Here is a 55,704-nt window from a genome sequence, read left to right as displayed (position 1 = left end):
GTCTCGACGCTGGTGGAGCTGCACCTGCGCTTCCACGGGTACGGGGACGGGGAGTGGACCGACTCGGCGGTCCGCCGCTATGTGCGTGATGCGGGTCCTCAGCTGGAGCGGCTGCACAAGCTCACGCGCTCGGACTGCACCACGCGGAACAAGCGCAAGGCGGCCGCTCTCTCGCGGACCTACGACGCGCTGGAAGAACGCATCGCGCAGCTGCAGGACAAGGAAGAGCTCGATGCGATCCGGCCGGACCTGGACGGCAACGAGATCATGCAGATCCTGAGCGTCGGACCCGGACCGGTCATCGGCAAGGCGTATGCGTTCCTGCTGGAACTGCGCCTGGAGAACGGCCCCATGGAACATGGCGAGGCTGTCGCGGAGCTCAAGAAGTGGTGGGAATCGCAGAGCTGAGCCTCGCGAAGACGGTAGGGCTGTGATGGCTGCCGGTCATGTTTCACGTGAAACATGACCGGCGGTGCGTATGTCGAGGGGCGCTGTTTCACGTGAAACAGCGCCCCTCGATCCGTCTCGCTTGCCGATCCGGAGGATCAGCCTCCCGGCTTGATCGGCATGAGGCAGAGCACCACGCTGCTCCGGCTCTTCCGGCTGCCGGAGGTCTCGGTGTACGCGACGTACTTCTCCGCGTCGCAGAGATCGGTGTCGGAGGAGTCGTCGTGTACCGCGGCGACCCTGAACTCGGCGGCATTCGAATCGCAGTCAGCGGAGTTCATGTCCGGGCTGAGGTTGGTGCCCTTGTTCTCCAGACAATCGCCGACCGCTGCGGCCTTGGCGTCGGACTCGAATATCTTGTCCCAGCCGAACTTGAGCCCCGCCAGCGCGCCGAGAGCCACCACGATGATGATGATGTTGCGCGCCGCGAGGAAGGCCTTCTTGCCGCCGGACATGTTCCGCGGCGGGCCCTGCGGGGGCATCCCCTGGGGCGGCATGCCTTGTGGGGCCGGGCCGCCGGGCTGACCGCCCCAGGGCTGCTGCCCCTGATGCGGCGGGTAGGGCTGCTGAGGCGAGCCGTATCCCTGCTGCTGCGGCGAGCCGTACGCCGGCTGCTGCTGGGGGTAGCCGTATCCGGGCTGTTGCTGCTGGGGGTAAGGCTGTTGGGGAGGCTGCTGCCCGTATGGTCCAGGGCCCTGCTGAGGCGGATAGGTCATGCGCGTACCCCCGTGAATCATGCACAGTTTTCTTTTGACGCGCGCACGCTATATGACCTCACCGGCTCGGCTCCAGCGGAACAGGGTCATGGCCACCAGGGCGTAGAGCGCGGCCACTCCGGTCACGACTGCGGCCGACCTGCCGTCAGGAGGCAGCATGAGAGCGGCGGCACCGGCCGCGCCGACGAAGGCCACGTTGAACAGCACGTCGTAGAGCGAGAACACCCGGCCGCGGAAGGCGTCGTCCACCGAGGTCTGCACCACCGTGTCCGTCGCGATCTTCGCCCCCTGGGTGACGAGCCCGAGCACGAAGGCGGCGACGAGCATCGGCGTGGGGGTGAACCAGAGCCCCAGCGCCGGCACGAGGACGGCTGCGGCCGCCGTGCACACCGTCATCCAGCGGAAGCGGCCGAGCCGTGCCACGGCCCAGGGAGACAGCACCGCCGCGGCGAAGAACCCCGCACCCGACACCCCCACCGCCAGCCCGAGCAGTGCCAGTCCGTCCGACTCGGTGTCCGCCCAGGCGTACCGGCACAGCATCAGGACCGTCACCGTCAGCGCCCCGTAGCAGAAGCGGATCACCGTTATGGCGGCCAGCGCCCGCGCGGCGTGCTTGCGTTCCGCCAGATGGCGCAGCCCGGCGCCGAGTCCGTGGGCAGTCGTGGCCAGAGCCCTGCGCAGGGGGAGCGGGCTGCCGGCCCGCTCCGGTCCGAGGAGCCCGGCGGCAAGGGTCAGGGACGCCACCGCCGAGGCGAGGTAGAGGGCCGCGCCCAGCAGCACCACCGCCGCGTCGGAGTCCGCCAGCAGCAGCCGTACGACGAAGGCGAGGCCGCCGCCCGCCGTCGCGGCGAGGGTGCCCGCGGTCGGGGAGAGGGAGTTGGCAAGGACCAGCCGTTCCCGGTCGACGACGCGCGGCAGCGCGGCGGAGAGACCGGCCAGGACGAAGCGGTTGACGGCGGTGACGCACAGGGCCGAGGTGTAGAAGAGCCAGTCCGGTGCGGAGCCGAGGATCAGGAGCGCCGTGCAGCACGCGAGCCCGGCGCGCAGCAGATTGCCGTAGAGGAAGACCTGGCGGCGGGGCCAGCGGTCCAGGAGTACTCCGGCGAACGGCCCGATGAGCGAGTAGGGCAGCAGCAGCACGGCCATGGCGGAGGCGATGGCGCCCGCCGATGTCTGTTTCTCCGGGGAGAAGACCACGTGTGTCGCGAGCGCCACCTGGTAGACGCCGTCGGCCGACTGGGACAGCACCCGTACGGCCAGCAGGCGGCGGAAGTTCCGAAGGCGCAGGAGAACGCGCAGGTCGCGCACGACGGGCATGGGAGCAAGGGTCACACACGTTGAGGGTCCCCGGGCGGATTGCCCGGGGACCCTCAACGGTGCGGAGCCCGGGAGCGATACCGCTCCCTGCTGTGCCGCGCCGACGTACCTGGGGCCTCCTGGCCGGATTCGGCCTGCACCGGAGAGGAGACCCTGTTCAGGTGGCGTCAGTTGGAGACGTCGCCCCTGATGAACTTCTCGACGTTGTCGCGGGCCTCGTCGTCGAAGTACTGGACCGGCGGGGACTTCATGAAGTACGAGGACGCGGAGAGGATCGGGCCACCGATGCCGCGGTCCTTGGCGATCTTCGCAGCGCGGACGGCGTCGATGATGACACCGGCCGAGTTCGGGGAGTCCCAGACCTCGAGCTTGTACTCCAGGTTCAGCGGAACGTCACCGAAGGCGCGGCCCTCGAGGCGCACGTACGCCCACTTGCGGTCGTCCAGCCAGGCCACGTAGTCCGACGGACCGATGTGGACGTTGTCCGCACCGAGCTCGCGGTCACGGATCTGCGAGGTGACGGCCTGCGTCTTGGAGATCTTCTTGGACTCGAGGCGCTCACGCTCGAGCATGTTCTTGAAGTCCATGTTGCCGCCGACGTTCAGCTGCATGGTGCGGTCCAGGACAACGCCCCGGTCCTCGAACAGCTTCGCCATCACGCGGTGCGTGATGGTGGCGCCGACCTGCGACTTGATGTCGTCGCCGACGATCGGGACACCGGCCTCGGTGAACTTGTCCGCCCACTCCTTGGTGCCGGCGATGAAGACCGGGAGGGCGTTGACGAACGCGACCTTGGCGTCGATGGCGCACTGCGCGTAGAACTTCGCAGCGACCTCGGAGCCGACGGGCAGGTAGCAGACCAGGACGTCGACCTTGCGGTCCTTGAGGACCTGGACGATGTCGACCGGGGCCTCGGTCGACTCCTCGATGGTCTCGCGGTAGTACTTGCCGAGCCCGTCGTGGGTGTGGCCGCGCTGGACGGTCAGTCCGGCGTTCGGCACGTCGCAGAGCTTGATGGTGTTGTTCTCGCTGGCGCCGATGGCGTCCGAGAGGTCGAGGCCGACCTTCTTCGCGTCGACGTCGAAGGCGGCGACGAACTCGACGTCCCGCACGTGGTAATCGCCGAACTGGACGTGCATCAGGCCGGGCACCTTGCCGGCCGGATCGGCGTCCTTGTAGTACTCGACGCCCTGGACCAGCGAGGCGGCGCAGTTGCCCACGCCGACGATGGCTACGCGAACCGAACCCATTCCGGTTGCTCCCTGTGTGTAATGGATGTTCCTGATGAGCCCCCGCGGATCTGCGGGGATCTCACTTGGCGGTGTCGCCGGACGGATCCGGCGGGTTGTTACCCCGCCGGGGCAGGCCGTCCGGCTCTCCTGCGGTGTTCTGCTGAGCTGAGCCCTCGGGCGAGGACCGTCGCTGATCCCGTCCCGACCGCTCGCTCTCGATGAGCTCGTTCAGCCAGCGCACTTCGCGCTCCACGGACTCCATGCCGTGTCGCTGAAGCTCAAGTGTGTAGTCGTCGAGACGCTCACGGGTGCGGGCCAGAGAGGCGCTCATCTTCTCGAGACGCTCCTCCAGCCGGCTGCGACGGCCTTCCAGCACCCGCATCCGCACCTCGCGCTCCGTCTGACCGAAGAAGGCGAAACGAGCAGCGAAGTGCTCGTCCTCCCAGGAGTCGGGGCCGGTTTGCGAGAGCAGCTCCTCGAAGTGCTCCTTACCTTCCGCCGTCAATCGGTAGACGATCTTGGCGCGGCGTCCTGCCAGAGAAGAGGAAGGGGCCGCCGCCCGGCCGGAGCCGGTCGGAAGGTCCGGCGGAGCGTTTCCAGGCTCCTCGATCAACCAGCCGTTGGCGACCAGCGTCTTGAGGCAGGGATAGAGGGTCCCGTAGCTGAAAGCGCGGAAGATCCCCAGCGAGGTGTTGAGGCGTTTACGCAGCTCGTAGCCGTGCATCGGAGACTCGCGGAGGAGTCCGAGGACAGCGAACTCGAGGATGCCGGAGCGTCTGCTCAACCTCGCCTCCTCCTTCTCCGTGTGCCTTGTCCGTCCCTGCGCCGGGCTGGTATGCCGGGCCGATGTACCGAGCTGATGTATCGACTCGATACATCAGCACGATAGATCGGAGTCTCTGCTGGGGCAAGGGGGGCCTTAGTGAACGGCGTCACATCACTAATTCTTAGGAACCGACTTGCGTAATTTGAGGTGAAGTTCGGTCCAAGGAGGGTTTTGACCGTGCGTAGTCTGTCCGGCATGCAGACCACCGGGAACCGTGTGACGCCCGACCGCGTCAGTCTTCGCGGACTGACCGGACGCGCTGCGGACGTGCCCGTCGCAGGGCTGGTCCGTAATTCGGGGGGACCGGATCTCAACTGCCGCTTCCAGGCGTTCTCGCCTGCCCGAGGAGTAGTCGTTCGATGAGCGAGCACCGTCGCAAAACGCCGCAGCCGCAAGACGGCGGGCGCGCAGCGACCAGACGAGCCACCCAACAGTCCTCAGGACGCCGCGGGGCACCGTCACGCAGCGTCAGTGCTGAGTCACCTTCCGATGCGCACGACGGGGATACCCCGTACGGCGGACGTGCCGCCGCGAGACGGGCCGCCCAGCGCGGTTCCGGCGGCCGCGGTGGTTCCGACGGCGGAGGACGGCGCCGGGGTGGCGGTGACGACGGGGCCGAGGGCCCCGGCAGGGGCCGCGGGCGTGGGAATCAGCGCCCGGTCAAGAAGCGCTTCATCGACTACCCGCGCGCCGGTAAGCACGGCGTACGGCGCTGGGTACCGTCGTGGAGGCTGGTCTCCAGCCTGTGCATCGGCTTCCTCGGCCTTCTGATGGGCCTCGCCGGTCTCGCGTACGCGATGGTCGCCAAGCCTGAGGTGAACGACGCCGCGAAGGCGGAGAACAACGTCTACTACTGGTCCGACAACACGCAGATGGTCGCGACCGGTGGTGCGGCCAACCGCCAGGTCATCGCCTACGAGCAGATCCCCGAAGCGATGCGCAACGCGGTCATCTCGGCGGAGAACAAGTCCTTCGAGCACGACAAGGGCATCGACCCGATGGGTATCGGCCGAGCCGTGTGGAACATGGCCAAGGGCGGCCAGACGCAGGGTGGCTCCACCATCACCCAGCAGTACGTCAAGAACTCGCGGCTCTCCCAGGACCAGACCCTGAGCCGGAAGTTCGAGGAGCTCTTCATCACGCTGAAGGTCGGCAAGCAGGAGAGCAAGAAGGACGTCATGGCCGGGTACCTCAACGTCTCGTACTACGGACGGGGCGCTTCAGGCATTCAGGCGGCGGCCCGTACGTATTACGGCAAGGACGCCACGGACCTGGACCCGAGCGAGTGCGCCTTCCTCGCGACCCTGCTCAAGGGCGCCAGCTACTACGACCCGGCAGGTGCTCCGGACGTCGACCAGGAGCAGGCGACGGCCGCGAAGAACACGGACCGGGCGAAGAAGCGCTGGCGGTGGATCCTCGACGAGGAGTTCAAGGACGGCCGGCTGTCGAAGGCCGATCACGACAAGTACCAGAAGTTCCCGATGCCCAAGCCTCTGAAGAAGGACGCCCAGCTGGGCGGGCAGACCGGCTACCTGGTCGAGCTCGCCCGGAAGTACTTCCTGGCCAATAACGACCGCGGCGTCACCGCCGAAATGCTCAACCGGGGCGGGTATGAGATCCACACCACCTTCGACAAGAAGAAGGTCGGGCAGCTGAACAAGGCGGTCAAACGGGTCTACGACAAGAACATCGACCCCAAGAAGCGCCCGGACAAGGACACCCACGTCCAGTTCGGCGGCGGGTCCGTCGATCCGGAGACCGGCGCCATCAAGGCGATCTACGGCGGCAAGGACGCGACCCAGCACTACACCAACAACTCCGACGCGACCGGCGCCGCGGTGGGTTCGACCTTCAAGCCGTTCGTACTGGCGGCCGCGATGGAGTACGGCAAGCGGGACCCCGAGCTCGGTGCGGACCAGGACGACTCGGAGCGCGAGAAGGTCTCGCCGCTGAGCATCTACAACGGCGACAACAAGCTGAAGATCAAGAAGTACAACGGCGACATCTGGACCAACGAGAAGGGCGAGGAGTGGCTGCAGACCAACGACGGCAACCACTCCGAGGGCAACGTCACCCTTCGTAAGGCCATGCAGGTGTCCGCCAACTCCCCCTACGTCCAGCTGGGCATGGACGTGGGCACCGACAAGGTCAAGAAGGCGGCCATGGCGGCCGGTCTCAAGGACGACCGCCAAATGGCGAACTCGAACGTTCCGTCGTTCTCCATCGGTACGTCCTCGCCGAGCGTGATCCGGATGGCGGGCGCGTACGCCACGTTCGCGGCCAGCGGCCAGCAGCGCGAGCCGTTCTCGGTCACCCAGGTGAAGAAGCTCGGCAAGGTGATCTATCAGCACGAGACGGTCACCAAGCGCGCCTTCGACAACGTCGTCGCCGACAACGTGACCGACGTGCTCAAGAACGTCGTCGAGAAGGGTACGGGTACGCCTGCCAAGATCCCGGGCCGCGATGTGGCGGGCAAGACGGGTACGACGGACGACAACCTCTCCGCCTGGTTCGTCGGCTACACCCCGCAGCTCTCGACGGCGATCAGCATGTACCGGCTGGACGACAACGAGAAGCACAAGGGCCGCAAGTTCGAGAAGATGTACGGCACCGGCGGTGAGGAGAAGATCCACGGCGCCTCGTTCCCGGCCCAGATCTGGCACGACTACATGGCCGAGGCCATGAAGGGCCAGAAGGTCGTGGACTTCCCGAAGGCGGAGCCGATCGGCGAGAAGGTCTACGGAGGCGGCGCGAGCAGCCCCAAGCCGACGCCCAGCTACACACCGCCGCCGAGCCCGTCCACGACCCCGTCCGACACGCCCCCGCCCAGCCCTTCGTCCACGCCTTCGTCGACGCCCGACCCGACGGAGAGCTGCGGCACCTGGGACTGGGACTGCCAGAACGACAACGGCGGTACATCCGACGGCGGGGAGAACGGCGGCACCGATCCCACCACGACCGGCGGGGACAACGGCGGGGACGACGGCGGTACGACCGGCACCTCGGACGGGACGACGGCGGGCAACGGTGATCCCGGCGGCACCAGTCCGCCCCCCGACGGGGGCAACGGCGACATCTTCGGTGGCCCGCCCGGGTAGCGTCCGGCCGGCAGTGGCCTCCGCCCGGCCGGCAGGCCGGCGCGAGGCAGTCCGACAGCCATGACGAGGGCCGCCGCACCGCACGGTGCGGCGGCCCTCGTCGTTCGCACAGTCCGGTACGGCAGGATGTGCGGCATGCCAAGTGCAGAGGACACGAGCGTGCAGCAGGAACGGTCCGTCGTACGGCCCACGCGTGAGGACGAGATCGCCGCGGCCGGCAGCGAGCTGATCGGCGGGAGGTCGGGCCGCTGGTCGCGGCTCGGCACCACCGCACTCACCCCCGTTGGTGCGGTCGCGCTGGTCGCGCTGGGGATGTTCGCGCTCGGCATGGTGCAGAAGCTGCCCTGCTACAACTGGGCCTGGTTCCAGGGCGCGGGCTCCCAGTACACCCACGCCTGCTACTCCGATATTCCGCATCTCTACGCCGGGCGCGGGTTCTCCGACGGCCTGGTGCCCTACTTCGACCGGCTGCCCGGCGACATGCAGTATCTGGAGTACCCCGTGCTCACCGGGGTGTTCATGCAGATCGCGGCCTGGCTGACCCCGGGTGGTTCGATCCAGCACCAGGAGCAGGTGTACTGGCTGGTCAACGCGGGCATGCTGATGATCTGCACCGCGATCATCGCCGTCTGTGTCGCGCGCACGCACCGGTGCCGTCCCTGGGACGGCCTCCTGGTCGCCCTCGCACCCGCCTTCGCCCTCACCGCCACGATCAACTGGGACCTGCTGGCCGTCGCCCTCACGGCCGCGGCGATGCTCATGTGGTCCCGGAGCCGGCCGCTGGCGTTCGGCATCCTGATCGGGCTGGCAACGGCCGCCAAGCTCTACCCCGTGCTGCTGCTGGGACCCGCCTTCGTGCTGTGCTGGCGGGCCGGGAAGTGGCGGGCGTTCTGGGTGGCGACGCTCGGCGCCGCGGCCTCCTGGCTGGTCGTCAACCTGCCGGTGATGCTGTTCGCCCCCGACGGGTGGAAGAAGTTCTACACCTTCAGCGAGGAACGCTCGATCGACTTCGGCTCCTTCTGGCTGATCATCACACAGCGCACCGGTGAATCGATCGGCGTCAGCACGGTCAACACCGTCTCGACCCTGGCGACGGTCGCGCTGTGCGCCGCGATCGGCGCGCTGACGCTGACAGCGCCGCGCAGGCCGCGGTTCGCGCAACTCGCGTTCCTCGTCGTCGCGGTGTTCATCCTCGTCAACAAGGTCTACTCACCGCAGTACGTGCTCTGGCTGATCCCCCTCGCCGCGCTGGCCCGGCCGCGCTGGCGGGATTTCCTGATCTGGCAGGCGTGCGAGGTCATGTACTTTCTGGGGATCTGGATGTACCTCGCCTACACGACGAGCGGCGACAAGCACCAGGGCCTGCCGACGGAGGGCTACCAGCTCGCCATCGCCCTGCACCTGCTGGGCACGCTGTACCTCTGCGCGGTGGTCGTGCGGGACATCCTGATGCCGGAGCGGGACGGCGTACGGCACGACGGGTCCGACGATCCGTCCGGCGGGGTGCTCGACGGGGCGCCGGACGCCTTCGTGCTGGGCCGCGCGGCCGCGTATCCGCCGCGCCATGCCGCACTCACGGTCCAGGGGCCGCGCGTGGAGTGGGGCACCGGGGGCAGGGGCACGCCGGCCGCCGACTGAGCGAGGGGCTCGGGGCCGCGGCTGTCGCGGCGGCCCCGAGCGGCTCAGCGGTCGACGAGGCGGTCGAACTGCGTGGTGGTGTGGCGCAGGTGGGCCACCAGCTCGTCGCCGACCCTCGGCTCCTCGGCGTCCGAGGGCACGAACAGGATCGACACCTGCATGTGCGGCGGCTCCGCGAACCAGCGCTGCTTGCCGGCCCAGACGAACGGCGACAGGTTGCGGTTGACGGTGGCCAGGCCGGCGCGGGCGACGCCCTTGGCACGAGGCATCACGCCGTGCAGCGCCTTCGGGGCCTCCAGGCCCACCCCGTGCGACGTACCGCCCGCGACGACCACCAGCCAGCCGTCGGAGGCGGCCTTCTGCTGCCGGTAGCCGAACCGGTCGCCCTTGACGACGCGCGTGACGTCGAGCACCGCGCCCCGGTACTCCGTCGCCTCGTGGTCGCCGAGCCAGAGCCGGGTCCCGATGCGGGCGCGGAAGCGGGTCTGCGGGAACTGCTGCTGGAGCCGGCCCAGTTCCTCGGCGCGCAGGTGGCTGACGAACATCGTGTGCAGCGGCAGCCGGGCCGCCCGGAGGCGGTCCATCCAGGCGATGACCTCCTCGACGGCGTCCGAGCCGTCCGTGCGGTCCAGCGGCAGGTGCAGGGCGAAGCCTTCGAGCCGTACGTCCTCGATGGCGGCGTGCAGCTGCCCGAGCTCCTCCTCCTTGACACCGTGCCGCCGCATCGAGCTCATGCACTCGATGACGACCCGGGCGCCCACCAGGGCGTGCACCCCGTCCACGGACGAGACGGAACGGATGACCCGGTCGGGCAGCGGTACCGGCTCCTCACCCCGCCGGAACGGCGTGAGCACCAGCAGATCGCCGCTGAACCAGTCCTTGATCCGGGCCGCTTCGTAGGTGGTGCCGACCGCGAGTGTGTCGGAGCCGAAACGGATCGCCTCGTCGGCCAGCCGTTCGTGACCGAAGCCGTACCCGTTGCCCTTGCAGACCGGTACGAGACCGGGGAACTGATCGAGCACGGATTTCTGGTGCGCCCGCCAGCGCGCGGTGTCGACGTACAGGGAGAGCGCCATGGCCGGTCCGGAACCTTTCTGGTGGCTGCGGTGTATCAGAGGTGTGAAGAGCTACTTGAAGAGCCCATTGAAACGAATGAAGCCGGTTTCGTCAGCCTTGCGCCACAGATCAGCGGCGCGACATGTAGATGTCGAGGGCCTTGTGCAGCAGCTTGTTGAGCGGGAAGTCCCACTCGCCGAGGTACTCCGCCGCCTGACCGCCGGTGCCCACCTTGAACTGGATCAGTCCGAAGAGGTGGTCGGTCTCGTCCAGTGAATCGGAGATGCCGCGCAGGTCGTAGACGGTGGCGCCCATGGCGTACGAGTCGCGGAGCATCCGCCACTGCATCGCGTTCGAGGGCCTGACCTCGCGCTTGTGGTTGGCGGAGGCACCGTAGGAGTACCAGACGTGACCGCCGACGATCAGCATGGTCGCGGCCGCGACGTTCTCGCCCTCGTGACGGGCGAAGTACAGCCGCATCCGGTTGGGGTCCTCGTTGTTGAGGGCCGTCCACATGCGCTGGAAGTAGCCGAGCGGGCGCGGCCGGAAGTGGTCCCGTTCGGCCGTGATCTCGTACAGCCGCTGCCACTCGGCGAGTTCGGCGTAGCTGCCCTGGACGACCTCGACGCCGGCCTTCTCGGCCTTCTTGATGTTGCGCCGCCAGAGCTGGTTGAAGCCCTTGTGGACGTCTTCGAGCGAGCGGTTCTCCAGCGGCACCTGGAAGATGTAGCGGGGCTGTACGTCACCGAAGCCGGCGCCGCCGTCCTCGCCCTGCTGCCAGCCCATCTTCCGCAGCCGGTCCGCGACTTCGAAGGCGCGGGGCTCGATGTGGGTGGCCTCGACATCGCGCAGGCGCTTCACGTCGGGGTCCTGGATGCCGGCCTTGATCGCCTGTGCGTCCCAGCGGCGGATGACGACCGGCGGGCCCATCTTCACCGAGAAGGCGCCCTGCTGCTTGAGGTGCGTCAGCATCGGCTGCAGCCAGTCCGCCAGGTTCGGGGCGTACCAGTTGATGACCGGGCCCTCGGGCAGATAGGCGAGGTACCGCTTGATCTTGGGGAGCTGTCGGTAGAGCACCAGACCGGCGCCGACGAGCTCGCCGCCCTTGTCGAACCAGCCCAGGCTCTCCGAGCGCCACTCGGCCTTCACATCCGCCCATGCCGGGACCTGCATGTGACTCGCCGCGGGCAGACTCTGGATGTACGCCAGATGCTGCTCTCGGCTGATGGTCCTCAGGGTCAGGCTCATGCGGGGCGCTCCTCGGCAGGTGTGTCCCCATCGGTCAGGGGCTCCGGCTCTCGCGCCGAAGCCTACTGTGACCGGGAAGCGCGCGGTCTGGCCCTGTCGTACCGGGACGGTTCCGGCAGGCGGTGCGGGGGGCGGCGCCGGGCTGCGACGCCGCCCCGGGCCCGTGCCGGGACCGCCGGATACCGGCGGGCTCAGCCCACCACGCCGCCGAAGAGGCCGCCGTGGGCCATACCGAGGAAGAACCCGATGGCAGAGGCTCCGATACCGAGGATCAGCGGGAACCTCTCCCGCGTCGTCACGGAGATGTACTGCCCGTACGCGCCCACGAGAATTCCGACGAGCCCGGCCCACGAGCTGATCAGATGCAGGCCGTGGAACCACGCCGTGACGAACGCGAGGATGCCGAGGGCCAGCGTCACCGCCACCAGGGCGTCCTGGAGTGGATGAGCCTTTCCGTCCGTGGCGAAGAGGGAGACGGACGAGCGGGGTCGCACTGCGTGTGCCATGGAGTACCTCCTGGCCGAAAGGCGGCGCATCGTGGCGCCGCTCACACCCGATGTGTACAGATTGCGTCTCCTGACCACCGGATTTCAACCGGAAGCCTGTCTGCAGGTACTCTGGACGGTCTGCACCGGTGTCTGCCCAGGCCACCCCGCGTCAGCCCCTCCTCGAAGGAAGGCGTTGTCAGTGGTGGCTGATTTACTCGGAGACACTGTTGCTTACGCATCACGACCCTCCTGCCACGGAACGACCGTGGCCGCTGAGTCCAAAGGAGGTGGGTTCCACATGCGTCACTACGAGGTGATGGTCATCCTCGACCCCGATCTCGAGGAGCGAGCAGTCTCCCCGCTGATCGAGAACTTCCTCTCCGTCGTCCGTGAGGGCGAAGGAAAGGTTGAGAAGGTCGACACCTGGGGCCGTCGTCGGCTCGCTTACGAGATCAAGAAGAAGCCCGAGGGCATCTACTCGGTCATCGACCTGCAGGCCGAGCCTGCGGTCGTCAAGGAGCTCGACCGCCAGATGAACCTGAACGAGTCGGTCCTCCGGACCAAGGTCCTCCGTCCCGAGATCCACTGAGCTTCTAGCTCAGTGGTCATCGGGTTCGAGTAGCAGCAAGCAGCCAGAAGCAATCCCCGCCGAGAGGTTCACCCATGGCAGGCGAGACCGTCATCACGGTCGTCGGCAATCTCGTCGACGACCCCGAGCTGCGCTTCACCCCGTCCGGTGCGGCGGTCGCGAAGTTCCGCGTCGCGTCCACTCCCCGCATCTTCGACCGGCAGACCAATGAGTGGAAGGACGGCGAAGGCCTGTTCCTCACCTGCTCGGTCTGGCGGCAGGCGGCGGAGAACGTCGCCGAGTCGCTCACGCGAGGCATGCGCGTTGTCGTGCAGGGCCGGCTGAAGCAGCGGTCGTACGAAGACCGCGAGGGCGTCAAGCGCACGGTCTACGAGCTGGACGTCGAGGAAGTCGGCCCCAGTCTCAAGAGCGCCACCGCCAAGGTCACCAAGACCACCGGTCGCGGTGGCCAGGGCGGCCAGGGCCAGGGTGGATACGGCGGCGGTCAGCAGGGTGGCGGTAACTGGGGCGGCGGTCCCGGTGCTGGTGGCCAGCAGGGTGGTGGCGGTGCTCCCGCCGACGACCCGTGGGCCACGAGCGCGCCGGCCGGCGGCCAGCAGGGCGGGGGCCAGCAGGGCGGCGGAGGCGGCTGGGGCGGAAGTTCCGGCGGTTCCGGCGGTTCCGGTGGCTCTGGTGCCTCTGGCGGCGGCGGCTACTCGGACGAGCCGCCCTTCTAGGGCAGCTCGTACCCCCACTTCTTGATCACACAGGAGAAACACCATGGCGAAGCCGCCTGTGCGCAAGCCTAAGAAGAAGGTCTGCGCGTTCTGCAAGGACAAGACCCAGTACGTGGACTACAAGGACACGAACATGCTGCGGAAGTTCATTTCCGACCGTGGCAAGATCCGTGCCCGCCGCGTCACCGGCAACTGCACGCAGCATCAGCGTGACGTCGCCACGGCTGTCAAGAACAGCCGTGAGATGGCGCTGCTGCCCTACACGTCCACCGCGCGATAAGGGAAGGGTGACCGAATCATGAAGATCATCCTCACCCACGAGGTCTCCGGCCTCGGTGCTGCTGGCGACGTCGTTGACGTCAAGGACGGGTACGCCCGTAACTACCTGGTTCCGCGTGGCTTCGCCATTCGCTGGACCAAGGGTGGCGAGAAGGACGTGGCGCAGATCCGCCGCGCCCGCAAGATCCACGAGATCGCCACGATCGAGCAGGCCAACGAGATCAAGTCCAAGCTCGAGGCCGTGAAGGTCCGTCTGGCCGTTCGCTCCGGCGACGCCGGCCGTCTCTTCGGCTCCGTCACCCCGGCCGACATCGCCTCGGCGATCAAGGCCGCCGGTGGTCCGGACGTCGACAAGCGTCGCGTCGAGCTCGGCTCGCCGATCAAGACGCTCGGCGGACACCAGGTGTCCGTGCGTCTGCACCCCGAGGTCGCTGCGAAGCTCGGCGTCGAGGTCGTTGCTGCCTGATCAGGCCGCATCTCAGCAGAACAGTGAAGGGCCGCACCTCTTGAGGTGCGGCCCTTCGCCGTGTCTCGTGCCGGTGCCTGTTTCACGTGAAACAGGCACCGGACCAGGCTGCTCAGCGAGCGGCGCCGGTGACCAGCCACTTGCCCGAGCGGGTCCGTAGCCAGAGCGTCGCCATACGAACGACCATCATCAGGGTCATCGCACACCACACTGCGGTCAGCCCACCACCGAGGGTGGGAACCAGCAGGGCCACCGGGGCGAAGACCGCCAAGGTGACGATCATGGCCCAGGCCAGATACGGGCCGTCCCCGGCGCCCATCAGCACGCCGTCCAGGACGAAGACGACCCCGGCTAGCGGCTGGGTCAGGGCCACCACCAGCAGGGCGGGGAAGAGGGTGTCCTGGACGGACTGGTCGCTGGTGAACAACGGCACGAACAGCGGTCGGGCGAGGACGATCAGCACTCCGAACAGCACGCCGGAGGCGACGCCCCACTGCACCATGCGGCGGCAGGCCTCACGGGCGCCCCTGGTGTCATCGGCTCCCAGGTACCGTCCGATGATGGCCTGCCCGGCGATGGCGATGGCGTCCAGCGCGAAGGCCATCAGGCTCCAGAGCGAGAGGATGATCTGGTGCGCGGCTATGTCGGTGTCGCCGAGTCGGGCGGCGACGGCGGTGGCGATGAGCAGGACGGCGCGGAGCGACAGCGTACGGACCAGGAGGGGGACGCCTGCCTGGGCGCTGGCCCTGATGCCTGCGACGTCGGGCCGCAGTGAGGCGCCGTGCCGACGGGCGCCCCGGACGACCACGACGAGATAGGCCACCGCCATGGAGACCTGGGCGATCACCGTTCCCCAGGCCGATCCGGCGATGCCGAGGCCGGCTCCGTAGACGAGGCCCACATTGAGGGCTGCGTTCGCCGTGAAGCCGCCGATGGCGACATAGAGCGGGGTGCGGGTGTTCTGCAGGCCCCGGAGCACGCCGGTCGCGGCCAGGACCACGAGCATGGCGGGGATGCCGAGACTGGAGATCCGTAGGTAGGTGGTCGCATACGGGGCCGCGGTGTGCGATGCGCCGAAGATTTCCACGAGCCAGGGGGCCAGCGGGAACACCAGGGCGATGACCGCCAGGCCGAGCACGATGGCCAGCCAGATACCGTCCATGCCCTGGCGGATCGCGGAGGTCAGGTCTCCGGCACCGACCCGGCGGGCAACCGCTGCTGTGGTGGCGTACGCGAGAAAGACGAAGATGCTCACGCCAGTCGTCAGAAGGGCTGCCGCAACGGCCAGGCCGGCCAGTTGCGGGGTGCCGAGATGGCCGACGATGGCGCTGTCGACCATGACGAAAAGGGGCTCGGCCACGAGCGCGCCGAAGGCGGGAACCGCGAGTGCGATGATCTCGCGGTCGTGCCGACGGCGGCTGGGTGGCGGGCTCGCCGGTGCCTGGGTCATGGGGGCCAATCTAATCTTCCACAGGTAACAGATGCAATCCCTTATTGATCCTTACATCTGTGGGAGTCCGGTGTTCTGCTGCGTGTGTGTTGCCGTGATCTTGCGCCGACTCGGAAAGTTTTTCTCCCCCACAGCCGGTGGATGGGAAACGTGCAGGTCAGGCCGGTGATGTCGGGGGTGCTATGAGTTTGTCCACAGTGCTGTCCCCCGGTCCGTGCACAGGTTCCGCGTGGTTCTCCACAGCATCTGGTCCGTCGTCCACATGCCCTGTGGATAACCAGATTGGCTGACGGTGCTCGGAGGCCTACCGTGGTGCGGCGCCCCCACCCCGTTTCGGCCCTGGAAACCGGCAGAACCCGACACACCGCAACCGGAGTCGGGCGTCTTGTTTGTCGGTGCCGTGCCGTAAGAAAGAGTGGCACGGCTAGGTCCGCGGAGCGGACGGGAGGAGGTGGCCGGATGAGTATTCCCGAGCCCTTGGACGACCCTTGGGCCGACACCGGCCCCAGCGACCGGCTGCCCGTTTCCCGCCAGCGCCGGGGCGAGGGCCGTGACCGCGGTGAGCAGCACGACCGCGGCCGGGAGAGCAACGGCTGGGAGGGTGGTTCCCCGGGATTCGAGCGGGTGCCGCCCCAGGATCTCGACGCGGAACAGTCGGTCCTCGGCGGCATGCTTCTGTCCAAGGACGCCATCGCCGACGTCGTGGAGATCATCAAGGGCCACGACTTCTACCGCCCCGCCCACGAGACCGTCTTCCAGGCGATCCTCGACCTCTATGCCAAGGGCGAGCCGGCCGACCCGATCACCGTGGCGGCCGAGCTCGTCAAGCGCGGCGAGATCACCAAGGTCGGCGGAGCTCCGTATCTGCACACCCTGGTCCAGTCGGTGCCGACCGCGGCCAACGCCTCGTACTACGCGGAGATCGTTCATGAGCGCGCGGTGCTCCGCCGTCTCGTCGAGGCCGGTACGAAGATCACGCAGATGGGATACGCGGCCGACGGGGATGTCGATGACATCGTCAACTCCGCGCAGGCCGAGATCTACGCCGTCACCGAGCAGCGGACCAGCGAGGACTATCTGCCGCTCGGCGACATCATGGAGGGCGCGCTCGACGAGATCGAGGCGATCGGTTCCCGCAGCGGGGAGATGACAGGTGTACCGACCGGCTTCACCGACCTCGACGCCCTGACCAACGGCCTCCACCCCGGCCAGATGGTCGTCATCGCGGCCCGGCCCGCCATGGGTAAGTCCACGCTCGCACTGGACTTCGCCAGAGCCTGTTCGATCAAGAGCAACCTGCCCAGCGTGATCTTCTCCCTGGAAATGGGCCGCAACGAGATCGCGATGCGCCTGCTGTCCGCCGAGGCCCGGGTGGCGCTCCACCACATGCGCTCGGGCACCATGACCGACGAGGACTGGACCCGGCTGGCCCGACGGATGCCGGACGTCTCCGCCGCCCCGCTCTACATCGACGACTCCCCGAACCTCTCCATGATGGAGATCCGGGCGAAGTGCCGTCGTCTCAAGCAGCGCAACGATCTCAAGCTGGTGGTCATCGACTACCTGCAGCTGATGCAGTCCGGTGGCTCGAAGCGTGCCGAGAGCCGTCAGCAGGAGGTCTCGGACATGTCCCGAAACCTCAAGCTCCTCGCCAAGGAGCTTCAACTGCCGGTCATCGCGCTCTCCCAGCTGAACCGTGGCCCGGAGCAGCGGACGGACAAGAAGCCGATGGTCTCCGACCTCCGTGAGTCCGGTTCCATCGAGCAGGACGCCGACATGGTGATCCTGCTGCACCGCGAGGACGCCTACGAGAAGGAGTCACCGCGGGCCGGCGAGGCGGACCTGATCGTGGCCAAGCACCGTAACGGCCCGACGGCGACGATCACCGTGGCCTTCCAGGGGCACTACTCGCGCTTCGTGGACATGGCGCAGACCTGACCGGTGCCGTGCACGTCTCGGATCCGGGCGGGCGAAGCCGCTGCCCGGAGCACCTGGTCACCGCAGCCAGAAATAGCCGGGGACAGTGGCAGGGAGCAGGGAGCAGGCGTCCGACGGAGCCGGACCGCCCCCGCTTCCTACCGTGACTCTCGCGACGGCGGCGGGGCGGAGGAAGCCGGCCAAGCGATGTCGTCGAACCCCAGCCACGGCGCGGCGGCCAGGGCGGTGGGCGTCGCGCCGGTGAACGCCCTGATCTCGCGGTGGAGATGGGACTGGTCTGCGTAGCCGCTCACGGCCGCCACCCGAGCGGCGGCGCCACCCGCCGCGAGCAGGTGAGCGGCGTGGTCGAAGCGCACCAGCCGGGCGGCGTGCTTGGGGGTGAGGCCGGCCTGGGACCGGAAGCGGGACCAGAGGCGCTTTCGGCTCCAGCCCAACTCGTGCGCCAGATCGTCGACCCGCAGCTGTCCGCGGACGGCCTGGATCCGCCCCCAGGCGGCAGTCACCACGGGATCGAGCGGTGGGCGGGCGTTCAGCCGCCGGCCAAGGACGTCCGCCGCGATCGTGAACCGCTCGTCCCACGAGGTGGCGGCGCGCATTCTGTTCTCGGTTCGCGCGGCGTCGCGACCCCAGACGTCGGTGAGGGGGACCACCGTCCCGACGAGCTCGGTCGATTCGTCGAGCACCGCGGCGGCCACGACCGGCGACAGCCGGATCTGGAGGCACCGGCACCGCTCGGCCGCCGGGCCGCTGACTCGAAGGCTGCCCGGAATCAGTCCGGCGACCACACTGCCGTGTACGCGCCCGCCGGCGGTGTCGTAGACGGGGCCGGCCCCCTCGCTCAGGTCCACGAACAGGGTGACCGACGGGTGCGCGACCATGCCGATGTCCACGAGAGCCGGTACACGCTGGTCGAACCCGGCCATGCTGATACCCGGAAGGCGCTCCGCCTTTCGCGGGAGGGCGACTTCCACCGAGGTCCAGTCAGGTGACGCGACGGGTCGCACAGCCCCAGGGTAGTGACGGTGTCAGCGGCGTGCGGCTGCGAAGGCCAGCAGCAACTCGGCGGTCAGATCGGGGGCTTCGAGCATGGGGAGGTGTCCGACGCCGGGCAGTTGCTCGACGCGCGCGTTCGGCACCGTGTCGTAGTGGTGTGCCGAGGACGGTTCCCAGCGGCGGTCCGCAGCGCCGAAGATCACCAGGACCGGGACGTCGAGGGCGGCGAGGCGTTCGGGGACGCTTCGTTCGGCGATGTACGCGGTGTTCTGGCGCAGCACCGTCCTGAACGTGCGGTAGCCGATGCCCCGGGCCTCGGCGACCAGCTTGTCCGGGATGTCCACCGGGCGGTTGCATACCGCGGTCATCCCCCTGCGGAGCATCGCGTCCGAGCGGATCGGCCACAGGAGCGGGCCCAGCGGCGGGGCAATCAGCATCCGGAGGAGGGCCGGTTGCGGAAGGAGTGCGTCCGGGCTCGGGCCGCTGCTGATCAGTGCGAGCGAACCGACCAGGTCGGGGCGCTGTTCGGTGAGCGCGGTGGCGATGTAGCCACCGCTGGAGTGACCGATCGCGGTGACCCGGTCGAGGGCGAGCCCGTCGAGCACCGCGGCCAGGCGGTCCGCCTGTTCAGGCACGTCGTACGACGGTGAGGGCGGGGACTGGCCGTGACCCGGGAGGTCGACCCGGATGACGTGGTGCCGGTCGGCGAGTGCCGGCACCACCGGGGCCCAGGAGCCGCCGGAGGACCCCGATCCGTGGATGAGCACCAGCGGCGGTGCCTGGCGCGGACCGTGGCGGACCACGTGCATCCCGTGCAGGTGTGTGACGTCTTCATGTGCCATGCACGAGACGATGCCTGCGCCGCCGGCTGCCGGTCTTGTACAAATGTCGTCACGAGGCCGAATGCCCGCCGGGGCGCGGCGTTTTCGGCCGTCAGCCTGGCTGGAAGAACTCGAGCATCCTTCGGCCGGCGTCCGGTGACATCAGCAGTTCCTGCATCTTCGCGGAGATCCGGGCGGCGGCGGCGGTGCGTTCGAACATCTCGCGTTCGTACTCCTTGAGAGCGGCGGGCACATCGTCCGGGTGCGCGGCCAGCGCGAGGCCGAGCAGGGCGCCGTCGAGCAGCGCCATGTTGGCGCCCTCTCCCACCGGCGGCATCAGGTGCGCGGCATCGCCGAGGAGCGTGACATCCGGTGCCGACGGCCAGGTCAGGCCGGCCGGGAGCGTGGTGAGCGACCGAGGTACGACCATGTCGTCGCAGGCCCTGATCAGCGCGGTGATCCGCGGGGCCCAGCCGGGGAGCAGGTCGATCAGCCTGGCTCGGGCGGCGGCCGGGTCGCCGAACGGGATCCCGCTGGTCGCGAACCAGTCCTCAGCGGTGTTGTAGAAGCTGAGGCCCATGCGAACGCGGCCGTCGCCGTTGCGCTGCGCCGCCAGGGAGATCCCGTTGCCGAGCACCCAGTAGTTGCCGCGCCCGACCATCGCCGCGAGGTCGGGGTGTGTGCGGTCGATGTCGGGAATGCCGATCTCGACGACGTTCTGGCCTATGTGCGTGGGGCGGGCGTCGGTGAGCAGCGCGCGGACCCGGGAACGCGCGCCGTCCGCGCCGACCAGCAGGTCGTACGTGGCGCTGCCGCCGCCGGAGAAGCGGAGCAGGCCGTTCTCGGCGGATTCGAAGGTGTGCCCCCAGTGCACCGCTCCCTCGGGGAGGGAGTCCAGCAGCAGGTCGCGCAGGTCGGCGCGGTCGATCTCGGGGCGGTCGAGCGGGGCGTCGTCGGGCGTGTCCTCCTGGAGGAGCAGGGTGCCGTCCGGCTCCAGGAGTCGCATGTCCTGACCCCCGCCCCGGGCCATCGCGTGGAACCGGTCGATCAGACCGGCCTCGCGCAGCGCCCGCTGGCCGGAGTGGATGTCGAGCATGCCGCCCTGACCGCGTGCGTCGCGGGAGGGCTCCCGTTCGTACACGGTGGCTTCGATCCCGTTCACGTGCAGTACCCGGGCAAGGGCCAGGCCGCCGGGGCCGGCTCCGATGATGGCGATGGTCATGATCGTCCTCCGATACACCGTATTGGCCGATACACTGTATCGCTCCATGCGATGTATTGTTGCGGCATGTTGGTGTGGGAGAGGCCGGAGCCCCCGAATCGCCCCGTGCCGGTCCCGTTGAGCCGGGAGCGCATTGTGCGAGCGGCGATCCAGCTGGCCGATGCGGACGGCCTGGGAGCGGTGTCACTGCGCAAGGTCGCCGCCGCGCTGGATGTCCGTCCGATGCGGCTGTACAGCTACATCGCCAGCAAGGAGGAGCTGCTCGACCTGATGGTCGACGCCGCCTACGCCGAGATCCACCCGGTCGGGGACGGCTGGCGCGAGGTGCTCCGCTCTCATGCCGAGGCCACCCGGCGCGCCGCCCACGAGCACGAATGGCTGGCCGATCTGCTGGGCGGGCGGCCCCAGCTCGGACCGAACGCGCTGGCCAACGGGGAGATCCTGGTGGCCGCGCTGGGCGATGTCGACGTGAACGCCGCCATGCCGGTGGTCGGCGCGCTCAACGCGTACGTGATCGGCGCGGTGCGTCGGGAGAACGCCGAGCGGCGTGCCGAACGGGCCACCGGGATGGACGAGAAGCGCTGGCAGGCCGAACTCGGGCCCTATCTGGTGCGGACGTTCGCCACCGGCCGTTTCCCCGCACTGGCCACGGTGGTGCGCGACGCCGCCCACCTGGACGCGGACCAGACCTTCCGGCTCGGCCTCGACTTCCTGCTCGACGGTATCGAGGCCGGCCTCTCGAAGTGACGCGGTGCCGAAGGGCCGGACCGGCACCGCACATGGCACAACTGGTGCGACGCCGGGACACCGCAGGCCATGGCGTGCCCCGGCGTCATTGGGGCTCGGGCGGGAGGGTCCCGCGCCACACTCGCCAGGTGATCGTGATGCAGCCAGCCCTGGAGAAGTTTCCCTGTGACGACTTCGCGCTCTGGCCGGTCGCCGGGATCGAGTTCCTGAGTCCTCTGCCGCTCAGCGGCGAGCTCACCGAGGCCGAGGTCGGGGCTGCGGTCATGCGCATCGTCGGCTGAAACGACATCGATCCCGCGCCCTCGATCGGCGCGCATCCGACATGACGCCCAAGTCGTAGGCCTCGTTCGCGACGGACGGGAGAGTGTCTCAGTCGAGTACGGCGGCGACGGCCTCGATCTCGACGAGCTGGTCCTTGTAGCCGAGCACGGTGACGCCCATCAAGGTGCTGGGGACGTCGTGGTCGGCGAACGAGTCCCGGACCACCTGCCAGGCGGTCACCAGGTCCTCCTGCCGGGACGACGCGACGAGGACCCGGGTGCTGATGACGTCCTGGAGCGACGCACCTGCGGCGGAGAGGGCGGTTCGCATGTTCTCGATCGCCTTCGCCGCCTGGCCCGCGTAGTCCCCGATCGCCGCCGTGGAGCCGTCCTTGTTCAGTGGACACGATCCGGCGAGGAAGATCAGGCGGGACTCGGCGGGCGCCGTGGCCGCGTATGCGTACTCGGCGACATCGGAGAGGGAGTCGGAGCGGATCAGGATGATGGAACGAGCCATGGTCGCGGGGTCCTTTCCCGGTCGGTGCGGCGGGACGGGCACCCCGCCTGCCGTGTCACGAAGACGGTTGTGCCTGCGCTGCGGCCGGCTCTTCCAGGGGGAGGCACTCGGCGAGCAGATCGAGGAAATCGCGCCAGGCCCGCTCGGCATGGAGTGGGTGGTGGCCGACGCCGGGGAGCACGGTGTGGTCGACCGTCGGGTGGTGGAAGGCGTGGAGGGCACCGCCGTAGACGACGAAGCGCCAGTCGACGCCTGCTGCCTGCATCTCGGAGGTGAACGCCTCGCGGTGGGCGGACGACATGATGGGGTCTTCCGAACCGACGCCGGCCCATACCGGACAGTTGATGCGTGCCGCCTCGCCCGGCCGGCCCGTGTTGAGGCCGTTGATCGTTCCGATCGCGCGGAGGTCGACGCCGTCGCGTCCGAGTTCCAGCGCGATGATGCCTCCGGTGCCGTATCCGATGGCGGCGATCCGTTCGGGGTCGGTCCGTGGTTCGGCGCGCAACACGTCCAGGGCCGCGTGCCCGATGTCCCGCATCCGGTCGGGTGCGGCGAGCAGCGGAGTCACGTGCGCCAGCATTTCTTCGGGGTCGGCCAACACCCGTCCGCCGTTGATGTCGAAGGCGAGCGCCACATATCCCAGTTCGGCCAGGGCGTCGGCCCGGCGGCGCTGGAGGTCGTTCAGGCCGATGCCCTCGGGCCCGAGCAGGACCGCGGGCGCGCGGTCCGCACCGGCCGGGAGCGCGAGGTGACCGATCATCGTCAGGCCGTCGGCCGGGTACTCGACCGTGCGCGTGGTAATCGTCGTCATGCAACTGGACTGTAGTGATCGCCCGGCCCGGGTGGGCGGGTCTTCACCGTCGGCGGAACCCGGCCGGATGCCCGCCTGGCGGAGGCCCATTGACCGGCAGCGGCTTCCGGCACCGAGTCGGTCGGGCGGCCCGGTCGGGTGGGCCGGAGAATGCGGTGGCCCCTGGAGGCTCCGGGCGGTAGTTGTTGACGATGACCACTCCTGCCGAACAGTTGCTTCCGACCACGCAGCGCGCTCTGCTGCACCGCATCGCCACCGCCCAGTCCGATGGGCGCTCACCCTCCTTCGTAGCCGCTGTGCAGCGTCAGGGGCAGCCCGTCTGGCACGGCGCCCGCAGCTGTGTCGACGGCCATGCCCCCGATTCCGACACACAGTTCAGGATCGGGTCCCTCACCAAGATGTTCACCGCGGTGCTGGTTCTGCGGCTGCGGGACGAGGGCCTGTTGGATCTGGCCGATCCGCTGGAGAAGCATCTCCCCGGCACCGGAGTGGGCGAGGTCACCATTCATCAGCTGCTGGGCCACAGCGCGGGACTCGGCGCGGAGTCGCCTGCTCCGTGGTGGGAGCGGACGCCGGGCAGCCTGCGGCCCGAGCTCGCCGATGTGCTCGGTGAGCAGACCCGGATGCACGCGCCCGGTCGGCGTCACCACTACTCCAACCCCGGTTACACGCTGCTCGGAGCCCTGATCGAAGCCGTGCGCGGAGCGTCCTGGGAGCAGGTTCTGCGGCGCGAGGTACTGGAGCCGCTCGGCATGCAGCGCACGAGCCCCGGCCCGGAGGCACCGCATGCCGGAGGCTGGGCCGTCCACCCGTGGGCCGACGCCATGCTGCCCGAGCCGGCCGAGGACCTCGGACTGATGGCAGCGGCCGGCCAGCTGTGGTCCACCACCGCCGATCTTTGCCGGTTCGCCGCCTTCCTTGCCGAGGGGGACGACCGGGTGCTCTGCGCCGCGTCCGTGGCGGAGATGAAGGAGCCGTCCGCACCGGCCGAGTCGGGGGACTGGGAAGGGAATTACGGTCTGGGGCTGCAGGTGATCCACAGGAAGGGCCGCACGCTCGTCGGCCACACCGGGTCACTGCCCGGATTCCTGGCCACCCTGTGGTTCTGCGCCGAGGAGGACGTGGCAGCGGTGGTGTTCGCCAACGCCACCTCCGGGCCGCTGATCGGGGAGGTGGCCGCTGAGCTCGTGGACATCGTCGCGGAGGCCGAGCCCCGCATCCCGGAGCCGTGGCGCCCGCTGCCCGAGGTGGACGCCGAACTGCTCGCGCTGACCGGCCCCTGGTACTGGGGCACGCGTGCCAACATCCTGCGCCTGAAAGCCGATCGCGGACTGGAACTGCGCGGCATCCGCGGTGATGGGCGAGGCGCTCGATTCACTGCCCGGCCGGACGGCACCTGGGTCGGGCTGGACGGCTATTACGCGGGGGAGACGCTGCGGCTCGTCCGCAACGACGACGGCAGCGTGAACCATCTGGACCTGGGCTCGTTCGTCTTCACCCGTGAGCCGTACGACTCCGCAGCGGCCGTACCGGGCGGTGTGGACGAGAACGGGTGGCGTGGCCTGGGAGGTTGAGTGCCGTGTTTCACGTGAAACACGGCAGCGATCCGCTCAGGCGGTCAACTCCTTTTCCAACGGGGTGCGGAAGCGCGGTGTGACCCGCACTTCTCCCACCCAGCCGGCCAGCCGGGATGCCTCTGCCTCGATTGCCGCGGTGGCATCCCGGCCGGTGTCGGTCAGGAGTCGCCATACCGGTTCGCCGTCGGCGCGCAGTGCCCAGCCGCCGACGATCCGGCCGTCCCACCACACGGTGGGGCCGATGTTGCCGGAGCGGTCGAAGAGGGCTGCCCGGTGTTCGGCAGGGAGGTGGAAACCGCGGTCGGCCCAGCCCATCGCGCTCGGGTCGAGGGCGGGAAGCAGCGCCGCCCACGGCTCCGGCGCCGGCTCGGGCGCGGTGTCTCCCGGCGCGACCCAGCCGGTCGAGCCGTCATCGAGGCCCACCTGCTCGGCTTCCGCGGTGGCCAGCGCCTTGCGGACCTGGCCGAGCCCCCAGCCCGTCCACCACTTGAGGTCGGTCTCGGAGGCCGGTCCGTATGAGCGGAGCCAACGCAGGGCCAGCTCCGCCTGCGCTTCGGCGGTGGCGGGAGCCTGCCGAGGTTCGGCCGCAGTCCAGCGGAACTGGCTGGACGTCCAGGAGCCCCGGGGCCGGTCCCGGCGGATCCGCCCCTCGGCCGCCATGATGCGGATGACCCGGGAGGCCACTCCCTGTACCGCTTCGTACTTCTTGCCGGGGAAGACCGTGATCTTCGTACGCAGGGCGGGCACGGCGGCGGAGAGTTCGCTGCCCGTAGCCGCCCCGCGAGCGGTCAGGGCCGCCTGGGTGGCCTTCTCCGCAGCGTTCAGCCAGCGCTCGTCCAGGCCCTGGCCGTCCTCCGCCAGGTGCTTCAGGAAGGTCCGGCGCTCCTTGGCCGCCACAGCGCGCGCGTTCGTCGCCTCGATCTGCGGGGCGAGCGCCTCCGGCGCGACGAAGAGCGTGTTGCGCATGGAGAGGAGCCGGACCAGCGAGACGTCCTCGTACAGGGCCTTCTCCACCGCGGCGACGCCCGGGGCGCGGAGTCGGGCGCACACGGACAGGAAGACCGTGGCCGCGTCGGTGGCGTGCAGAGCGACCAGGGCGTCGGCCACGGCCACCGGGGAGTCCGTCCGTGTGGCGGGTGCCAGGAGATGGCGTCTGACCAGCCTGATGCGGCGCTGTCCGTCGCTGACGTGGTGCATCGTCGTGCCCCTCGGATGCCGGTGTGCGGTCAGAGAGCGAGCTTGAAACCCACATGGCTGGCGACGAAGCCGAGCCGCTCGTAGAAACGGTGCGCGTCGGTCCGGCTCGCATCCGAGGTCAGCTGTACCAACTGGCATTCCTGGCGCCTGGATTCGTCCACCGCCCACCGGATCAGCAGGGTGCCGAGTCCGCTGCCGCGTTCGTCCCCGTGGACGCGGACGCCCTCGATGACGGAGCGCGTCGAGCCGCGCCGGGAGAGGCCCGGGATCACCGTCAGCTGGAGTGCGCCGACGATCCGGTCCGCGCGCACGGCGACCATCAGGTGCTGGTTCGGATCCCCGGCCAGCCGCCGGAAGGCAGCCAGGTACGGCGTGAGGTCGTCCGGCGACTCGCGCTCCGCACCCAGCGGATCGTCGGCCAGCATGGCCACGATCTCCGAGAGGTCATCGACGCCCGCGGTGCGTATTTCCAGATCGCTCATGATCGGCAGCCTACGCAGTGGCCTGGGGTCATGCGGTGCAATCGGCCTGCGGACCGGTCTACACGGGGACCTTCAGCTCCTCGACCGCGCGCACGAGCGGCACCAGCTCGGGGTCTTTGGCGGCCTCGTCGAGTGCGGCGCGCAGTGCTGTGTCGTTGGTCGGCCTGGCCTCGGCGAGCAGGGTGAGACCGGCTTCGGTGACGTCGGTGTAGATGCCCCTGCGATCGGTGTCACAGAGATACCGGGTCAGCAGACCGCGGTCCTCGAGGCGGGTGACCAGGCGAGTGGTGGCGCTCTGGCTGAGCACGACGGCGTCCGCCACCTGCTTCATCTGCAGGTGTCCGCCCGGTCCGCTGTGCTGCCGGCTCAGCACGTCCAGCAGTGAGTACTCCCGCACGCTCAGATCGTGCCGGCTCTGCAGGGCACGCTCGATGTGGGCCTCGATCTTCCCGTGGAGCAGGGAAAGCGCGCACCAGCCCTGGGAGAGGGCGGTCAGTGCCGGGTCCGTCGCTGTCATGGGTGTCTCTCCTCCGTGCTGGAGCTGCTTACGTACAGGATAGGCGACGTACGCAATAGCCCGCGCTTGCAATTAACCAGCGCGTGCAATTATTGTGAACGCTCGTAAGGCGCAGACGCAATCTCCAGGGAAGGTGTAACCCATGCCGCTCGCGCTCCTCGCCCTCGCCATCGGGGCATTCGGTATCGGAACCACCGAGTTCGTGATCATGGGACTGCTCCCCGAGGTGGCCGCGGACTTCCAGGTGTCGATCCCGGCAGCCGGCTTCCTCGTCACGGGCTATGCGCTCGGGGTCGTCCTCGGTGCCCCGCTGATGACCGTGCTCGGTACCAGGGTCACCCGCAAACGCATGCTGATGATCCTGATGGGGCTGTTCGTCGTGGGCAACGTGGTGTCCGCGACCGCACCCGTCTTCGAGGTGATGCTCGCGGGCCGGGTCATCGCGTCCCTCGCCCACGGTGCCTTCTTCGGCATCGGATCTGTCGTGGCGGCCGACCTGGTCGCGCCGCACAAGAAGGCCGGTGCGATCGCGATGATGTTCACGGGGCTCACCGTCGCCAACGTCGTCGGTGTCCCGCTCGGCACCTATGTCGGGCAGAGCGCCGGCTGGCGGGCCACGTTCTTCGCTGTCGCGGCCCTCGGCGTCGTCGGCCTTCTCGGAGTGGCCAGGCTCGTCCCCGACCAGCCCCGCGCCGAAGGCGTCCGGCTCCGCCACGAGCTGGCCGCGTTCCGCAACGTGCAGGTCCTGCTCGCCATGGCGATGACGGTGCTGGGCTTCGGCGGCGTGTTCGCGGCGATCACCTACATCACGCCGATGATGACGGAGATCGCCGGCTACTCGGCCTCCTCGGTCACCTGGCTGTTGGTCCTCTTCGGGCTCGGCATGGTCGGTGGCAACCTGCTCGGCGGCAAGTTCGCCGACCGCCACCTGATGCCCCTGCTGTACGTGTCCCTGGGGGCGCTGGCCGTGGTGCTGTCGCTGTTCACCCTGACCGCGCACAACAAGATCGCGGCAGCCGTGACCATCGTGCTGATCGGTGGCCTGGGCTTCGCTACCGTGCCCCCGCTGCAGAAGCGGGTGCTCGATCAGGCGGCGGGCGCACCGACCCTCGCCTCCGCCGTGAACATCGGCGCCTTCAACCTCGGCAACGCGCTGTCGGCATGGCTCGGCGGCGTCGTCATCGCCGCCGGTCTCGGGTACACCGCGCCCAACTGGGTCGGCGCGGTCCTCGCCGCTTCGGCCCTGGTCCTCGCGGTCGTCTCCAGCAGCCTGGAGCGCCGCACGGCTACCCGGAGCCGGCTCGTCGCCGCTCACATCCCGGAGCCGGCCGCCGCATCCGCCGCCCGGCGCTGACCCCCCGCCCTCCCGCAATCCCCGCACCGCACCAAGGAGTCATCCCCATGAGCAACCTCGCCGCAGCCGTCGCCCCGCTGACCACCCAGGACGCGGAGGGGCTCGTCGACGCGGCCCGTAAGGCCGCCGAGGCCGCGGGTGTCGCCGCGGCGGCCCACCGCGCTGGACCGACCGCTGCTGTTCATCGCCGGCGGCGTTCCGGTCCACCGCGAAGGTCGGCTGATCGGCGCCATCGGCGTCGGTGGCGGGGCGCCCGAGCAGGACCACACGTTCGCGACCAGCGCCGTGGCGGGCCTCGCCTGAGTCCTGGTGGGGAGACATCATCTTCCTTGAGGCCGGGGGCAATTCAGTGGTGCCGACTCCCATGTGGCCGCAGAATTGCCGCACATGGGAGCTGACATTCATGGGTTCGTCGAATGCCGATATCAGTGGGCGGATCCGAAAGCCTTGTGGTCCGGGGCCATTGACCTCGAACTGCTGTATCCGGGCAGGGGCTACGACGCGTTCGGCTGCCTGTTCGGCGTGCGCGACTACGCGGGCTTCGCCCCACTGGCGGCGGAGCGCGGGCTCCCCGCGCTGGTGTCCGACGCCGTACGCACGGAGTTTGACGCGTGGGGCGCCACGGCGCACAGCCCCAGCTGGATCGGCTGGGACGAGCTGAAGGCCGTCGACTGGACCGAACCGGCCGTGACGACGGACCGGCGGATCCATGAGTACACAGCGGTGGATAGCGGTTGGAGCCTCGTCTCCAAAGCGGTCTGGAGTCCACGGTTCGCCGCGGTGGCCGGGCTGCCGGTCGAGCCCGTGGCGGGTGCGCTCGTCGGCTACGGAGGGGAGGAGTGGCCGGAAGGCACGGAGTGGCGGGACGGTGAGCGCCTCTACCGGGTGGAGCGGATGCGCCGGCGTGACGTGGTGCCGGCGGAGGGTGAGTGGAAGCCGGTGTGGTCCGTGATGGAAGCCCTCGCCGCGGTGCACGGCGGCGAGAACGTCCGGCTCACCGTCTGGTTCGACAACTGACGTCCGGTTCGACAACTACCCGGGGCGAGCGCCGCTCCGGAGCCGATTTCCGGACGCGATTCCCAGAGCCGATTCCAGGGCCGGGACACCGGCCGCAGCTTCAGCCCGTCGCCACGCTCAGTGGCGCGAAGCACCGTGTCCAGTCCCCCGGCTGCCGGTCCCCCAGGGTCATCACCGTGGTCTCGGAACCGGGCTGGAGGCCGCGCTCCCCGAGCCAGTCGAGGAGCTCGTGGTGGCGGGCGTCGATGTCGGCCCGCAACGGCAGCTCGGTCGCCCCGGCCAGCGAGGTCACCAGCAGTTTCGCCGTGGCGGTGTCCCGAGCGATCAGCGGACCGATGACCTGGCTGCCCGCGCTCGGCCAGAGAGCCCCGTAACCGACGAGCTCCCCGCTGTCCTCGGCCACCCGCAGATGATCGGCGAAGGCCGGGAGACGGGTCAGCAGATGTGTCCGGTCGAGGCCGAACGCGTCCCCGTCCAGCCGGAGCATGGCCTGCAGGTCCCCGGCCGTTGCGGGACGAACGGTCCGGCCCGGTCGAGCGAGCGCGTCCGGTGCGCCGCCGGTCTCGGCAGTCGGCCGGAAACGGCCGCCCATCCGCTGTGCGGTGCCCACCGCGGCGAACCCGAGCTTCTCGTAGAGCGGGCGGCCCGATGCCGTCGCGTAGAGGCTGAGCGGGGCGCCCCCGGTCCATTCGATCGTCTGGTGCATGAGGTACCGGGCGACTCCTTGTCCGGCATAACGCTCGGCGACCAGCATCATGCCGATGGCGGCCATGCGAGGGCCGTAGGAGGTCACCACACACGTCGCCATCAGGCCCTTGCCGTCAGGATCGTCGATACCGAAAGCCGTTCCCGCCGTGAGGAGCAGCCCCCAGCGGTGCTCGTCACGCGGCCAGCCGCGGTCCTCGCTGAGGTCGGCGCAGGGGACCAGATCGTCCCGGGTGAGACGCCGGACGGGTAGATCGGCGAGCGGGCGGGGCAGTGAGCTGGGCATGAGGGTCAGGCTGTCCGACGCGATGATCGCTCGTCCACCGCTTTAACGGAACTGGCCGAGATCCGCAGGCGCCGGGCCCCCGTTCGTGAGAGCGGCGATGGCCGGCGTCAGCAGACCGATGGTGAGTCCGAGTCAGCTGATGGAGACCGCGACGTGTGCGGCAAGGAGGTTTCGGCGGGGGCGGCGGCTGAGTGGTTTCACGTGAAACACGGTGCCGGGAGCCGTCCGCCCGGTCACCCGCCCCGTCCGCTCCCGATCAACCCAGGTCGGTCGCGTGCATCGCCCGGACGCCCTCGATGTTGCCGTCCAGGTAGTGCCGCAGCGACAGCGGTACGAGGTGCACGGCGGCGATTCCGACCCGGCTGAACGGCACGCGGACGACGTCGTACTCCCCGCAGGGGTCGTCGATCTCGGGTCCGTGGCGCAGGGACAGGTCCATCGAGTCGAGCCGGCAGACGAAGAAGTGCTGGACCTTGACGCCCTTCACTCCGCTGCCCTCGATGTGTTCCACGGTGTCGACGAAGCAGGGGACCACGTCGGTGATCTTGGCCCCGAGCTCCTCGTCCACCTCACGGTGCAGGGCGTCGACGACGGTCGCGTCCTCGGGCTCGACCCCGCCGCCCGGCGTGACCCAGTAGGGGTCGACCCCCGGCTTGGTCCGCTTGATGAGGATGAGGTCGTCGCCGTCGAGCAGGATGGCGCGTGCGGTGCGCTTGACCACAGGACGTTCGGTCATGGCAAGAGAGTGGCCCGCTGGACCCCTTCTGAAACACCTGAGGGCTGCCGGACCGTTCTGCGGTCACCAGTCGGCCGCGGCGCGCACCAGCCACTCGTGCGCGCGAGCGAGATGCGGCAGCGCGAGCGTGCCGGTCCGTGCGGCGAGGAAGTAGGTGCGCAGCGGGGGCACCGGAGGGTCGAGGAGTGCCACCACCTCGCCCCGCTCCAGTGCGCCCTCGCAGAGGTAGCGGGGCAGGACGGCCAGGCCGGCGCCGGCCGCCGTGCACTCCAGGACGGCCCGCAGATCCGGTGCGATGACGGCCCCGGCGGCCGCCGGCCGGGTATCGAAGACCGCGGCCCAGTAGCGGGAGACGAGCGGCAGGCTCTCGTGCACCTCCACCACGGGCAGCTGTTCCAGGACGACCGGGCCGTTGCGCCGCAAGGTCCCCGGGCCGAGCCGCCCGGCCCAGCGGGGCGCGGCGATCAGGACGTGCTCCTCGTCGCAGAGCGGGGTCGCGGTGAGCAGGCCGCCGCGCGGGCGGGCCGTCACGATGGCCAGGTCGTGGTGCCCGGCGGCCAGGCCCTCCAGCGTCTCGTCGGTGTCCGCGGAGAACGAGCTGCGCAGGGCGAGGCCCTGGGCGATCAGCGGGGTGAGCGCGGGCAGCGCCCGTATTGAGGTGAACTCCGGTGGCCCGGCCAGATGCAGGGTCCGGACGCCCGACTCCTCGTCCAGTTCCGTCTCGGCGATCTCCACCAGCGCGTCCAGATGGGGAGCGGCCCGGTGCGCGAGTTCGTCCCCGATGGTGGTGGGGGTCACTCCGCGGGCCCGGCGCAGGAAGAGCGGGCGGCCCAGCTGCCGTTCCAGCGTGCGTATCTGCGAGGTCACGGCGGGCTGGGAGAGGCCGAGGAGCGCGGCGGCCCGGGTGAACGAACCGGCCCGGTGCACGGTGACGAACGTGCGCAGCAGGGCCAGGTCCATGTCCTGTCCCTCCCACCCCGTGCGACGTCTCGGACCCGGACAACCATAAATATGGCGATAGGCCGCTGCCGCTACTGTGATTGGACACTGACTCAGAGTCAACTAGCCTTGTCGAGACGGTGCTTTGCGTGAAGAACGCGGAGGGCCGGGACGGTCCGAGCCACGAGGGGGGAGGCTCGGGCCGTCCGTACAGCCTCGGCTGGTGCGGCCGCTCGACTTCCGTCGGCCGCACCGACTACCGGCGGTACGGCCGACCAGCGCCTGCCAGCCGCATCAGCCCCCGTCGACCGACTCAGCTCCCGGCGACAGCTTCTGCCAGCGCCTGGGCCACGTCGGCCAGCAGGTCCGCCGAGTTCTCGGCGCCCACCGAGAAGCGGATGAAGCCTTCCGGCACCGCGTCGCCGCCCCAGCGGGCCCGCCGTTCGGCGGTGGAACGGACCCCGCCGAAGCTGGTCGCGTCCTCGGCCAGCCGGAGCGCCGAGAGGAAGCGCTCGGCGGTCTCCCGGTCGGCCAGTACGAACGAGACCACGGAGCCGAAGCGCCGCATCTGGCGGACGGCCTTCGGGTAAGAGGGGTCGGTGGGCAGGCCGGGGTAGCGCAGCCCGGTCACTTCCGGGTGCTCGGTGAGCGCCTCGGCCAGAGCGAGGGCGTTCGCGCACTGGCGCTCGATCCGCAGCTCCAGGGTGGCCAGCGAGCGGTGTGCGAGCCACGCCTCCATCGGCCCCGGGATCGCGCCGACCACCTTGCGCCAGCGCCGCACCCCCGCCGCCAGCTCGGGATCGAGGCAGGCCACGTGGCCGAGCAGGATGTCGCCGTGCCCGGTCATGCCCTTGGTGTCGCTGGCCACCGAGAAGTCGGCGCCCAGCTCCAGCGGGCGCTGGCCGAGCGGGGTGGCGAGCGTGTTGTCCACGGCCACCAGCGTCCCGCCCGCGTGCGCGGCCTCGACGAGCCGCCGCACGTCACAGACGTCGAGCCCGGGATTGGACGGGGTCTCGATCCACAGCAGCCTGGCGCCCGACAGGGCGTCCAGCTGGGCATCGCCCCCGGTCGGGGCGGTCCGCACCTCGACCCCGTACGCCTCCAGCTGTGCCCGTACCAACGGGAGCGCCTGGTATCCGTCGTCGGGCAGCACGATCACGTCACCGCTGCGCGCCTGGGACAGCAGCACGGCCGAGACCGCCGCCATTCCGGAGGCGAAGACCGTGGTCTGGACGCTCTCCCCCGGCGCTTCGAGCTCGCCGATGGCCCGTTCCAGATGGGTCCAGGTCGGGTTGGTGTCGCGGCCGTAGGTGTAGGGGCCGACCGGCTCGCCGGAGAGGTGGAAGTGTGCGGCGAAGACCGGGCCGGGGAGAGTCGGCTCGTACTGCTCCGGTTCCGGCAGGCCGGCACGTACCGCGCGGGTTCCGTCGCCCATGGTGCTCATACTGCGTCCTCACTTCTCTCCCCGGTCCGTCACCGGTACTGCCTGCACTGTTCCAGGTGTACGCGGATCAGTCCTCGTCGGGCAGGACCACGTTCAGCGCCCAGGAGACGATCGAGATGATCAGTCCGCCGAGGACGGCGGTCCAGAAGCCGTCGACGTGGAAGCTCAGATCGAACTGGTCGGCCAGCCAGGAGGTCAGCATCAGCATCAGTGCGTTCACGACGAGGGTGAACAGCCCCAGCGTGAGGATGAAGAGCGGCAGTGTGAGCAGCTTCAGGACCGGCTTCACGCAGAAGTTGACCAGGCCGAAGATCAGCGCGACCACGATCAGGGTCAGGACCTTGCGGCCGGTGCTGCCGCCGGTCAGCGTGATGTCGTGGAGCAGCCAGATGGCCACTGCCAGCGCACCTGCGTTGGCGATCGTCTTGACTACGAAATTCTTCATGTGTCTGATCGTGGCAGACATGATCGGTGGCGGACACCGGCCGGGTATACGTAAGGGACGGACAGGCCATGAAGGCATTCAGACTGGACGAGCTGGAGGCGGAACGGGCCGCCAACGACGGCGCTTATCTGCAGTTCGTGCGTGAACGGAACATGTCTGTAGGCCTGTACGCGCTGGACGCCGGCGAGCTCGACCCGCAGCAGCCGCACAAGCAGGACGAGGTCTACCTGGTCGTCAGCGGGCGCGCTTCGATCACCGTGGGCATGGAAACCACGCAGGTGGGCAGAGGAAGCGTTGTGTACGTACCTGCCGGCACGGCTCACAAGTTCCACCACATCACCGAGGACCTGCGGGTGATGGTGGTCTTTTCGCCGCCCGAGGGCTGAGGGGGCCGGGAGACGGAGCGGTCTCTCGGGGATCCCTAAGGGTTCGATCAGGGGAGTTCAAGGGATGCGAGGCCCCCGCAGACCACCGCTGCCCCTCTAGCATCGGAGCAGGAACTCACAGAGACGAGGTAGGACAGATGGCCGTGCGGGAGATATTCGCGGGAATGCCCTGGTGGGTGAAGTGGATCGCGGTGCCCGTCATCGCGATCGTCGTGTTCGGTGGTCTGATCGCCAGCGTGGTCGGCTTCGTCGTCTGGCTGCTCTTCAAGGTCCTGATCTTCGTGGTCCTGGTCGGCGGGATCGTCTTCCTCGTGCGGAAGTTCATGTCGTCCTCCTCCTCGCGCGGCGACTGGTAGAAGACCGGTGGCGACCGGTGGCCGCACCACCGGTAGCACGGTTAGCCCAGGTGAGCGAAGCGGAAGACGAAACAGCAACCCTTCCGGACGCTGCCGATACAGTGGAAATCCGCTGCCGCCGCCCGGGAGAGCACCGTCAGTCACCACCTGACCAGTGGTGGGCAGGGCATCCGGCCTCCGGACCCGAACCTGCGGCAGACATGTGGGGGCGGCCTCCACAGGCGGGCTGACCGCCCGTCACCATGCCTGGGGGTGACCGTTGACCACGGCATCGAGTACCGCTGTGCCGACGTTGATCGGATCGGTGCAGCGGGCGCTGAGGCTGCTGGAGGCAGTGGGCGCCCATCGCGACGGGGCGCCGGCCAAACAGCTCGCACGTGAGGCGGGGCTTCCACTGCCCACCGCCTACCACCTGCTTCGTACCCTCACCCATGAGGGATATCTGCGCCGTGAGAACGGCGTCTTCCTCTTCGGCGCCGCCGCCGAGCGGCTGGTGGGCGACGGCGCTCTGCAGAACCGGCGCAGCCGGATGGCCCAGTCCCTGGGCCGCTGGCGCGACATCATCGGCGCCCCGGTCTACTGCGCCGTCTACCGCGACGGCGAGATCGAACTCCTCGCGGTCTCCGACACCCCGGCCGCGCCCGCGGTGGACGAATGGGCCGCCTTCCAGGAGACCGGGCACGCCCACGCGATCGGCCAGTGTCTGCTGAGCCAGCTCGACGAGAAGGCCCGCGAGGACCACCTGGACCGCCATCCGGTCCGTCCGCTGACCCGCTACTCGGTACGCGACCGTCCGGCGCTCCTTGAACGGCTGCGGTCGCTGGAGCGAATGGAACCCGTCATCGAGCGGCAGGAGTACGCACTCGGGACGGTCTGCGCGGCCATCCCGATCGCGGCCGGTTTCACGGCAGCGGCGATGGCCATTTCGGTACCCCTGGATCAGGAAGAACGGTTGCTCCCCGCAGTCGAACGACTACGTGGCGAAGTGGCCAGCCTCTTGCGTTCGTTCGTGTTCTCTATCAGTATCTGAAAAATCACTCCTTGTGATCTGCTATCGCGTGCACCACGATGGCGTCAATAGGGCCATGGGGGATCATTCCTGGCCAGATTCATCTACTGCGGGGTTGAACGATGCGCGAGTCGGTTCAAGCTGAGGTCATGATGAGCTTCCTCGTCTCCGAGGAGCTCTCATTCCGTATCCCGGTGGAGCTCCGGTACGAAGTGTGCGATCCGTACGCGATCCGGATGACCTTCCATCTCCCCGGCGATGCCCCCGTCACCTGGGCTTTTGGCCGTGAGCTGCTGCTCGACGGCCTGAACAGCCCCAGTGGTGACGGCGACGTACACATCGGGCCGACCGAGCCCGAAGGACTGTGCGACGTCCACATCCGGCTCCAGGTGGGGGCGGACCGCGCCCTCTTCAGGGCGGGTACAGCACCTCTTGTGGCCTTTCTCGACCGGACGGACAAGCTCGTCCCGCTCGGCCAGGAGTGCACGCTGGGTGACTTCGAGGGCAATCTGGAAGAGGCATTGGGGCGAATTCTGGCCGAGGAACAGAACGCCGGCTGACGGGGAACCGCCTCTCCGGCCCCTGGTGCCGGTCGAACACCACACCTGCCGAACGGGTGAATCACTCTCCGTGTGCAACTGTTCAGGCCTTCGCCCGTCGCCGGCGTCCTCTGCCACTCCGTACGGGTGCCGAAGCTTCGGCTTCCGCGCCGACCCCCGTACGGTCCGCGGAGACGACCAGTGCCGCGAGCGCGGTGGTCACCGGCACCGAGGCGACCAGCCCGATCGAGCCGACCAGCGTCCGCACGATCTCCTCCGCCACCAGCTCGCTGTTGGCCACCGTGCCCACGCTGCTCTGGGCGATCGAGAACAGCAGCAGCAGCGGAAGCGCGGCGCCCGCATAGGCGAGCACCAGGGTGTTGACCACCGAGGCGATGTGATCCCTTCCGATTCTGATACCTGCCCGGTAAAGCTGCTTCGCACTCATCGTCGGGTCCGCCTGGTGCAGTTCCCAGACGGCCGAGGTCTGGGTGACCGTCACATCGTCGAGCACGCCCAGGGAACCGATGATGACGCCGGCCAGAAGCAGACCGCTCATGTCGATGTGCGGATACAGGCCGTGGATGAGGCCCGTACTGTCGTCGGTGTTCCCGCTCAGGCTCGCCCAGCCGATGAAGAGTGAGCCGAGCAGCCCGATCAGCAGCAGTGAGATCAGGGTGCCGATGACCGCGACCGAGGTGCGGGCGGTCAGCCCGTGGCAGATGTAGAGGGCGATCAGCATGATGGCGCCGGCCCCGACCACCGCCACGACCAGCGGATTCGAGCCCTGCAGAATGGCCGGAAGGATGAACAGGGTCAGCACGGCGAACGACAGGGCGAGCGCCACCAGCGCCATGACCCCGCGCAGTCTGCCCACCACGACCACCGCGACGGCGAAGATCCCGGCCAGCAGCGCCATCGGGAACTTCCGGTTCACGTCCGTCACGGAGTACTGGAGGTCGTGGGGCGCGTCGGGGGCGTACGCGACGACGACTTCCTGCCCCTCCCGGAGCTGTCGCGGAGCGCCTGGCTGGATCACCTCGATGAAGGCGCGCCCCTTGTCCTCGCCGCTTGTGACCTCGACCGTGGCCTTCTCGCAGTCCGCGGCCCCGCCGCCACCGGTGGCCGGGTCCTTGGCGGACGGGGTCTCGCCGTCGACGGGCAGCTGGGCCGCGTTCACGTCCTTGCAGTCGACCTTGTCGATGTTCACCACCTTGGCCTGCTGGGTCTGCCGGTCGAAACCGACACCGGTGCGCTCGTGCGCCGGCGCACCACCGGGCCAGAGCACCACGAGACCGACGGCGACCGCGGCCGCGAACGGGATCAGTACGGCGGCGATCACCTTGCGCAGGTGCTTGGACACGGGTGCGGCGGGTCCGTGCGAGTGCGTGTGGGCGTGCTGATGGGACGGCTGCTCGGGAACGATATGGGGGGACGTCACCGGCCGATCATCGCAAGACGAGCGGGGCCCACTGTTCAGCACACCCGTGAGGGCGTTAGCGTGGTGGCACCTTTGCACACGCGGGAGCTCGGAGCACCGGGCTGAGAGGGCGCTGATCTCCGTACGTCCGTACGGGACAAGCTGCGCCGACCGCCGAACCTGTTACCGGGTAATGCCGGCGTAGGGAGTAGGTCTCATGACCACAGCGGACGCACGTATGCCTGCCTCGAATCAGAGCGACGAGGCCGGGAAGTCCATCGGCTGGCACAAGGGGTACGTCCAGGGCTCGCGCCCGGACCTCCGGGTGCCGGTCCGTCAGGTGCACCTCAGCAACGGCAAGGACGTGACGCTCTACGACACGTCGGGGCCGTACACAGATCCGGGTATCGACACCGATGTCCGCCGCGGACTCGCGCCGTTGCGCGAGAACTGGATCATCGCCCGCGGCGACACCGAGGAGTACGCGGGCCGGGCCGCCCGTCCCGAGGACGACGGGATCAAGCACACCTCGCCGCGCGGCGGGCTGCGCAATCTGGACGCGGTCTTCCCCGGCCGCCCGCGCCAGCCGCGGCGCAGCCGGGACGGGAGCCCGGTGACCCAGCTCGGGTACGCCCGACGCGGCGAGATCACCCCGGAGATGGAGTACGTGGCGATCCGGGAGAACGTCGCGCCCGAGGTGGTGCGCGAGGAGATCGCCGCGGGCCGGGCCGTGCTGCCGGCCAACGTCAACCACCCGGAGATCGAGCCGATGATCATCGGCAAGCGGTTCCTGGTGAAGGTGAACGCCAACATCGGCAACTCCGCGGTGACGTCCTCCATCGAGGAGGAGGTGGACAAGATGACCTGGGCGACCAAGTGGGGCGCCGACACGGTCATGGACCTTTCCACCGGGCGCAACATCCACACCACCCGTGAGTGGGTACTTCGCAACTCCCCCGTGCCGATCGGCACCGTGCCCCTCTACCAGGCCCTCGAGAAGGTCGACGGCAGGGCGGAGGAGCTGACTTGGGAGATCTACAAGGACACCGTGATCGAGCAGGCCGAGCAGGGCGTCGACTACATGACGGTCCACGCCGGCGTGCGCCTGCCGTACGTGCCGCTGACCGCCCGCCGCAAGACCGGCATCGTCTCCCGGGGAGGCTCGATCATGGCGGCCTGGTGCCTCGCGCACCACAAGGAGTCGTTCCTGTACGAGCACTTCGAGGAGCTCTGCACGATCCTCGCCTCGTACGACGTGACGTACTCGCTGGGTGACGGGCTGCGGCCCGGATCGATCGCGGACGCCAACGACGAGGCGCAGTTCGCCGAACTGCGCACGCTCGGCGAACTGAACACGGTTGCCAAGCGGCTAGGCGTCCAGACGATGATCGAGGGTCCCGGGCACGTCCCGATGCACAAGATCAAGGAGAACATCGACCTCCAGCAGGAGATCTGCGAGGAGGCGCCGTTCTACACGCTCGGCCCGCTGACCACCGATGTCGCTCCGGCGTACGACCACATCACCTCGGGCATCGGCGCGGCGATGATCGCCTGGTGGGGGACGGCGATGCTCTGTTACGTCACACCCAAGGAGCACCTCGGCCTGCCCAACCGGGACGATGTGAAGACCGGCGTGATCACCTACCGGATCGCGGCCCATGCGGCGGACCTCGCCAAGGGGCACCCGGGGGCGCAGGAGTGGGACGACGCGCTGTCGGACGCCCGGTTCGAGTTCCGGTGGGAGGACCAGTTCAACCTGGCACTCGACCCGGACACGGCACGGGAGTTCCATGACGAGACGCTGCCGGCCGAGCCGGCGAAGACGGCGCACTTCTGCTCGATGTGCGGTCCGAAGTTCTGCTCCATGAAGATCAGCAGGAGCATCACCGAGCAGTTCGCCCCCGACCTGGTCGCCTCGGCCTCGGACGAGGAGATCGAGGCGGGGATGCTGGAGAAGTCCAAGGAGTTCGCGGCGAGCGGGAACCGGGTGTACCTGCCGCTGGCGGACTGACGCTCACCGGTGGGCGTCCCGCGCCCCCGACCGGTTCTGCCAGGTCGGGGGCCCGGGCCGGGGGCGTGGGACGGTGGCGTGGGTCGGTGGCGCGGCACGTCCGTGCCCCCGGCCGGTCCGCGCAATGGCCTGATCAAGGACGCGGTGAGCGTGCGTCAGGCTTCGGAGTCCGGGTGGTCAGCCACGCCGAACGGGTTGTCGATGACGTATCGCCAGAACCCGTCCTCCCCGCGGCGGGCGATGTCCGTCGCCGTGCCCGCGATACGGACGTCGCTTCCGTCGGCGGCGACTCCTTCGACGAGCCAGTCCACGATCAGGAGCGCGATGCCGCCCGCCTGGTACGTCCGGCGTGGAGTCACCCTGATCGGGACCCGCAGCGCGAGGAACTCGCCGTTGGCGCGGAGCCGCTGCGACCCCGTCGTCGGTTCGCCGGGGCGCGGTACGAAGACCGAGCCGGGCTCGTACACGAGGTCGAGGATCTCGGGGTCGAACGTGTTGAACGCCCGCGCGAGGGCGTGCGGATGCCCGGCGGCATCCGTGGCGAGCTGCACACTGGTGGAATGCGTCATACCTTCAGACAACAGTCCGTTGACGTGGGTCACCAAGCGGAAACCCTCGCGGGGCCGGATCGCGGACTGGCGCCGACCGAGCGCGGCCGCACCAGCCGTCCCGATCCGGGCTGTCCCGTCGAGGTGGCGCTCGCAGCGGTCTCCGGGCGCTGGACGACGCTCGTCCTGCGGGAACTCATGGGCGGCCCGCTCGGATTCACGGACCTGCGGGAACGGCTGCCGCAGCTTTCGGCGAAGGTGCTGAGCCAGCGGCTCCGGGAGCTCCGGGACGGCGGTCTGGTGTCGGCGGAGCGACTGCGCGGTTTTCCGGTGCGTACTCGATACGCGCTGACGGACGGGGGACGGACGCTGCGGCCCTTGCTGATCGAGCTCTACGCCACCGGTGAGGCCCTGCTGGGGCTGAGTGCCGGCCGTGAAGGGGAACCGCAGAGCTCCTGACCGTGCCTCGCGCCGGGACCCGGACGCGGCCCGGTCAGTCCATCTCGTGTTCCGGCCCGCCGAAGTCGGGGCTGGTGAAGTCCGGGCTGGTGAAGGTCGGCCGGGGCGCGGCCGCCGGCCCGTCGTCCGGGCTGGAGAAGTCCGGCCTGCTGTAGCCGATCTTCGGGATGCGGTTGGCCGAGGGATAGGGGGTACGGGCGGCGGGGGCGGCGCCCGGGTCGGCCAGCGCGTCCCGCAGGAACGGCAGGATGCCCCGCTCCAGCAGCGCGTGCCGCCAGGCCTCTCGGGCCCGCGCCACGTCCTCCGGCAGTTCCTCGCCGGGGTCGTCGGCGGCCAGCGACGTGGAGCCGTTGCGCAGGGCAGCCACGAGGAGGCCGACGGCGGCGATCAGGATGGCGGCCGCGGTGAGGGCCGTGAAGACCCAGCCGGCGCCGACCATGGTCCCCGCGAAGGACGGCGGCGGGCTCAGCATCTTCAGGATGTAGCCGACCAGCAGGAAGATCACCGCGGCCGTGCCCGCCAGCACCGGGGCCAGGACCGTGACGACGGCTCCTATGCCGGCCCCCGACCCGTTGGGATCGTCGGCGCCCAAGCCCGCGGCGCCATCCTGGTCGGAGCCGGCCGTACTGGTACGCAGCTCGTCGCGGGCCTTCACGTAGTGCTCGTACTCGGTGGCCGCTGTGGCGGTGATCAGGGCGGTGGCGGCCATCGCCATGGTGCGCAGCTGAACCGGGTTGAGCCGTTCACCGACTGCGGCCAGATCTGGTCGTTCATGGGCGTGACGCAGCGCGTCGTCGAGGATCCGCTCGTACTCGGGGCGGTCCTCGGTCAGCAGGTGCGGAGCGCTGTTCATGTGCATCCCCCGATGCTCCGTAGGGCCTGTGTGCCCGATTCACCGGGCAGTAAGGCGGAAACGGAGGAGAGCCTGCTACTGGTACGCCGATGGTAGAGCGCCCACGGCACAGGGTGACAGGGGGTTTCCGGAAATAGGCCCAGTGGTCGGCACGGTCAGGTCGTTGATGCGTCTTCCCCGAAGAACGTCAGTCATGCAGGGGGAGTTGGACGACCAGTAGCTTTCCGGCCATGGTCACTCCGCCGTCCATGGCGATGGCGAGCCCGTCCGCGTACACGTGCGGGCCGTCCACCAGCGGGCCCGCGTTGTCCTCGCCGTCCTCGGAACCGACCTCACCGAGCAGATACGGAATGGGGCTGTGACCATGGACGACGCGCCGGCCGCCGTAGGCCGCCATCAGCTGCTGGACGGCCTGCGGGCCCGACTCGTCGCGGAAGGCGAAGCGCTTGGTGAGCTTGCGGAAGAGGTCCCAGCACTCGTCGGCGTCGTTCCGCGTCAGGATGGCGTGCACCGTGTCGTTGACGTCCTCGATGGTGGAGCCGTAGTCGAGGTAGGCCGTGGTGTCCGAGTGCATCAGCAGATGCCCGTCCTCCTCGACGACCGCGTCGAGCCGGGACATCCACTGGAGGTGGACGTCCTGGAGGCGCTCCATGTCGCTCTTCTGGCCGCCGTTGAGCAGCCATGCGGCCTGGAAGGTGGCGGTGCCGGCGCCCGAGTTCACCGGGGTGTCGGCGAACCGCTTGGCGCCCAGGAGCAGCAGTTCGTGGTTGCCCATCAGGGCCTTGCAGTAGCCGCCGGCGGCCGCGGCCTCGGCGGACAGCCGCATCACGAGGTCGATGACGCCGATGCCGTCGGGCCCCCGGTCGGTGAAGTCGCCGAGGAACCAGAGCCGCGCGTTGCCCGCGGACCAGTTGCCCTCGCCGTCGATCAGGCCCTGCTCGGTGAGCGCGGCGTGCAGCTCGTCCAGATATCCGTGGACGTCCCCCACCACGTACAGGGGTCCGAGCTCCGGATCCTGCGCGGGCCGCGGTTCGGGAACGGCCCGCACCTGGACGGTCTTCTCGCGGGTGATCACCGGAAGGTCGCGCGCGGTGGGGGTGTACCCCTCCGGCGCCTCACCTTCCGGGAAGGCGTTGCCCGGGTGCGGAGCCGCCGGCGGTGCCGGGGACTGCGCATAGGGCGGTACGCGGAAGTCGCGCAATGTCGCCGTCCGCACCGCGGGTTCCTGACCGGCCCCCTGTGTCATCGACCCCTCCACCACCGTCGCGCCGCCGTACACCTGACGGGCCCTGCTGGTCGGGGCGGTCCGCGGTGTCGTCCGCCCATCATAGGAATGCGAATCGTGCTCTGTGACGCACCAGGGGTGGTGAATCCGAACGCACCCCGGGTTCGTCGGCCGATTGATCCCAATTGGTCTGATCAATCCCCTGCCGGAGAGCGCGGTGCGCTGACCGTGGTGCGGGGCGGACGGCGTTGGGAGGAGGTCCGGACGATGAGTTCCGTCGGTATCACCTGCTCCACCGGGCCGTCCTGGTCGACGCCTTCGATGGCGTCGATGAGCAGTTGTACGACCGCCGTGCCGATTCTGCGGGGTTTGAGCGAGAGCGTGGTGATGGGCGGCTCGGTCGTCGCGTAGACGGTGGATTCGCTGCAGCACACCAGCAGCAGGTCCTCAGGGACCCGCAGGCCGTACCGGCGGGCCGCCGCGAGCAGATCGGTGCCGTTGGGGTCGAAGAGCCCGTAGACGGCGTCGGGGCGGTCCGGACGGGCCAGCAGGCGGTCTGCGGCCACCGCGCCCGCGCACGGGTCGTGGGCGGGGTAGGACTCGTACACCGGATCCTGGCCCACCCGCTCGCACCAGTGGAGGTACGCGGTGGTGGAGAGCCGGGTGTACGTGTCGGTGGTGGTGCCGGTGAGCAGCCCGATGCGGCGGGCTCCGGCGGCGGCGAGGTGGTCGAGGAGGTCGAGCACGGCGGCCCGGTGGTCGTTGTCCACCCAGGCGGTGACCGGGAGGGTCCCGGCCGGCCTGCCGTCGGAGACGACGGGCAGCCCTTGGCGGACGAGTTCGGTGACGACCGGGTCCTGGTCGGACGGGTCGATGACGACGGTGCCGTCGAGGGCGACGTTCGACCAGACGTCGTGGCGTGAGGTGGCGGGCAGGATGACGAGGGCGTAGCCGCGGGCCAGCGCGGCGGAAGTGGCCGCTCTGGCCATCTCGGCGAAGTACGCGAATTCGGTGAAGGTGAAGGGTTCGTCCCCGTAGGTCGTCACGGTCAGGCCGATCAGGCCGGACTTGCCGGTACGGAGGGTTCGGGCCGCGGCGGAAGGGCGGTAGCCCAGGCGCTCGGCGACCTCGCGGACATGGCGGCGGGTGGCGTCCGGGAGCCTGCCCTTGCCGTTGAGCGCGTCGGAGACAGTCGTGATGGAGACTCCGGCGGCGGCGGCCACATCCCGGATTCCTGCTCGGCCCCGCCTGCCGCCGCGCCGGGGGGTCTCCGTCCGGCTCACCTGGTGCTTCCCTGCTGCTGTCATGGCGAGCCGATAGTAGGGCTCGCACGGGCAGTTGGTCCGATCGCATATGCACGCGTTGACAGGCACGTTTCTGCATGATCATTTGGCGTCAATGCCCTTGGGAAACAATGGTGTTGGCGGCCAGGACCATCATGTGTCGGGTGTCGGACCTGATGGGCCTGTCGTAGGGGTGAGGTCTCGAAGAGGTCTCAACTCACCTCTTCGAGGGACGCGCGCCACGGAGTGAGCCACCGGCGCGCGCCAGGGGGAGGAGCGCTCCCCCTCATTCCGGGGCCCACCGGACGAATCCTCGGAGCTGCCGTTCGCAGCGGCGCTCAATCCTCATAAGGTGAGCAGTATTGATGTGTACAGATGGTCGAGGAGGACCCGCGGTGAGCGAGACGAGCCCCAAGTTGCGTGCCGAGCTGGACGGCGTTCCCGCCTATGTGCCGGGCAAGCCGGCCGCGGCGGACGGACCGGTCGCCTTCAAGCTGTCCTCCAACGAGAATCCGTATCCGCCGCTGCCGGGGGTGATGGAGTCCACGATGGCCGCGGCCGCGCACTTCAACCGTTACCCGGACCTGGCCTGCACCGGTCTGATGAACGAGCTGTCCGACCGTTTCGGCGTGCCGGTCTCGCACCTGGCCACCGGAACCGGCTCGGTCGGGGTGGCGCAGCAGCTGCTCCAGGCCACCTCGGGGCCGGGCGACGAGGTCATCTACGCCTGGCGCTCCTTCGAGGCGTACCCGATCATCACGCAGGTCAGCGGTGCGACGTCGGTGAAGGTGCCGCTGACCGACGGTGAGGTGCACGACCTGGACGCGATGGCGGACGCGATCACCGACCGGACCCGGATGATCCTCGTCTGCAACCCGAACAACCCGACCGGCACCGTGGTGCGCCGGGCCGAGCTGGAGCGGTTCCTGGACCGGGTGCCGGGCGATGTGCTCGTGGTGCTGGACGAGGCGTACAAGGAGTTCATCCGCGACGCGGACGTGCCGGACGGCATCGAGATCTACCGGGACCGGCCCAATGTGGCGGTGCTGCGGACGTTCTCCAAGGCCTACGGGCTGGCGGGGCTGCGGGTCGGCTTCGCGGTGGCCCACGAGCCGGTGGCGGCCGCGCTGCGCAAGACGGCGGTGCCGTTCGGCGTGAGCCAGCTCGCGCAGGACGCCGCGGTGGCCTCGCTGCGCGCCGAGGACGAACTCCTGGGCCGGGTGGGGTCCTTGGTGTGTGAGCGGGAGCGGGTGTACGAGGCGCTGGTGCGGCAGGGGTGGACGGTGCCGGAGTCCCAGGCGAACTTCGTCTGGCTGCGGCTGGGGGACCGTACCGCCGACTTCGCCGCGGTCTGCGAGAAGGCCGGCGTGGTGGTCCGGCCGTTCGCGGGCGAGGGCGTCCGGGTCACGATCGGTGAGAACGAGGCGAACGACCTGTTCCTGAAGGTGACGGAGTCGTACCGCAAGGAGCTGTAGCTCCCGGAGCCGGCCCCTCGGGCCCCGTATCCCGTGCGCGATCCAGCGCACGGGATACGGGGCCCGTGCGCGTGCCCAGGCGGGTGTGAGCGTGCCGGGCGGGTGTGAGCGTTCCCGGCGGTGAGGGTTCCGGGCCGGGCGCGGGGATGGCGTTCCTGCCCGGTGCGGACGTGTCCGCTTCGGGGCGAATGCTCATCCTGTCCCGAGAGGGGTACCCCCCTCGAAGATCCCGAAAGTCTGTGCGCCATAATTGCTTGTGAATGTGAACGCGTTCACAAGCGTGTCCTGGTTCCTCCCAAGATGAGTCGGATTCAAAGGACAAAATGCCGGTGCAACTACGGCGACGTAAGGAGAAGACGACGTGGAGCTAGCTCTGGCGCCGGAGACCCTGGCGCGATGGCAGTTCGGAACGACCACCGTCTACCACTTCCTCTTCGTTCCCCTGACGATCTCGCTCGCCGCGCTCACCGCGGGCCTGCAGACCGCCTGGGTGCGGACGAACAACGAGAAGTACCTCAGGGCCACCAAGTTCTGGGGAAAGCTCTTCCTGATCAACATCGCCATGGGCGTTGTCACCGGCATCGTCCAGGAGTTCCAGTTCGGCATGAACTGGTCGGACTACTCGCGGTTCGTCGGGGACATCTTCGGTGCCCCGCTGGCGTTCGAGGCGCTGATCGCGTTCTTCTTCGAGTCGACCTTCATCGGCCTGTGGATCTTCGGCTGGGACAAGCTGCCGAAGAAGATCCACCTCGCCTGCATCTGGATGGTCTCGCTCGGCACCATCCTCTCCGCGTACTTCATCCTGGCGGCCAACTCCTGGATGCAGCACCCGGTCGGCTACCGCATCAACAAGGAACGCGGACGCGCGGAGCTCACGGACTTCTGGCACGTACTCACCCAGAACACCGCGCTCGCCCAGTTCTTCCACACCATCACGGCGGCCTTCCTGGTCGGCGGGGCGTTCATGGTCGGCATCGCCGCCTTCCACCTGGCTCGCAAGAAGCACATCCCGGTGATGCGGACCTCGCTGCGGCTGGGGCTGATCACCGTGGTGATCGCCGGTCTGCTCACCGCCATCAGCGGCGACCAGCTGGGCAAGGTGATGTTCAAGCAGCAGCCGATGAAGATGGCGGCGGCCGAGGCGCTGTGGGACGGGCAGAACTCCGCGCCCTTCTCGATCTTCGCGTACGGAGACGTCAGCCAGGGGCACAACTCCGTGGAGATCTCGATCCCCGGAATACTGTCCTTCCTCGCCGACGACAACTTCGACTCCTACGTCCCCGGCATCAACGACATCAACAAGGCCGAGCAGGAGAAGTACGGGCCCGGCGACTACCGGCCCAACATCCCGGTCGCCTTCTGGAGCTTCCGGTGGATGATCGGCTTCGGGATGGCGTCCTTCGCCCTCGGCATCCTGGGACTGTGGCTGACCCGGAAGAAGTTCATGCTCCCACCGGGCATGCGGACCGGTGAGGACGAAGTCCCGCATCTGGTCCTGTTCAAGAACAAGGCGCTGAGTCCCAAGCTCGCCAAGTGCTACTGGATCGTCGCCCTGTGGACCCTGCTCTTCCCGCTGATCGCCAACTCCTGGGGCTGGATCTTCACCGAGACGGGCCGGCAGCCGTGGGTCGTCTACGGCGTGCTGCAGACCCGCCACGCGGTCTCCCCCGGCGTCTCGCAGGGCGAGGTGCTCACCTCGATGATCCTCTTCACCCTGCTCTACGCGGCGCTCGCCGTGGTCGAGGTCAAGCTGCTCGTGAAGTACATCAAGGCCGGACCTCCGGAGCTCACGGACGACGACCTCAACCCGCCCACCAGGATCGGCGGCGACCATGACGACGCCGACCGGCCCATGGCCTTCTCCTACTGAGAGCGCAGGAGCCGAGAGATGGAACTCCACGACGTCTGGTTCGTGCTCATCGCCGTCCTCTGGACCGGCTACTTCTTCCTGGAGGGATTCGACTTCGGGATCGGCGTGCTCACCAAGCTGCTGGCCCGCGACCGAAAGGAACGACGGGTCCTGATCAACACGATCGGGCCCGTCTGGGACGGCAACGAGGTCTGGCTGCTCAGCGCCGGCGGCGCGACCTTCGCCGCGTTCCCCGAGTGGTACGCCACGCTGTTCTCCGGTTTCTATCTGCCGCTGCTGATCATCCTGCTCTGCCTGATCGTGCGCGGTGTCGCCTTCGAGTACCGGGCCAAGCGGCCCGAGGAGAAGTGGCAGAACAACTGGGAGAACGCGATCTTCTGGACCTCGCTGATCCCCGCCCTGCTCTGGGGTGTGGCCTTCGGGAACATCGTGCGCGGCGTCAAGATCGACGCGGACATGGAGTACGTGGGCAACTTCTGGGATCTCCTCAACCCGTACTCGATCCTCGGCGGGCTGGTCACGCTCTCCCTCTTCACCTTCCACGGAACGGTGTTCGCGGGGCTCAAGACGGTCGGCGACATCCGGGTCAGGGCACGTGCGCTCGCCCTGAAGCTGGGCGCGGTCACCGCGGTGCTGGCGCTGGGCTTCCTGATCTGGACCCAGGCCGACAACGGTGACGGCTGGAGCCTGATCGCGATGATCATCGCCGTGGTCTCCCTGGTCGGGGCGATCGGAGCCGTCGCGGCGGGGCGCGAGGGCTGGTCCTTCGCCCTCTCCGGTGTGACCATCACGGCCGCGGTCGCGATGCTCTTCCTGACGCTCTTCCCGAACGTCATGCCGTCCTCGCTGAACGATGCGTGGAGCCTCACGGTCACCAACGCCTCGTCCACGCCGTACACGCTGAAGATCATGACCTGGTGCGCCGGGATCGCCACCCCCGTGGTGCTCCTGTACCAGGGCTGGACGTACTGGGTGTTCCGCAAGCGGATCGGTACGCACCACATCGCCGACGCGCACTGATCGGTACGGACCACACAGCTGAACGCACAGAACGCAGTGAATGCCTTGACCGAGCCGAGTTCCATGGGGTGTTTCACGTGAAACCGATCGACCCGCGCCTGCTCCGCCACGCCCGTGCCACCCGCCTCTTCCTGGTGGCCGTGGTGGTACTCGGAGTGGCCGGAGCGGCGCTGGTCATCGCCCAGGCCATGCTCGTCGCCGAAGTGGTGGTGGGTGGTTTCGAGGACGGGCTCACCGGGTCCGGACTGCGTACGCCGCTCCTGCTCCTCGCGGCGGTCGCGCTCGGCCGGGCCCTGGTCTCCTGGCTCACCGAGCTGGCCGCCCACCGGGCTGGTGCGGCCGTCAAGTCGGAGCTGCGCGGGCGGCTGCTCGACCGGGCGGCCGCGCTGGGCCCGGAATGGCTGAGCGGGCAGCGCACCGGCTCGCTGGTGACGCTCGCCACCCGGGGCATCGACGCGCTCGACGACTACTTCGCCCGGTATCTGCCGCAGCTCGGGCTCGCGGTGGTGGTGCCGGTGGCGGTGCTCGCCCGGGTGGTCACAGAGGACTGGATCTCGGCGGCGATCATCGTCGTGACCCTCCCCCTCATCCCGCTCTTCATGATCCTGATCGGCTGGGCGACCCAGTCGCGGATGGACCGCCAGTGGCGGCTGCTCTCGCGGCTCTCCGGCCACTTCCTCGACGTGGTCGCCGGGCTGCCCACGCTGAAGGTCTTCGGCCGGGCCAAGGCCCAGGCCGAGTCCATCCGCACCATCACCTCGCAGTACCGGCTGGCGACCGTGCGCACGCTGCGGATCGCCTTCCTGTCCTCCTTCGCCCTCGAGTTGCTCGCGACGCTCTCGGTGGCGCTCGTCGCCGTCACCATCGGCATGCGGCTGGTTCACGGCGAACTCGACCTCTACACCGGCCTGGTGGTGCTGATCCTCGCGCCGGAGGCCTATCTGCCGCTCCGGCAGGTCGGGGCGCAGTACCACGCCGCGGCCGAGGGACTGTCGGCCGCCGAAGAGATCTTCTCGGTCCTGGAGACCGAGCCGCGTGCGGGCGGTACGCGGGAGGTCCCGAAGTCGCTGCGGCTGGAGCTGGACGGGGTGACCGTCCGGCACACCGGGCGCACCGAGCCCTCGCTCGCCGGGGCGTCGCTGGTGGTGGAGGAGGGGGAGACCGTCGCCCTGGTCGGCCCGAGCGGCGTGGGCAAGTCCACCCTGCTGAACGTGGTGCTGGGCTTCGCCGCACCGGACGAGGGGCGGGTACGGGTCGGCGGCACCGACCTGGCGGACCTCTCCCCCGAACGCTGGCGGGAGCGGATCGCCTGGGTCCCGCAGCGCCCGCACCTCTTCGCCGGCACGATCGCGGAGAACGTACGGCTGGCCCGGCCGGAGGCGGACGACAGCGCGGTGACGGCCGCACTGCGCGACGCCGGGGCATACGACTTCGTGGCGGCCCTGCCCGATGGTGCCGCGACCCTCCTCGGCGAGGACGGCGCGGGCCTCTCCGCCGGGCAGCGGCAGCGTCTCGCGCTCGCCCGCGCCTTTCTCGCCGACCGGCCGGTGCTGCTGCTCGACGAGCCGACCGCGAGCCTGGACGGCGAGACGGAGGCGGGCATCGTGGAGGCGGTACGCCGGCTGGCGGCCGGCCGGACCGTGCTGCTGGTGGTGCACCGGCCGGCCCTCCTCTCGGTCGCCGACCGCGTGGTGGCGCTGGAGCCGGCCGGGGCGTCCGGGCCCGCTGCCCCGGCCGTCCCCCTCGCCGTGCCGCGTCCGGCCGGCGCCCCCGACGACCTCATCGGGGTCCCGGAGGCGCGGGGGCCCGAGGTGCTGTGGGACACCGCCGCCCGGACCGGGCACGTGCTGGCCCGGGTCAGGGAGGCCGCCGGGGCACAGCGCGGCAGGCTCGCGCTCGCCCTGCTGCTGGGCAGCCTCGCGCTGGGCTCGGCGGTCGGCCTCATGGCCGTCTCCGGCTGGCTGATCTCCCGCGCCTCCGAACAGCCCCCCGTGCTCTACCTGATGGTCGCGGTGACGGCGACCCGTGCCTTCGGCATCGGACGGGCGGTCTTCCGCTACGCCGAACGCCTCGTCTCGCACGACGCGGTGCTCAGGATGCTCGCCGCGCTGCGGGTCGACGTCTACCGGGGCCTGGAGCGCATCGCGCCCGCAGGCCTGCGCCGGACCCGGCGCGGGGATCTGCTCTCGCGGCTCGTCGCCGATGTGGACGCACTGCAGGACTACTGGCTGCGCTGGCTGCTGCCCGCCGGGACCGCGGTCGTTGTCGGCGCGGCGACTGCCGGCTTCACCGGCTGGCTGCTGCCGGAGGCGGGTGCCGTGCTCGCCGTCGGACTGCTGCTCGCCGGGGTCGGGGTCCCGCTCGTCAGCGGCGCCTGCGCCCGGCGCACCGAGCGCCGGCTGGCGCCCGCCCGCGCCGATCTGGCGACCCGGATCACCGACCTGCTCGGCGGGACGGCCGAACTGACCGTGGCCGGCGCCCTGCCCGGACGCTCGGCCAGGACCCGGGAGGCCGACGGCGTCCTCACCCGGATCGCCTCCAGGGCGGCGACCGTCACCGCGCTCGGCGGCGGACTGACGGCGCTGATCGGCGGCCTCACCGTGGTCGCCGCCGCACTCGTCGCCCTCCCCGCGGTGGCCGACGGGCGGCTGGCCGGAGTGGAGCTCGCCGTCGTCGTCCTCACCCCGCTGGCCGCCTTCGAGGCCGTCACCGGTCTCCCGCTCGCCGTGCAGTACCGGCAACGCGTCAAGCGGAGCGCGGAGCGGGTGTACGAGGTGCTGGACGCCCCGGTGCCGGTGCGCGAACCCGCCACCCCGGCCGAGGCGCCGGCCTCGCCCTTCCCGCTGGAGGTACGGGGGCTGTCCGCCCGGTACGCGGGGGCACGGCAGGACGCCCTGGACTCCGTGGACCTCACGCTGGAGGCCGGCCGGCGCATCGCAGTCGTGGGCCCGTCGGGTTCCGGGAAGACCACGCTCGCCCAGGTCCTGCTCCGCTTCCTGGACGCGCGGGCGGGGACCTACCGGATCGGGGGTGTGGAGGCGTCCGCGCTGGACGGGGACACGGTCCGGCGGTTCGTCGGGCTCTGCGCCCAGGACGCCCACATCTTCGACAGCTCCATCCGGGAGAACCTGCGTCTCGCCCGTACCGGAGCGACCGACGCGGAACTGCGCGACGCCCTCGCGCAGGCCCGGCTGCTCGACTGGGCCGAGGCGCTGCCGGAGGGCCTCGACACCCTGGTCGGCGAGCACGGGGCCCGCCTCTCGGGGGGCCAGCGGCAGCGGCTCGCACTGGCCCGCGCGCTGCTGGCGGACTTCCCCGTGCTCGTTCTGGACGAGCCCGCCGAGCACCTCGACCTGCCGACCGCGGACGCCCTGACGGCCGACCTGCTGGCGGCGACCCGAGGACGTACGACGGTGCTGATCACCCACCGCCTCGAAGGCCTGGACGCGGTCGACGAGGTGGTGGTCCTGGACGCGGGTGCGGTGGTGCAGCGTGGTCCGTACGCGGCACTCGTGGCGGTGGACGGGCCGCTGAGCCGGATGCTGGCGCGCGAGCGCGAGACCGTGCGGGAGCCGGAGGCGGCGACGCAGGGGGGCGTGCGTGGCTGAGCGGTACCTGCCCGAGGGATACGGATGTGAGGGGTACGGGTCTGCGAGATCCCACCGGTCTTCGACTTTCCCCAACAAAAGGGACTAACTACGCTCTGGGTATGTCAGAGCAGGGTCCGAAGGACTCGAAGGATTCGAAGTACCCGGAGCACCCCGAGGGCCCCGAGGACACCGCGCGTCCGGAGGAGTCGCTCCAGGCCGCGACGGAGGCGACCCGCAGTCTGCGCGGCCTGTCCACCGAACTCACCGCCCGCGTACCGCAGCTGCTGGAGGCCATGCGCTCCGTCGGCACCGGGCTCGAACTGCACACCACCCTCGACCGGATCTGCGAGACGGCGGCCGAGCTGGCCCACGCCCGCTACGCGGCCATCGGCGTCGTGGACGAGGAGGGCAAGGGCCTCTCGGACTTCGTCACCTACGGCGTTCCGGGGCCGGTGGCGCGCGAGGTCGGCCACCGGCCGAGCGGCCACCGGGGCCTGCTCGGCGCGCTGATCCACGACCCCCGCCCCGTGCGGCTCGCGGATCTGACGGCCGATCCCCGGTTCGCCGGATTCCCGCCGGGCCACCCCCCGATGCGCACGTTCCTCGGCGTACCGATCCGGGTGCAGGGCGAGATCTTCGGCAACCTCTATCTGTCCGAGAAGGACGGCGGGGGCGAGTTCACCGACTACGACCTGCACATGGTGCGGGTGCTGGCCACCGAGGCCGGTATCGCCATCGGCAACGCCCGGCTGTACGAGGCTGCCCGGCAGCGCGAGCGCTGGATCGACGGCTCGGTGGCCGTGACCACCGCCCTGCTCTCCGGCGGGGACGCCGACGACGCCCTCGCGGTCGTGGCCGAACAGGCCCGCCACCTCGCCGCATCCGCCGCCGGGATCGTGCTGCTGCCCGCCGAGGACGGCGGCCTGGAGATCGTCGCCGTGTCCGCGACGGAGCCGACCGGGGCGCTCGGGGTGATCATCCCGGCGCAGAGCCCGGTGGTGGGGATGCTGCTGGGCGGCGAGGCCGTCTTCATGGACGACTCCGCCACCGACCCCCGCATGGTCACCACGCTGGCGGACCGGTTCGGGCCGAGCATGCTCCTTCCGCTGCACAGCGGGGGCCGGGTGCTCGGCGCGCTCGCCACCCCGCGTGCCCGGGGCGACCGGCCCTTCACGGAGACGGAGCGGACCCTCGCCGCCCAGTTCGCCTCGCAGGCCGCGCTGGCGCTGATGATGGCCGAGGCGCAGCGGGACCGGGAGCGGCTCGCGGTCTACGAGGACCGGGACAGGATCGCCCGTGACCTGCACGACCTGGTCATCCAGCGGCTGTTCGCCACCGGGATGATGCTGGAGAGCGCTCAGCGCCGCTCGGACGTGCCGGAGGTGCAGACCGGCGTCGGCCGGGCGGTCGACGAGCTGGACGTGACCATCCAGGAGATCCGTACCGCCATCTTCGCGTTGCAGCAGGAGCCGGCCGAGGCGCCGTCGGGGCTGCGCACCCGGGTGCTGCGCGAGATCAACATGGCCGCGGTCCCGCTGGGCTTCAAGCCGGCACACCGCTTTCTCGGCCCGGTCGACGCGGTGGTCGGTGAGCTGACCGGGAAGAACCTGATCGCTGCGTTGCGGGAGGCGCTGTCCAACGCCTTCCGGCATGCCGTGGCATCACGGATCGACGTGGTCGTGGACGCGACCGCCACGCTCCCCGACGGCCGGGACGCGGTACGGCTGACGGTCGCCGACGACGGTGTGGGCATCCCGCCGGGCGGCCGGCGCAGCGGGCTGCGGAACCTGGCCCGCCGGGCGGAGTCGCTGGGCGGGGCCAGCTGGTTCGGGCCCGGCCTCGGGGAGGACGGCGGGGGTACGACGGTGGTGTGGGAAGCACCGCTCTGACGGGCCCCTGCCCGCGTGCCCAGGCGGTCCGGTACCGGCTCGCGCCGCTTCAGAGCTCCGTGCCGGACGGCGCCTGCTCCGGGACAGCCCGGTCCGCGACAGCCCGCTCGGCGATGATCCGCTCGATGACGACCGCGACGCCGTCCTCGTTGTTGGTCGACGTACGGCCGGTGGCCGCCGCCAGAGCGGCCGGGTGGGCGTTGCCCATCGCGTAGGAGGTGCCGGCCCAGCTCAGCATCTCCACGTCGTTGGGCATGTCACCGAACGCGACGACCTCGGCGGGGGAGACGCCGCGCTCGGCGCAGCAGAGCTCCAGCGTGCTGGCCTTGGAGACGCCCGGGCCGCTGACCTCCAGGAGGGCGCTCGGGCTGGACCGGGTGAAGGACGCCCGGTCGCCCGCGGCCGTCCGGGCCAGGGCGAGGAAATCGTCCGGGGCCAGTTCTCCGTGGTGGGCGAGGAGCTTCAGCACGGGGGCGCCGGTGCCGGGTGTCTCCTCGTGCAGGAGCTTCTCCGCGATGGCCACGGTCGCGCCGGGATCGAGGTGGAAGGGCGGGTAGCTCGGCTCGTAGTGGATGCCCGTGGCCAGCTCGACGGCGAACGAGGTGCCGGGGGCGGCCGCGCGCAGGGTCTGTACGACGTCCAGGGCGGTGGCCCGGTCCAGGGCGCGGACCTTCAGCAGCCGACCGCCGTCGTGCAGGTCCGCGACGGCGGCGCCGTTGGCGCAGATCGCCAGGCCGTGGCCGTGGACGTGGTCGCTGACGACGCCCATCCAGCGGGCAGGGCGACCCGTGACGAAGAAGACCTCGATCCCGGCCTGCTCGGCGGCGGCGAGCGCCGCGACCGTACGGTCCGAGACGGTCTTGTCGTCGCGCAGGAGGGTGCCGTCCAGATCGGTGGCGATCAGCCGGATAGCGGAGGGAAGAGGGCGGTCGGTAGCTGAGGTCACCGCTCCATTCTCGCGTACCAGGGTGCACGGGCGTGCGTAGGGGCGCACATCTGAGTACGCACGCTCCTGAACAGGGTGACATTCCATTGGCATATGCCGTGCGTGTCACCTGCGCCGCGCCCGCTCGATCGGCCGCCGGACACCGGTACTGCCGCTTTCCGGACCTGCCCGCCGGCCGGCCGGCCGATGTGCTGATTTCATCGCTCGGTGGCTGCGCGCGTGCCGCTCCCCGGCCGGACGTCCCGCCGAGGCGATACGCGTACCCGATTCCGACTACGTGATGGGGAGAGCGAAAGTGCGACTGTCTTTGAGTGAGCTGCGGTCCAGGGGCGCCGTGTTCCGGGAACTGCACAACGGTCCCGAACCCTTCGTGATCCCCAACCCGTGGAACGCGGGCACCGCCCGGATCCTGGCCGGGCTCGGTTTCCCGGCGCTCGCGACGACCAGTGCCGGTCTCGCCGCGGCCCTCGGCCTGCCGGACGGCTCCAATCTGCTGGACCGCGACACGGTGCTCGCGAACGCCCGGGAGATCGCTGCCGCGACGCCGCTGCCGGTCTCCGCCGATCTGGAGAGCGGCTTCGCGCAGAATCCGGAGGGCGTTGCCGAGACCATTCGCGCGGCTGCGGAGGCGGGACTGGTGGGCGGCTCGGTGGAGGACGCCACGGGGCTGCCCGGCGACCCGGTCCGTCCGCTCGCCGAGGCGGTGGACCGGGTGACGGCGGCGGTGGAGGCGGCGCGGGGCCTGCCCTTCCCGTTCACCCTCACCGCACGCGCCGAGAACTTCCTCTACGGGCGCCCCGACCTCGACGACACGATCCGTCGACTGCAGGCCTACGAGGAGGCGGGCGCCGATGTCCTGTACGCGCCCGGACTCCCGTCGGCCGAGGCCGTGCGCACCGTGTGCGCCTCGGTCGGGCGGCCGGTCAACGTCCTCGCGGGGGGCCCGCAGCCGGCGTGGGACGTGTCCGCGCTCGCGGCCTGCGGGGTGCGCCGGATCAGCCTGGGATCGACCCTGTCCCGGGCGGCGCTGGGCGGATTCGTCCGGGCGGCCCGCGAGGTGCTCGACCACGGGACCTTCGAATTCGCCGCACAGGCCCCGCCCTACGGAGACGTGAACCGCTGGATGACGGGTACGGGCGAAGCCCAGGGTTAGGGCCAATGCCGTTCGGTTAGTCGTCTGGCGGGCTTGGCGATGCGTTGATCTGGATGTGGACGGCGGTTCTGTGGGTTCGGTGGTCGGTGTTGCGGCCG

General features: G+C 69.7%; 52 protein-coding genes, 1 pseudogene and 1 riboswitch (1 of these 54 only partly in view). Of the genes and pseudogenes, 26 read left to right on the top strand and 27 right to left on the bottom strand.

Annotated features, from left to right (window positions below; all coding sequences use genetic code 11):
* Positions 1-408 carry the 3' portion of a CCA tRNA nucleotidyltransferase gene (locus tag ACGFU6_RS25990; protein ID WP_393614293.1) on the top strand. Its footprint begins 1,035 nt before the window's first position, so the window shows 408 of its 1,443 coding nt (coding positions 1,036-1,443); its start codon lies beyond the left edge, outside the window; its stop codon occupies positions 406-408.
* Positions 409-545: 137 nt separating this feature from the next.
* Here the strand turns inward: ACGFU6_RS25990 and ACGFU6_RS25985 are convergent, their stop codons facing one another.
* The 4 genes from ACGFU6_RS25985 to ACGFU6_RS25970 all read right to left on the bottom strand — a co-directional run bounded on the left by ACGFU6_RS25985 (position 546) and on the right by ACGFU6_RS25970 (position 4,496).
* On the bottom strand, positions 546-1,163 hold the full coding sequence (locus ACGFU6_RS25985; protein ID WP_393614291.1) for a hypothetical protein: 618 nt from the start codon (positions 1,161-1,163) through the stop codon (positions 546-548).
* Between the two features lie 48 nt (positions 1,164-1,211).
* Complete coding sequence (locus ACGFU6_RS25980; RefSeq protein ID WP_393614289.1) at positions 1,212-2,480, bottom strand: MFS transporter; 1,269 nt, start codon at positions 2,478-2,480, stop codon at positions 1,212-1,214.
* Positions 2,481-2,647: 167 nt separating this feature from the next.
* On the bottom strand, positions 2,648-3,730 hold the full coding sequence (locus ACGFU6_RS25975) for an inositol-3-phosphate synthase (RefSeq protein WP_393614287.1): 1,083 nt from the start codon (positions 3,728-3,730) through the stop codon (positions 2,648-2,650).
* A gap of 61 nt (positions 3,731-3,791) precedes the next feature.
* Positions 3,792-4,496 (bottom strand): PadR family transcriptional regulator, encoded by a 705-nt coding sequence (locus ACGFU6_RS25970; RefSeq protein ID WP_123524853.1) that lies wholly within the window; start codon positions 4,494-4,496, stop codon positions 3,792-3,794.
* A gap of 401 nt (positions 4,497-4,897) precedes the next feature.
* Here ACGFU6_RS25970 and ACGFU6_RS25965 point away from each other — a divergent pair, with 401 nt between their 5' ends.
* Together ACGFU6_RS25965 and ACGFU6_RS25960 are read left to right on the top strand one after the other, a co-directional pair.
* Positions 4,898-7,636 carry a transglycosylase domain-containing protein gene (locus ACGFU6_RS25965; RefSeq protein WP_393614285.1) on the top strand — a complete coding sequence of 913 codons (2,739 nt, stop codon included), beginning with the start codon at positions 4,898-4,900 and terminating at the stop codon, positions 7,634-7,636.
* Between the two features lie 135 nt (positions 7,637-7,771).
* Positions 7,772-9,274 (top strand): glycosyltransferase family 87 protein, encoded by a 1,503-nt coding sequence (locus ACGFU6_RS25960; protein WP_393614284.1) that lies wholly within the window; start codon positions 7,772-7,774, stop codon positions 9,272-9,274.
* A gap of 44 nt (positions 9,275-9,318) precedes the next feature.
* Here the strand turns inward: ACGFU6_RS25960 and ACGFU6_RS25955 are convergent, their stop codons facing one another.
* The 3 genes from ACGFU6_RS25955 to ACGFU6_RS25945 all read right to left on the bottom strand — a co-directional run bounded on the left by ACGFU6_RS25955 (position 9,319) and on the right by ACGFU6_RS25945 (position 12,084).
* Positions 9,319-10,350, bottom strand: a complete 1,032-nt coding sequence (locus tag ACGFU6_RS25955; RefSeq protein ID WP_123460457.1) for an alanine racemase — start codon at positions 10,348-10,350, stop codon at positions 9,319-9,321.
* Positions 10,351-10,459: 109 nt separating this feature from the next.
* Positions 10,460-11,578: a lipid II:glycine glycyltransferase FemX gene (locus tag ACGFU6_RS25950; protein WP_393614282.1), complete on the bottom strand. Its 1,119-nt coding sequence runs from the start codon at positions 11,576-11,578 to the stop codon at positions 10,460-10,462.
* 191 nt (positions 11,579-11,769) lie between these two features.
* Complete coding sequence (locus ACGFU6_RS25945; RefSeq protein ID WP_123527684.1) at positions 11,770-12,084, bottom strand: hypothetical protein; 315 nt, start codon at positions 12,082-12,084, stop codon at positions 11,770-11,772.
* A gap of 280 nt (positions 12,085-12,364) precedes the next feature.
* Between ACGFU6_RS25945 and rpsF the strand changes: the two genes are divergently transcribed.
* From rpsF to rplI, 4 genes are all read left to right on the top strand, one after another.
* A complete protein-coding gene (gene rpsF / locus ACGFU6_RS25940; protein ID WP_018101872.1) occupies positions 12,365-12,655 on the top strand; it encodes a 30S ribosomal protein S6 in 291 nt (96 codons plus the stop codon).
* A gap of 74 nt (positions 12,656-12,729) precedes the next feature.
* A complete protein-coding gene (locus ACGFU6_RS25935) occupies positions 12,730-13,371 on the top strand; it encodes a single-stranded DNA-binding protein (protein ID WP_393614280.1) in 642 nt (213 codons plus the stop codon).
* A gap of 43 nt (positions 13,372-13,414) precedes the next feature.
* The gene (rpsR, locus tag ACGFU6_RS25930) at positions 13,415-13,651 is read left to right on the top strand and encodes a 30S ribosomal protein S18 (protein ID WP_003967857.1); all 237 of its coding nucleotides are present in this window, start codon (positions 13,415-13,417) and stop codon (positions 13,649-13,651) included.
* Between the two features lie 18 nt (positions 13,652-13,669).
* The gene (gene rplI, locus ACGFU6_RS25925; RefSeq protein ID WP_073733221.1) at positions 13,670-14,116 is read left to right on the top strand and encodes a 50S ribosomal protein L9; all 447 of its coding nucleotides are present in this window, start codon (positions 13,670-13,672) and stop codon (positions 14,114-14,116) included.
* Positions 14,117-14,228: 112 nt separating this feature from the next.
* Here the strand turns inward: rplI and ACGFU6_RS25920 are convergent, their stop codons facing one another.
* Entirely contained in the window at positions 14,229-15,566 is a 1,338-nt protein-coding gene (locus ACGFU6_RS25920; RefSeq protein ID WP_393614278.1) for an MATE family efflux transporter, read from the bottom strand.
* Between the two features lie 459 nt (positions 15,567-16,025).
* On the opposite strand from ACGFU6_RS25920, the gene dnaB reads away from it, so the two are divergent.
* Complete coding sequence (gene dnaB, locus ACGFU6_RS25915; RefSeq protein WP_123524846.1) at positions 16,026-17,504, top strand: replicative DNA helicase; 1,479 nt, start codon at positions 16,026-16,028, stop codon at positions 17,502-17,504.
* Between the two features lie 137 nt (positions 17,505-17,641).
* On the opposite strand, the gene ACGFU6_RS25910 is transcribed toward dnaB, so the two are convergent.
* From ACGFU6_RS25910 to ACGFU6_RS25900, 3 genes are all read right to left on the bottom strand, one after another.
* Positions 17,642-18,427: a helix-turn-helix domain-containing protein gene (locus ACGFU6_RS25910; protein ID WP_393614414.1), complete on the bottom strand. Its 786-nt coding sequence runs from the start codon at positions 18,425-18,427 to the stop codon at positions 17,642-17,644.
* Positions 18,428-18,529: 102 nt separating this feature from the next.
* The gene (locus ACGFU6_RS25905; protein WP_393614277.1) at positions 18,530-19,339 is read right to left on the bottom strand and encodes an alpha/beta fold hydrolase; all 810 of its coding nucleotides are present in this window, start codon (positions 19,337-19,339) and stop codon (positions 18,530-18,532) included.
* 91 nt (positions 19,340-19,430) lie between these two features.
* Entirely contained in the window at positions 19,431-20,540 is a 1,110-nt protein-coding gene (locus ACGFU6_RS25900; RefSeq protein WP_393614276.1) for an FAD-dependent oxidoreductase, read from the bottom strand.
* Between the two features lie 66 nt (positions 20,541-20,606).
* Here ACGFU6_RS25900 and ACGFU6_RS25895 point away from each other — a divergent pair, with 66 nt between their 5' ends.
* Entirely contained in the window at positions 20,607-21,287 is a 681-nt protein-coding gene (locus ACGFU6_RS25895) for a TetR/AcrR family transcriptional regulator (protein WP_393614275.1), read from the top strand.
* A 137-nt stretch (positions 21,288-21,424) separates the two neighbouring features.
* Complete coding sequence (locus ACGFU6_RS25890; protein WP_393614273.1) at positions 21,425-21,568, top strand: hypothetical protein; 144 nt, start codon at positions 21,425-21,427, stop codon at positions 21,566-21,568.
* A gap of 88 nt (positions 21,569-21,656) precedes the next feature.
* Here ACGFU6_RS25890 and ACGFU6_RS25885 read toward each other — a convergent pair whose 3' ends face one another.
* The gene (locus tag ACGFU6_RS25885; RefSeq protein WP_393614272.1) at positions 21,657-22,064 is read right to left on the bottom strand and encodes a RidA family protein; all 408 of its coding nucleotides are present in this window, start codon (positions 22,062-22,064) and stop codon (positions 21,657-21,659) included.
* A 55-nt stretch (positions 22,065-22,119) separates the two neighbouring features.
* Positions 22,120-22,875, bottom strand: a complete 756-nt coding sequence (locus ACGFU6_RS25880; RefSeq protein ID WP_393614270.1) for a dienelactone hydrolase family protein — start codon at positions 22,873-22,875, stop codon at positions 22,120-22,122.
* Positions 22,876-23,066: 191 nt separating this feature from the next.
* On the opposite strand from ACGFU6_RS25880, the gene ACGFU6_RS25875 reads away from it, so the two are divergent.
* Positions 23,067-24,449 carry a serine hydrolase domain-containing protein gene (locus ACGFU6_RS25875; RefSeq protein WP_393614269.1) on the top strand — a complete coding sequence of 461 codons (1,383 nt, stop codon included), beginning with the start codon at positions 23,067-23,069 and terminating at the stop codon, positions 24,447-24,449.
* 36 nt (positions 24,450-24,485) lie between these two features.
* Here the strand turns inward: ACGFU6_RS25875 and ACGFU6_RS25870 are convergent, their stop codons facing one another.
* From ACGFU6_RS25870 to ACGFU6_RS25860, 3 genes are read right to left on the bottom strand one after another with little or no spacing between them, the layout of a single operon-like run.
* Entirely contained in the window at positions 24,486-25,649 is a 1,164-nt protein-coding gene (locus ACGFU6_RS25870; protein ID WP_393614268.1) for a winged helix DNA-binding domain-containing protein, read from the bottom strand.
* 29 nt (positions 25,650-25,678) lie between these two features.
* Positions 25,679-26,131: a GNAT family N-acetyltransferase gene (locus ACGFU6_RS25865; RefSeq protein WP_393614267.1), complete on the bottom strand. Its 453-nt coding sequence runs from the start codon at positions 26,129-26,131 to the stop codon at positions 25,679-25,681.
* A 58-nt stretch (positions 26,132-26,189) separates the two neighbouring features.
* The gene (locus ACGFU6_RS25860; RefSeq protein WP_073733208.1) at positions 26,190-26,648 is read right to left on the bottom strand and encodes a MarR family winged helix-turn-helix transcriptional regulator; all 459 of its coding nucleotides are present in this window, start codon (positions 26,646-26,648) and stop codon (positions 26,190-26,192) included.
* Positions 26,649-26,790: 142 nt separating this feature from the next.
* Here ACGFU6_RS25860 and ACGFU6_RS25855 point away from each other — a divergent pair, with 142 nt between their 5' ends.
* The 3 genes and pseudogenes from ACGFU6_RS25855 (at position 26,791) to ACGFU6_RS25845 (ending at position 29,019) form a co-directional block, all read left to right on the top strand.
* Complete coding sequence (locus ACGFU6_RS25855) at positions 26,791-28,002, top strand: MFS transporter (protein WP_393614265.1); 1,212 nt, start codon at positions 26,791-26,793, stop codon at positions 28,000-28,002.
* Positions 28,003-28,049: 47 nt separating this feature from the next.
* A pseudogene (locus ACGFU6_RS25850) lies at positions 28,050-28,305 on the top strand (heme-binding protein).
* A gap of 144 nt (positions 28,306-28,449) precedes the next feature.
* A complete protein-coding gene (locus ACGFU6_RS25845; protein WP_393614264.1) occupies positions 28,450-29,019 on the top strand; it encodes a hypothetical protein in 570 nt (189 codons plus the stop codon).
* Positions 29,020-29,119: 100 nt separating this feature from the next.
* On the opposite strand, the gene ACGFU6_RS25840 is transcribed toward ACGFU6_RS25845, so the two are convergent.
* From ACGFU6_RS25840 to ACGFU6_RS25820, 5 genes are all read right to left on the bottom strand, one after another.
* Positions 29,120-30,010, bottom strand: a complete 891-nt coding sequence (locus ACGFU6_RS25840; RefSeq protein WP_393614262.1) for a GNAT family N-acetyltransferase — start codon at positions 30,008-30,010, stop codon at positions 29,120-29,122.
* A gap of 256 nt (positions 30,011-30,266) precedes the next feature.
* Entirely contained in the window at positions 30,267-30,746 is a 480-nt protein-coding gene (locus ACGFU6_RS25835; RefSeq protein WP_393614261.1) for an NUDIX domain-containing protein, read from the bottom strand.
* 63 nt (positions 30,747-30,809) lie between these two features.
* Entirely contained in the window at positions 30,810-31,706 is an 897-nt protein-coding gene (locus ACGFU6_RS25830; protein WP_393614259.1) for a LysR family transcriptional regulator, read from the bottom strand.
* 292 nt (positions 31,707-31,998) lie between these two features.
* A complete protein-coding gene (locus ACGFU6_RS25825) occupies positions 31,999-33,129 on the bottom strand; it encodes a cystathionine gamma-lyase (RefSeq protein ID WP_393614258.1) in 1,131 nt (376 codons plus the stop codon).
* 67 nt (positions 33,130-33,196) lie between these two features.
* Positions 33,197-33,574, bottom strand: coding sequence for a phage holin family protein (locus ACGFU6_RS25820; RefSeq protein ID WP_393614256.1), 378 nt, complete (start codon positions 33,572-33,574; stop codon positions 33,197-33,199).
* Between the two features lie 68 nt (positions 33,575-33,642).
* Between ACGFU6_RS25820 and ACGFU6_RS25815 the strand changes: the two genes are divergently transcribed.
* From ACGFU6_RS25815 to ACGFU6_RS25800, 4 genes are all read left to right on the top strand, one after another.
* A complete protein-coding gene (locus tag ACGFU6_RS25815) occupies positions 33,643-33,960 on the top strand; it encodes a cupin domain-containing protein (protein ID WP_123460477.1) in 318 nt (105 codons plus the stop codon).
* 143 nt (positions 33,961-34,103) lie between these two features.
* Positions 34,104-34,316 carry a DUF5326 family protein gene (locus tag ACGFU6_RS25810; protein ID WP_024489556.1) on the top strand — a complete coding sequence of 71 codons (213 nt, stop codon included), beginning with the start codon at positions 34,104-34,106 and terminating at the stop codon, positions 34,314-34,316.
* Positions 34,317-34,575: 259 nt separating this feature from the next.
* On the top strand, positions 34,576-35,346 hold the full coding sequence (locus ACGFU6_RS25805; RefSeq protein WP_393614254.1) for an IclR family transcriptional regulator: 771 nt from the start codon (positions 34,576-34,578) through the stop codon (positions 35,344-35,346).
* A gap of 101 nt (positions 35,347-35,447) precedes the next feature.
* The gene (locus tag ACGFU6_RS25800) at positions 35,448-35,885 is read left to right on the top strand and encodes an SsgA family sporulation/cell division regulator (RefSeq protein WP_024489558.1); all 438 of its coding nucleotides are present in this window, start codon (positions 35,448-35,450) and stop codon (positions 35,883-35,885) included.
* Positions 35,886-35,967: 82 nt separating this feature from the next.
* On the opposite strand, the gene ACGFU6_RS25795 is transcribed toward ACGFU6_RS25800, so the two are convergent.
* A complete protein-coding gene (locus ACGFU6_RS25795) occupies positions 35,968-37,305 on the bottom strand; it encodes a YibE/F family protein (RefSeq protein WP_393614252.1) in 1,338 nt (445 codons plus the stop codon).
* Between the two features lie 70 nt (positions 37,306-37,375).
* Positions 37,376-37,509: riboswitch (TPP riboswitch) on the top strand.
* Between ACGFU6_RS25795 and thiC the strand changes: the two genes are divergently transcribed.
* Positions 37,502-39,295 (top strand): phosphomethylpyrimidine synthase ThiC, encoded by a 1,794-nt coding sequence (thiC, locus tag ACGFU6_RS25790; protein ID WP_393614250.1) that lies wholly within the window; start codon positions 37,502-37,504, stop codon positions 39,293-39,295. It overlaps the preceding riboswitch by 8 nt.
* A gap of 155 nt (positions 39,296-39,450) precedes the next feature.
* Here the strand turns inward: thiC and ACGFU6_RS25785 are convergent, their stop codons facing one another.
* Entirely contained in the window at positions 39,451-39,864 is a 414-nt protein-coding gene (locus ACGFU6_RS25785) for a YybH family protein (RefSeq protein ID WP_393614248.1), read from the bottom strand.
* A gap of 24 nt (positions 39,865-39,888) precedes the next feature.
* Here ACGFU6_RS25785 and ACGFU6_RS25780 point away from each other — a divergent pair, with 24 nt between their 5' ends.
* A complete protein-coding gene (locus tag ACGFU6_RS25780; RefSeq protein ID WP_393614247.1) occupies positions 39,889-40,302 on the top strand; it encodes a winged helix-turn-helix transcriptional regulator in 414 nt (137 codons plus the stop codon).
* Between the two features lie 34 nt (positions 40,303-40,336).
* Here ACGFU6_RS25780 and ACGFU6_RS25775 read toward each other — a convergent pair whose 3' ends face one another.
* The 3 genes from ACGFU6_RS25775 to ACGFU6_RS25765 all read right to left on the bottom strand — a co-directional run bounded on the left by ACGFU6_RS25775 (position 40,337) and on the right by ACGFU6_RS25765 (position 43,687).
* A complete protein-coding gene (locus ACGFU6_RS25775; RefSeq protein ID WP_393614246.1) occupies positions 40,337-41,161 on the bottom strand; it encodes a hypothetical protein in 825 nt (274 codons plus the stop codon).
* A gap of 181 nt (positions 41,162-41,342) precedes the next feature.
* Positions 41,343-42,401, bottom strand: coding sequence for a metallophosphoesterase (locus ACGFU6_RS25770; protein WP_393614244.1), 1,059 nt, complete (start codon positions 42,399-42,401; stop codon positions 41,343-41,345).
* A gap of 173 nt (positions 42,402-42,574) precedes the next feature.
* Entirely contained in the window at positions 42,575-43,687 is a 1,113-nt protein-coding gene (locus ACGFU6_RS25765; RefSeq protein ID WP_078617615.1) for a LacI family DNA-binding transcriptional regulator, read from the bottom strand.
* A gap of 371 nt (positions 43,688-44,058) precedes the next feature.
* On the opposite strand from ACGFU6_RS25765, the gene hisC reads away from it, so the two are divergent.
* From hisC to ACGFU6_RS25740, 5 genes are all read left to right on the top strand, one after another.
* Positions 44,059-45,138 (top strand): histidinol-phosphate transaminase, encoded by a 1,080-nt coding sequence (hisC, locus tag ACGFU6_RS25760; protein ID WP_393614242.1) that lies wholly within the window; start codon positions 44,059-44,061, stop codon positions 45,136-45,138.
* A gap of 361 nt (positions 45,139-45,499) precedes the next feature.
* Positions 45,500-47,008, top strand: a complete 1,509-nt coding sequence (locus ACGFU6_RS25755) for a cytochrome ubiquinol oxidase subunit I (RefSeq protein ID WP_393614240.1) — start codon at positions 45,500-45,502, stop codon at positions 47,006-47,008.
* A gap of 18 nt (positions 47,009-47,026) precedes the next feature.
* Positions 47,027-48,028, top strand: a complete 1,002-nt coding sequence (cydB, locus tag ACGFU6_RS25750; protein WP_123524823.1) for a cytochrome d ubiquinol oxidase subunit II — start codon at positions 47,027-47,029, stop codon at positions 48,026-48,028.
* Between the two features lie 77 nt (positions 48,029-48,105).
* Complete coding sequence (cydD, locus tag ACGFU6_RS25745; protein ID WP_393614238.1) at positions 48,106-51,636, top strand: thiol reductant ABC exporter subunit CydD; 3,531 nt, start codon at positions 48,106-48,108, stop codon at positions 51,634-51,636.
* A 101-nt stretch (positions 51,637-51,737) separates the two neighbouring features.
* The gene (locus ACGFU6_RS25740) at positions 51,738-53,507 is read left to right on the top strand and encodes a GAF domain-containing sensor histidine kinase (RefSeq protein ID WP_393614236.1); all 1,770 of its coding nucleotides are present in this window, start codon (positions 51,738-51,740) and stop codon (positions 53,505-53,507) included.
* Positions 53,508-53,556: 49 nt separating this feature from the next.
* On the opposite strand, the gene ACGFU6_RS25735 is transcribed toward ACGFU6_RS25740, so the two are convergent.
* Positions 53,557-54,453: a Cof-type HAD-IIB family hydrolase gene (locus ACGFU6_RS25735; RefSeq protein WP_393614235.1), complete on the bottom strand. Its 897-nt coding sequence runs from the start codon at positions 54,451-54,453 to the stop codon at positions 53,557-53,559.
* Positions 54,454-54,748: 295 nt separating this feature from the next.
* Here ACGFU6_RS25735 and ACGFU6_RS25730 point away from each other — a divergent pair, with 295 nt between their 5' ends.
* On the top strand, positions 54,749-55,606 hold the full coding sequence (locus ACGFU6_RS25730) for an oxaloacetate decarboxylase (protein WP_393614233.1): 858 nt from the start codon (positions 54,749-54,751) through the stop codon (positions 55,604-55,606).
* Positions 55,607-55,704 lie beyond the last annotated feature (98 nt).

Source organism: Streptomyces sp. NPDC048462, from assembly GCF_043200175.1.
In the GTDB taxonomy this organism is placed as follows: Bacteria; Actinomycetota; Actinomycetes; order Streptomycetales; family Streptomycetaceae; genus Streptomyces.
This window is presented reverse-complemented; position numbering and strand designations above follow the sequence as displayed.

What these genes read in the sequence shown, in the direction of transcription:
- ACGFU6_RS25985 (WP_393614291.1), bottom strand. Translation starts at nt 1,163, where the DNA reads ATGACCTATCCGCCTCAGCAGGGCCCTGGACCATACGGGCAGCAGCCT.
- ACGFU6_RS25980 (WP_393614289.1), bottom strand. Translation starts at nt 2,480, where the DNA reads ATGCCCGTCGTGCGCGACCTGCGCGTTCTCCTGCGCCTTCGGAACTTC.
- ACGFU6_RS25975 (WP_393614287.1), bottom strand. Translation starts at nt 3,730, where the DNA reads ATGGGTTCGGTTCGCGTAGCCATCGTCGGCGTGGGCAACTGCGCCGCC.
- ACGFU6_RS25965 (WP_393614285.1), top strand. Translation starts at nt 4,898, where the DNA reads ATGAGCGAGCACCGTCGCAAAACGCCGCAGCCGCAAGACGGCGGGCGC.
- ACGFU6_RS25960 (WP_393614284.1), top strand. Translation starts at nt 7,772, where the DNA reads ATGCCAAGTGCAGAGGACACGAGCGTGCAGCAGGAACGGTCCGTCGTA.
- ACGFU6_RS25955 (WP_123460457.1), bottom strand. Translation starts at nt 10,350, where the DNA reads ATGGCGCTCTCCCTGTACGTCGACACCGCGCGCTGGCGGGCGCACCAG.
- ACGFU6_RS25950 (WP_393614282.1), bottom strand. Translation starts at nt 11,578, where the DNA reads ATGAGCCTGACCCTGAGGACCATCAGCCGAGAGCAGCATCTGGCGTAC.
- ACGFU6_RS25945 (WP_123527684.1), bottom strand. Translation starts at nt 12,084, where the DNA reads ATGGCACACGCAGTGCGACCCCGCTCGTCCGTCTCCCTCTTCGCCACG.
- rpsF (WP_018101872.1), top strand. Translation starts at nt 12,365, where the DNA reads ATGCGTCACTACGAGGTGATGGTCATCCTCGACCCCGATCTCGAGGAG.
- ACGFU6_RS25935 (WP_393614280.1), top strand. Translation starts at nt 12,730, where the DNA reads ATGGCAGGCGAGACCGTCATCACGGTCGTCGGCAATCTCGTCGACGAC.
- rpsR (WP_003967857.1), top strand. Translation starts at nt 13,415, where the DNA reads ATGGCGAAGCCGCCTGTGCGCAAGCCTAAGAAGAAGGTCTGCGCGTTC.
- rplI (WP_073733221.1), top strand. Translation starts at nt 13,670, where the DNA reads ATGAAGATCATCCTCACCCACGAGGTCTCCGGCCTCGGTGCTGCTGGC.
- ACGFU6_RS25920 (WP_393614278.1), bottom strand. Translation starts at nt 15,566, where the DNA reads ATGACCCAGGCACCGGCGAGCCCGCCACCCAGCCGCCGTCGGCACGAC.
- dnaB (WP_123524846.1), top strand. Translation starts at nt 16,026, where the DNA reads ATGAGTATTCCCGAGCCCTTGGACGACCCTTGGGCCGACACCGGCCCC.
- ACGFU6_RS25910 (WP_393614414.1), bottom strand. Translation starts at nt 18,427, where the DNA reads ATGGCCGGGTTCGACCAGCGTGTACCGGCTCTCGTGGACATCGGCATG.
- ACGFU6_RS25905 (WP_393614277.1), bottom strand. Translation starts at nt 19,339, where the DNA reads ATGGCACATGAAGACGTCACACACCTGCACGGGATGCACGTGGTCCGC.
- ACGFU6_RS25900 (WP_393614276.1), bottom strand. Translation starts at nt 20,540, where the DNA reads ATGACCATCGCCATCATCGGAGCCGGCCCCGGCGGCCTGGCCCTTGCC.
- ACGFU6_RS25895 (WP_393614275.1), top strand. Translation starts at nt 20,607, where the DNA reads ATGTTGGTGTGGGAGAGGCCGGAGCCCCCGAATCGCCCCGTGCCGGTC.
- ACGFU6_RS25890 (WP_393614273.1), top strand. Translation starts at nt 21,425, where the DNA reads ATGCAGCCAGCCCTGGAGAAGTTTCCCTGTGACGACTTCGCGCTCTGG.
- ACGFU6_RS25885 (WP_393614272.1), bottom strand. Translation starts at nt 22,064, where the DNA reads ATGGCTCGTTCCATCATCCTGATCCGCTCCGACTCCCTCTCCGATGTC.
- ACGFU6_RS25880 (WP_393614270.1), bottom strand. Translation starts at nt 22,875, where the DNA reads ATGACGACGATTACCACGCGCACGGTCGAGTACCCGGCCGACGGCCTG.
- ACGFU6_RS25875 (WP_393614269.1), top strand. Translation starts at nt 23,067, where the DNA reads ATGACCACTCCTGCCGAACAGTTGCTTCCGACCACGCAGCGCGCTCTG.
- ACGFU6_RS25870 (WP_393614268.1), bottom strand. Translation starts at nt 25,649, where the DNA reads ATGCACCACGTCAGCGACGGACAGCGCCGCATCAGGCTGGTCAGACGC.
- ACGFU6_RS25865 (WP_393614267.1), bottom strand. Translation starts at nt 26,131, where the DNA reads ATGAGCGATCTGGAAATACGCACCGCGGGCGTCGATGACCTCTCGGAG.
- ACGFU6_RS25860 (WP_073733208.1), bottom strand. Translation starts at nt 26,648, where the DNA reads ATGACAGCGACGGACCCGGCACTGACCGCCCTCTCCCAGGGCTGGTGC.
- ACGFU6_RS25855 (WP_393614265.1), top strand. Translation starts at nt 26,791, where the DNA reads ATGCCGCTCGCGCTCCTCGCCCTCGCCATCGGGGCATTCGGTATCGGA.
- ACGFU6_RS25840 (WP_393614262.1), bottom strand. Translation starts at nt 30,010, where the DNA reads ATGCCCAGCTCACTGCCCCGCCCGCTCGCCGATCTACCCGTCCGGCGT.
- ACGFU6_RS25835 (WP_393614261.1), bottom strand. Translation starts at nt 30,746, where the DNA reads ATGACCGAACGTCCTGTGGTCAAGCGCACCGCACGCGCCATCCTGCTC.
- ACGFU6_RS25830 (WP_393614259.1), bottom strand. Translation starts at nt 31,706, where the DNA reads ATGGACCTGGCCCTGCTGCGCACGTTCGTCACCGTGCACCGGGCCGGT.
- ACGFU6_RS25825 (WP_393614258.1), bottom strand. Translation starts at nt 33,129, where the DNA reads ATGAGCACCATGGGCGACGGAACCCGCGCGGTACGTGCCGGCCTGCCG.
- ACGFU6_RS25820 (WP_393614256.1), bottom strand. Translation starts at nt 33,574, where the DNA reads ATGAAGAATTTCGTAGTCAAGACGATCGCCAACGCAGGTGCGCTGGCA.
- ACGFU6_RS25815 (WP_123460477.1), top strand. Translation starts at nt 33,643, where the DNA reads ATGAAGGCATTCAGACTGGACGAGCTGGAGGCGGAACGGGCCGCCAAC.
- ACGFU6_RS25800 (WP_024489558.1), top strand. Translation starts at nt 35,448, where the DNA reads ATGCGCGAGTCGGTTCAAGCTGAGGTCATGATGAGCTTCCTCGTCTCC.
- thiC (WP_393614250.1), top strand. Translation starts at nt 37,502, where the DNA reads ATGACCACAGCGGACGCACGTATGCCTGCCTCGAATCAGAGCGACGAG.
- ACGFU6_RS25785 (WP_393614248.1), bottom strand. Translation starts at nt 39,864, where the DNA reads ATGACGCATTCCACCAGTGTGCAGCTCGCCACGGATGCCGCCGGGCAT.
- ACGFU6_RS25775 (WP_393614246.1), bottom strand. Translation starts at nt 41,161, where the DNA reads ATGCACATGAACAGCGCTCCGCACCTGCTGACCGAGGACCGCCCCGAG.
- ACGFU6_RS25770 (WP_393614244.1), bottom strand. Translation starts at nt 42,401, where the DNA reads ATGACACAGGGGGCCGGTCAGGAACCCGCGGTGCGGACGGCGACATTG.
- ACGFU6_RS25765 (WP_078617615.1), bottom strand. Translation starts at nt 43,687, where the DNA reads ATGACAGCAGCAGGGAAGCACCAGGTGAGCCGGACGGAGACCCCCCGG.
- cydB (WP_123524823.1), top strand. Translation starts at nt 47,027, where the DNA reads ATGGAACTCCACGACGTCTGGTTCGTGCTCATCGCCGTCCTCTGGACC.
- ACGFU6_RS25740 (WP_393614236.1), top strand. Translation starts at nt 51,738, where the DNA reads ATGTCAGAGCAGGGTCCGAAGGACTCGAAGGATTCGAAGTACCCGGAG.